We start from the raw sequence: 56,963 nt of genomic DNA, 5'->3' as shown, positions 1-56,963 counted from the left end.
GGCGTGTGCGCGGACCTGATCCGCTGGGCGGAGCACACCAGGACACCGTTGCTCGGCGTGTGCCTGGGGCACCAGGCGCTCGGTGAGGTCTACGGCGCTCGCGTGGGCCACGCCCAACAGCTCATGCACGGCAAGACGTCCCAGTTGGTGCACCACGGGGACAGCGTCTTCGCCTCGGTCCCGTCGCCGTTCACCGCGACCCGGTACCACTCGCTCGCCGTGGCCGCGGACACCGTCCCGGACTGCCTCGAGGTCACCGCGACCACCGAGGACGGGCAGGTGGTCATGGGTCTCAAGCACCGCTCCGCCCCGCTGCACGGTGTGCAGTTCCACCCCGAGTCCGTGCTCACGGGGGGTGGCTACCTCATGCTCGGCAACTGGCTCGAGGAAGTGGGCCAGCACGGTGCCGCCGCGGCGGCCGCGGGGTTGTCCCCGCTCATGACCGCCTGAGAACCAGTTCCGTCAGAGGCACCCGGGCCGCACACTCCGTCGGAGCGAGGTCCGTCGAAGCAGGGCCCCGCACAGCAAGGCCCGGCCGATCTCAGCCGTCGCCCCCGCGGGATGCGGTGGGGCGACTCGTGGGCTGGGGCTGCGTGGGTTGGGGTGCGGCATCCGTGGGTTCGGCGGGAGTCGTGGGTTCCGCCGTGGGCTCGTCCTCGTTCGTCGGGGACGGGGTGGGGCTCGGCGTGGGCGTCACCTTCCGGGCCACCGTGAGCGTGATCGTGGACCCCTGGCTCACGGAGGACCCCGCGGGAGCGGACTGCCGCAGCACCGTGCCAGCCTCAGCATCCTCTGTCTCGCGGATCTCCACGTCGTAGTTGAGTCGCACGTCGTCCGCCCGCAAGGCCTGTTCGGCCTCCGCGCGGCTGCGGCCGACGACGTCCGGGACCGTGACCTTGCCCGTGGACACCTGCAGTTTGACCGCGCTGTCCCGGGCCACCGAGGCGCCCTGTCCGGGATCGGTCGAGAGCACCACGTTGTGGGGCACGGTGGCGCTGTTGACCGTGCTGACCGGGCCCGCCGTGAGGCTGGCCTGCTGCAGGGACTGGCGGGCGTAGTCCAAGGATTGGCCCACGAGATCGTTGGGCACGGTCACGTTCTCGGGCCCCTCGGAGACCACGACGGCCACCGAGGACCCCTGGTCCACCTGGGTCCCCGCGGCGGGGCTCATGCTGATCACGTGCTTGTCCGGCACACTGTCACTGTGCTGCGTGGTGAACGTGGGGTTCAGCCTCGCGTCCCGCAGGGTGTTCTCCGCCGTGGTGCTGTCCATCCCCGTGACCTGGGGGACGCTCACCTGCGCGACCTGTTCGACCTGCTGGTCCTGCCACCACCGCACGCCCAGCACGGTTCCGCCGACCAGCAGCGCGAGCACGAGCAGCAGCACCACGGGCACGACCCACAGGGGCCTGCGACGGCGCCGTTCGTACGGCGCGGAGGCGGACGCGGGGGCGGCGACGGGCGCTGGGTCGTCGGCCGCGGCGGCGTCGTCGAACCGGCCGTACTGTGCGGAGACGGTGGGCTCGGCGTCCTCGCTGCGTCCCGCGGCGGTCACGGCGGCGGCCGGGGTACCGGCGCCCACTGCGGGCAGGGTCTTGGTGTGAGAGTCGGCAGTGTGGGCGACGTTGATGGGCTGGGTCGCCCCGAGGTTGCCGGGCAGTTGCCCGCCGAGTTCCCGCAGCGCCCGGCGCATCTGCCCGGCGTCCACGAACCGGTCCCGGGGGTCCTTGGCCAGGGCGCGCTCCATGAACCGGTCCACGGCGGGCGGCAACTGCGGGTTCAACGCCGACGGCGCGGGCGGCGCGTCCCGCACGTGCTGCGCGGCGATCGCCACGGAGGATTCCCCCACGAACGGCGCGCGCCCGGTCAGCAACTCGAAGAGCACGCACGCGGCGGAGTACAGGTCCGAACGGGGATCCACCGCGGCCCCGCTGGCCTGTTCGGGGGAAAGGTACTGTGCGGTGCCGAGCACCGCCTGGGACTGGGTCAGCGCGGCCTGCGTGTCCTCCACGGCACGCGCGATCCCGAAGTCCATGACCTTGACGCTGCCGTCCGGGGTGACCTTGACGTTGGCGGGTTTGATGTCCCGGTGCACGATCCCCGCGCGGTGGCTGAAGGACAGGGCGTCCATGATGCCGAGCATGTACTCGATGGCTTGTTCCGGGGTGACCCCCGGCCCGTGCATGAGTTCCCGCAGTGTGCGCCCGGGGACGTATTCCATGACGATGTAGGGGCGCAGGACACCGTCCGGGCCCTGGGGGCGGATCTCCCCGGTGTCGTAGATGGCCACGATCGAGTGGTGGTTGAGGGACGCCACGGCGTGGGCCTCGCGCTGGAACCGCTCGTGGAACGTCTCGTCCGCGGCCAGCTCCGGGCGCAGGATCTTGATCGCCACGCGACGGCCCAGACGCACGTCCTGTCCCACGTGCACCGTGGCCATGCCACCGCGGCCGATGACCTCACCGACCTCGTACCGGTCGTTGATCAGATCCGGCAGTCCCGACGTCCCCATGCGTGTCAGCCGCCCGCGCCGCTGCCGGGAGCGCTCGGAGCCGCGAGCGCCCCGTCACCGGTGCCCTGCACGGGGTTGGACTGCCCCGATCCTGCCTCGGTGCGGGCGCTCTGATCCGTGGTCCCCTGGGCGCCGGTGTCCGCCTGGGTGTTCGCTCCGTTCTGGCCGGTCTCCCCGGCGCCGTTGGTGGCTCCGTTACCGGCCCCGCCGTTGTCCGCGCCGCCGCCGTTACCGGCGCCATTGCCCCCGCCGTTGGTGGGAGCGGGCTGAGCGGTCTGCTGCGGTGCCTGGGTGTTCTGGTTCTGCTCGGGCTGTTGCTGCGGTGACTGCGTGGCACTGGTGCCCCCGGTCCCGGCGCCCGAGGTCGTCTGGGCACCCGGGGTCCACGCGACGTACATCACCACGGTGGAACCGACCTTCACCCGCGAACCGGCCGCGGGTTCCACGGAGACCACGGTGTTCTCCGCCTGACCCGTGCCCTGCTGCAGCCGCTTGTCCACGTTCACGCCCATGGCGGTGATCTCGGAGGCGACCTGGTCCGCGTCGCGGCCCACCATGTTGGCGGGCAACACCACGGTGTTCGCGGTGGGGCTCACGGTGGAGGACGTGACGATGCCCGGTGCGGGGGAGCCGGAATCGTCCCGCGAGGAGAAGAAGTACACCCCGGCCATGGCCAGGGCCACCAGAAGTGCGAGCAGCGGCAACAACCACGCCCACACGGACGTCTTGCGCCGCTCACCCTGCGGGGTGGAACCGCGCTGCGAGTTCGGTGGCCGGTTCACGGCGTCGAACTGTGCGGTAGAGGGGTGGGCGCTGTACTTGGGGTCCGGCTGGGCCGCGGCTGCGGCCGAACCGGTCACTCCCGCGGCGGCCGTCCAGGACATGGGCCGGGTGCTCGGTCCCGAGACCGGTGCGATGGCCTCGGTGGGTTGCTCGTCGGAGAAGTCCTGGGACAGGAACGGCTGCATCCCCGGGACCATCGTGACCGCGGCCGTGACGTCCCCGCGGCGCAGCGCATCCACGGCGTTGGCGAGCTTGCCCGCGTTCTCCGGGCGTTCCTCCGGGTCCTTGGCAAGCATGGACATGATGAGGGCGCGCACCGGGTCCGGGATGGAGTCCGGCAGCGCGGGAGGGTTGTCGTTGACCTGGGCCAGGGCGATCGCGATCTGGGATTCCCCCGTGAAGGGGCGCCGGCCGGCGAGCAGTTCGTAGCCGATGATCCCCAGGGAGTAGATGTCCGAGGAGCCCGTGGCGGTCTGACCGGTGGCCTGCTCGGGAGCCAGGTACTGGGCCGTGCCCATGACCTGGCCGGTGGCCGTGAGCGGCACCTGGTCCGCGAGCCGGGCGATGCCGAAGTCGGTGACCTTGACGCGGTTGTCCGGGGTGATGATCAGGTTGCCGGGCTTCACGTCCCGGTGCACGAGCCCTTGCGCGTGCGCGGCGGCCAGGGCGCGGGCGGTCTGGCCGATGTAGTTCAGGACCGTGTCCGGGTCCAACGACTTCTGCCGGTCGATGATGTTGGACAGCGGTTCGCCGGGCACGAGTTCCATGACCAGGAACGCGGAGCCCTCGTCCTCGCCGTAGTCGAAGACGTTGGCCACACCCGGGTGGTTGAGCAGGGCGGTGTGGCGGGCCTCCGCCCGGAACCGCTGCAGGAACGTGGGATCCCCGTTGTACTCGTCCTTGAGGATCTTCACCGCGACGATCCGACCCAGGACCTGATCCTTGGCCTTCCACACCTCGCCCATGCCGCCGATGGCAATTCGTTCCGTCAGGGCGTAACGACCGCCCAGGGTGGTGTTCGACGATGGTCTCACTTGTTCAACACCGCCTCGAAGAGTTGCCGTGCACTGGGGCTGGTCAGGGAAGACCCTGTGGTGACGTCCACGTCCTCGACCACCACGGCCACCGCCAACTGGGGGTCGTCGGCGGGCGCGAATCCAGTGAACCACGAATCGTTCAATCCGTCCCTGCCGATCTCCGCCGTGCCGGTCTTCCCGGCCACCTGCACGCCGGGCACGGCCGCGCCGGACGCGATGCCGTTACTGACCACGGAGGTCATCAGGTCCTTGACGGTGCGCGCGGTCTCTGTGTCCGTGGAGCGGCGCAACTGCTCGGCCTGGAACTGGTCGATCACGGACAGGTCCGAGGAGCGCACGGTCTTGATGAGGCTGGGACGCATCATCACACCGTCGTTGGCTATAGCCGCGGAGGCCATGGCCACCTGCAGCGGGGTGGTGCGGACGTCGTACTGCCCGATCGAGGACAGGGCGAGTTGGGCCTGGTTCATGTCCTCGGGGAACACGGACGGGGTGACCTGCAGCGGGATGTCCAGGTTCTGGCCGTAGCCGAAGTTCTGCGCTGTCTGGCGGATCTTGTCCTGGCCCAGGTCCATGGCGATGTGCGCGAACGGGGTGTTGCAGGACTGCTCGAGCGCGAAGCGCAGGTCCACCTGGGAGCGCGCGGCACACCCGCCCTGGCGGTAGTTGGGCAGGCTAACTGTCGTGTCCGGGAGCGGGAGCTCGTTGGGGTTCGGCAGCGTGGTGTCGGTCGTGTACTTCCCGGACTCCAGCGCGGCCACGGTGTCGATGATCTTGAACGTGGAACCGGGGGAGTACAGGTCCCCGCTGATCGCGCGGTTCACGAGCGGCTTGTCCGGGTCCGCGTTCAGGGACTGGGCGGCTGCGACCACCTGGTTCGTGTCGTGCGAGGACAGGGCGTTCGCGTCGTAGCTCTTGCGGGAGACCATGGCCTTGATCTCGCCGGTCTTGGGGTCCACGGCCACGATGGAGCCGTTGTGACCCTCCAGTGCGTTGTACGCGATGCGCTGCAGCTCGGGGTCCAGGGTCAGCTCCACCGAGGCGCCCTTGGGCTGGTTCCCGGAGAACAGGGACACCACGCGGTCGTAGAACTGGTCGTCGGACGCGCCCGAGAGTTGGTCACCCATGGCGGATTCGAGTCCCGTGGCCCCGTAGACCAGGGAGAAGTACCCGGTGAGGTTCGCGTACAGGGGGGAGTCCGAGTAGACGCGCTGGTGCGCGAAGTCGCCGTCCGCGGGCACGGAGCGAGCGATCTCCTTCCCGCCCACGAGGATCGAGCCGCGGTCCCGGCCGAACTGTTCGTACAGCGTGCGGTTGTTCCACGGGTTGGCCTGGAGGGCGTTGGCCGCGAAGAACTGCACGTACGTCAGTGTCAGTAGCAACACCACCATGATGGCCACGGCCATGAGCCACATGCGCCGGATCGCCTTGTTCACCGGGTCCCCCCTTCCTGGTCGTGCGCGTTGCCGCCGGATGCGCCGCGTTCACCGGACGACGACGCCGCGTCACCCCGGGTGCGGTCGCTCCGGGAGGCGCCCGTGGCGCCATGGCCGGCGGAACCGCTCGAGCGATGCGTGATCCGCGAGATCGCCTCGGTCGCGGATGCCGATTCCGCCGCGCCCGGGGACGCCGCGGCGTCGTGGGATACGGACGTGGTCCGCGACAGCGACGGGGTGGGCTCCGTGGCCGGCTCCCGGACCGGGGCGGCGTCGGCGCCGTCGGTGCGGGTGCGCTCGTCGTCGCGGCGTTCCTCGCGGGCGCGGAGGCGGCGCTCGAAGGTCGCGAGGTCCTCGTCCGTGGCGGGACCGGTGACCACGGGGCGCCGCGCGCTGTGGGAGATGGCCAGCAGGATCGCCACGATGATCCAGTTGGACAGCAGGGACGACCCACCGGCGGACATGAACGGGGTGGTCAGACCGGTCAGCGGCAGCAACCGCGTGACACCGCCGATCACCACGAGCAACTGCAGCACCATGAGCGAGGACAGGCCCGCGGCCAACAGCTTGCCGAACGCGTCACGGGTACCCAGGGCGGCGCGCAACCCGCGGGTCGCGAAGAGCAGGAACATCACCAGGATCGCGCCGAGCCCGATCAGCCCGAGCTCCTCACCGAACGCCGTGATGATCATGTCCGAATTGGAATAGGAGACCAGGTCCGGGCGCCCCTGACCCAGGCCCTGACCGAACAGCCCGCCGGAGGCCAGACCGAACAGTCCCTGCACGATCTGCGCCGAGCCACCGGGGGAGCGGTTGTAGACGTCCGGGTTGAAGGCGTCCAGCCACGCGTCCAGGCGCAGGGCCACGTGGGAGAACATGCGGCTCGCGGCGAAACCTCCCACGGCCATGAGCAGCACGCCCAGCACGATCCAGCCCAGGCGTCCCGTGGCCAGGTAGACCATGGCCAGGAACAGGCCGAAGAACATGATGGCGGTACCCATGTCCTTCTGCAGCACCAGCACGCCGATCGCGATCACCCACGCCGCGAGCATGGGGGCGATGTCCCGGAACCGGGGCAGGCGCACGGGGCCGATCTTGCGCCCAGCCAGCAGGATCAGGTCCCGGTTGGTCGAGAGGTAGCCCGCGAAGAAGATGGCCAGCGTGACCTTGGCGATCTCACCGGGCTGGAACGTGCGCCCGGCCACCGAGATCCACAGTCGGGCGCCGTTGATCTCCACGCCGAGGCCCGGGATCATGGGCAGCAGCAGGAGCACGGCGGAGAGCAGCAGCATGATGTACGTGACGTTGCGCAGTCGCCGGTGGTCCTTGAGCAACCACAGCACCACGCAGCACGCGAGCATGGCCACGCCGGTCCACACCACCTGGGTGTTGGCGGCACTCTGGTTGGTGGACAGGTCGATGCGGTGGATCATCGCCAGCCCGAGCCCATTGAGCGCCACGGCCAGCGGGAGCAGGTAGGGGTCCGCGTAGCGCGCCCGGATCCACAGCACCACGTGCACCAGCAGGGCGCCCACGCCCAGCACGGTACCGCTCATGATGATGTGGCGGGGATCCGCTTGGGCGCGTTCGGGATCCACCAGGATGTTGGCGCCCACGCCGATCACCAGGGCCACGAGCAGCAACAGCAACTCGGTGATCCGCCGCGGCCTGGGGCGCACGGGAGTCTCTGTGCCGCGCTCGGGCGCGGCGTTCACGGTCGAACTCATCGGTTCTCACCCCCGGGGGCCCCCGAGGCACCGGGGGACGTACGCGGGGTGGCCGAGCCACTCGGCGACGCGCTCGCGGACGGGTTCGGTGTGGGGGTCGTGACCGTCACCCGGCCCGTGGGGCGGGGTTCGGGTCCGCGCGAGGACTCCAGGTCCGCGACGATCCGTTCGGCCTCCTCGCGGCTGCCCGCGGGGATCGTGGCGCGCACGCGGTCCTGCGCGTACTGGGACAGGGAGTCCACGGGGATCTCGGTGGTCGCGCTCAACTCGCTCAGCGTAATGGGACCCAGGGACTGCGAGACCCCCTGGAACACGGCCACGTGACCCCGGTCCTCACCCACGTAGTACTGGGACGAGGTCCAGGCACGCGCACCCCACCCGCCGAGCAGCAGCGCGAGGGCGAGCACGACGACGCCCACGATCCACGCCGCACGACGGCGTTTGGTCCCGCGCACGGGGTCGTCACCCTTGCGACGCAACAGGCTGCGTACCTCGGCGGGATCGGTGGTCACGTCCAGCGTGGAGGTCGCGAGCATCGTGGCGCGGCGCTGGATCGCCGAATCCGAGACGGTAGGGATACGCCCCGTCTGGGTCGCGTTCGCCGCGGCACCCACGAGCAGGTGGGGACGCTCGGCCAGGTCCCGGCGCAGCACGGAGGCCGAGGACTGGGTGGGCTGCGATGTGGTGTGGGGGTAACCGGGTTCGCGGTAGTCGGTGCCGCCGCCGGCCACGGGGGAGTCCATGGGTCCGTCCCAGTGCTCCACCTCGGACTCGCTCATGAGTTGCTCATCCGACGTGCGAGACTGATCCGGCACGGCCCCCTGGCTCTCCCCGGTCATGGGGTGGGCCTCGCTGCCCTGGGGGATCTCGTCCACCTGCACCACAACCACGGTCACGTTGTCCGGGGCCCCGCGGTCCAGGGTCAGTTCCACGAGGGAGTTCACGATCTGGTTCAGATCCCCCGTGGAGCGCATCACGTTCTCGATGGTCTGAGCGTTCACCACCGCGTTGAGGCCGTCGGAGCACAGCAACCAGCGTTCACCCACGGCCGGGCGCACGGTGCGCACCTCGAGTTCGGGGGAGGCGTCCACGTCACCGAGCACCCGCATGAGCACGTTCTTGTGGGGGTGGGTCTCGGCCTCCTCGGGCTGCAACCGGCCCTCGTCGATCAGCCGCTGGACGAACGTGTGGTCGGTAGTGACCTGCTCGAAACCCTCGGCCTCGGACAATCGGTACGCGCGGGAGTCCCCGATGTGCGCCACGCAGATCTCGTCCCCGTCGATCAGCAGGGACGTCACGGTGGTGCCCATCCCGCCCAACCGTGGATTGGACTGCACGAGTTTCGCGAGGTTCTGGTTGGCGTTCTGGATCTCGTCCGCGAGCACGGTCTCGGCGTCACCGTCGTAGCCGGCGTGGTCCAGGTGGGTCAGGTCGATCACCGCGGAGGCCGAGGCGACGTCACCCCCCACGTGACCACCCATCCCGTCCGCGACGACGGCCAGGTAGCGGCCAGCGTAGGCGGAGTCGTCGTTCTTGGAACGGGCCCGGCCCACGTCGGAGCGAGCAGCATATCGGAAAGCAATGGGCATGGGCTACGGCCTCAGTTCCATCACGGTGCGCCCCACCCGGAACCGGGCGCCCGGGTCCACCACGGTGGCGCGGGACAGTCGCTGGTCCTGCAGGTAGGTGCCGTTCGTGGACCCGAGGTCCTCCAGGAACCACTTGGATCCCTGCGCGAACAGGCGGGCGTGGCGCCCCGAGGCGTAGTCGTCCTCGAGCGGGATGGTGGCCTCTGCGGAACGGCCCAGCATCACGGGGGCCGATCCCAGTTGGAAGCTACGCCCGGCGAGCGGGCCGTCCACGACCACGAGCTGTTGCGCGCGCGTACGCGCACCCCCGGTGGTGGGGGCGGCGGGGCGGGGGTTCTGGGGTGCCTCCTGGCGGGGTTCCCGTGCGCGGGCGTCACGCAGTTTCTCGCGGCCACCGCGCACGGCCGCGCGGGCCTTGCCGCCCACGGTCAGGTCACGCGCCTGGGAGAAGACCACGGCGGCGATGAAGATCCACAGCAGCGCCAGGAATCCGTAGCGCAGCAGGGTCACGGTCAGTTCGGACACGTCAGCGCCTCTCCCTCGGGAGCATCAGTCGGAAGGTCAACCTGGTGCGCCCCACGGTGATCACGGAACCGTCCACGAGCTGGGCCCTGCCCTGGATCCGCTGGCCGTCCACATAGGAACCGTTCGTGGAACCGAGGTCCACGGCCAGGAAATGGTCCCCCTGGCGCCGGATTTCGAGGTGCTCGCGGGAGACCCCCGTGTCCTCCACGGTCACGTCCGCCTGCGCGGAGCGGCCCACGCTCACGCGGTCCGCGTTGAGCGTGAAACGTTCGGCGCCCACCTGGATCACCGGCACCGGTTGCAGCCCGGCCTGGTCGTCGACCGGGTCGTGATAGCCGCCGGGAACGTGGTCCGCAGCGTCGTCGTCGGCCGAATGAGCGGCTTGGCCATCGCGCGGGCGGGCGTGCGGGGCGGGCACCGGGGGTTGGGGTGCGCGCGCGGAGGTCCCGGCGTCCGCGGGAACCTCCGGTGTGCTCGTGCGCTCGAACGAGGACAGGATGTCGAAGTGGCCGGCCTCGAGTTCGGACTGGCGCGTGAAGCTCACGCGCACCGCGCCCTGCAGGGTATAGGCCTGCGAGCGCGCGTGGCGGATGACGACGTCGCACAGTTCCTCGGCCAGTTGGACGCCCCATTCCTGGGCCCGGGGGAAGTCGTCGTCGGAGAACTCCACGGTGAAGACGTTGGGTGCCATGGTGCGGCCCGCGGGAACGGTGAAGGACTCCTGGTCCAGTTCACGGCGCAGGGCGCTTGCGATCTCCACGGCCTCGACCCGCTTGCGAGAACCCGCGGTGAAGGCGGTGCGGACCACCTTCTCGATCCCGTTCTCCAGCCCGGTCCAGAAACCCATCCCGCCTCCTTCCTCGGTCAGCCAGTGGCGCTGCGCGGCGTGCGACCGCAGGGGGCGGCGGTACACACGGTCATGGACAGTGTTCAGAATAGTAGCCGGACAGGCTGAGTGGGCGGTGACAGCGCGCGTGATCCCGCTGGGAGCGCGCCCGGCCGGGCAGGACGCGGTGGCCGGCCCGGCGCGTCGCGGCGTACCGCGGTGCAGCGCGGGTGGTCAACACACTGCGACTTCTACCGACGGACCCTCGACCCGGTCCCCCGGGGCGGGCGATACTCGGGACCATGAAGCGACCCCAGAAGATCCTGACCCTCGGTTCCGCCGCACTGCTGAGCGCCTCGTTGCTCGTGGGCTGCGGGAACACCACCCAGAACCAGGCCCCCGCGCAGACCGACGCGACCCAGGGCGCCGGGGACGCCACCGGCACCACGCAGGACGCGGCCACGCCCGACGCGACCGGTGCATCCCCCTCCGACACCGCGTCCGCTACGGACAGCGCCTCGCCGTCCGACAGCGCCTCGCCCACGCGCAGCGCGTCCGGCAGCGCGAGCCCGAGCGGTTCGGCGTCCGGCGTGGCCGTCAACGGCGGGCAGGCCGCCGCGCTGGCCGCCGTGGACTCCGCGCTGGCCCAGCACCAGGGTGGTGACGTGGTGGAGATCGACTACGACCGCCGCGCGGACAAGTTCGAGGTGGACCTGATCGCGGACGGTAACGCCCACCAGGTCACGGTGGACGGCACGGGCAAGAACGCCCAGGAGGACCGTGCGGACGGCCGCGCGGATGAGGACGACGTGGCCGAGCTGCGTGCCGCGTCCGTGGGTGCGAAGGACGCGATCAAGCGGGTCTTCGAGTCCGCCGAGTCCGAGTCGGGCACCAAGGTGCTGGACGAGGCCTCCCTGGACGAGGACGACGACGTCGTGCGCTGGGAAGTCGAGCTCGACATCGACAACCGGGACAAGGAGTACACGGTCAACGTGCAGGACGGCAGCGTCACCGCGCGCTGACGTCCCGGGGCGCCGCTTACATACACCGTCTTGCCCCCCCACTCCTGTCGCTTCGTGGGGTAAGGCAGGGGCGGATCACCGGGGACGCCCCTATGAGCCGCTGACCGAGCGCCCCGCTGCACACTGACAGCGGGGCGCTCGGTGATCGCGTCGTGACTGCGACGCCGTATCAGGGCAGCGACGCGGCCAGTTCCACGGCCTCACGGATCGCGCGTTTCGCGTCCAGTTCCGCCGCCACGTGCGCGCCGCCCACCACGTGCACGGGGCGCTCCCCGTTCTCTCCCGCGAGTTCCCGGGCGAGCTCGGCGCGGGGTTCCTGGCCCGCGCACAGCACCACGGTGTCCGCGGAGATGATCCGTTCGATCCGGTCCTCGGTGTCCGGGTCGCCGGTCTGCGACGCATCCCGCTGCGCGGGCGCCAGGACGTGCACGCCCTGTTCGTCGATCCGCACGTACTGCACCCCGGTTACGAACTCCACGTCCGCCATGCGCAGTTCGGCGCGGTGGATCCACCCCGTGGTGGTGCCCAGTCGCGCTCCGGGCTTACCGGCGCTGCGCTGCAGCAGGGTCACGCGCCGTCTCGGTTTCGACGGCGCCGGGGCGAGCAACCCGCCCCGCGCTTCCAGCGAGCGGTCCACTCCCCACTCGGTGTAGAAGTCGGAGTGCGGGTCGTGCGTGAGGAAGTGCGCGACGTCGAATCCGATCCCGCCGCCGCCGACGACCGCCACGCGCTCACCCACGGGGGCGCCGGCCAAGACGTCCTTGTACCCGAGCACCGTGGGGCCGTCCTCCCCGGGGATGCCGGGGACGCGCGGGGTCACGCCGGTGGCCACGACCACGCGGTCCGCGAAGGCCACGTCCTGCGCGGTGGCGGTGTGCCCCGTGCGCACGGTGACCCCCAGCTCGGCCAGGCGCGTGCTGAAGTAGCGCACGGTGTGGGCGTAGTCCTCTTTGCCCGGGATGCGCAGCGCCAACTGGAACTGGCCGCCCAACTCCGGTTGCTCCTCGAACAGGGTCACCCGGTGACCCCGCTGCGCCGCAGCCTCCGCGAAGGCCAGCCCGGCCGGTCCGGCACCCACCACCGCGATCCGCTCCGCGGTGCGCGTGGGGCCCAGCACCAGCTCGTCCTCGCGCATCGCACGCGGGTTCACGAGGCATGACATGCGGCGGCCGGAGAAGGTGTGGTCCAGGCACGCCTGGTTGCACGCGATGCACGTGTTGATCTCGGCGGGGCGCTGTGCGCGGGCCTTGGCCACGAATTGCGGGTCCGCCAGGAACGGGCGGGCCAGGCACACGAGGTCCGCGTCCCCGCGTTCGATCACCGCTTCTCCGATCTCCGGGGTGTTGATCCGGTTGACCGCGGCCACGGGTAAGCTCAGGTGCTCGCGCAGTGCCCTGCTGACCCATGTGAACCCCGCGGGCGGCACGCTCGTGGCGATCGTGGGGATCCGGGCCTCGTGCCACCCGATCCCCGTGTTGATGATCGACGCCCCCGCGGCCTCGATCTCCCGGCCGAGCTCCAGGACCTGCGCGAACTGCTGGGCGTCCGGCACGAGGTCCAGCGCGGAGAGCCGGTACATGATGAGGAAGTCCGGGCCTGTGGCCTCGCGCACGCGCCGGACGATCTCGGTGGCGAACCGGCGGCGAGCGGCGTCGGACCCGCCGTACCGGTCGGTGCGCTCGTTCGTGTGGGCCACGAGGAACTCGTTGATCAGGTATCCCTCGGAGCCCATGATCTCCACGCCGTCGTAGCCCGCGCGCTGCGCGAGGTGCGCGGCGTTCGCGAAGTCCTCGACCGTACGCTCGACCTCCGCCGTACTCAGCTCGCGCGGCGTGACCTTGTTGATGGGAGCGCGGATGGCCGACGGCGCCACGGCGTCCTCGTGCATCGCGTACCGTCCGCTGTGCATCAGCTGCAGTGCGATCAGCCCGCCCTCGCCATGTACCGCGTCCGTGACCGTGCGGTGCGGATCCAGTTGGTCCTCGCGGCTGAGGTGCGCACCGCCGCGGCGGGCAGCGCCCTCCGGGTTGGGGGAGATTCCGCCCGTGACGATCAGCCCGGCGCCGCCGCGCACGCGTTCCACGTAGAAGCGCGCGAGCTCGTGCTCACCGCCCGGGACCTCCTCAAGGCCGGTATGCATGGACCCCATGATCACGCGGTGGGGCAGGGTCAGCGAACCCACGCGCAGCGGGGACAGAAGATGGGGATAGGAACTCATCCGATACTCCAGGTCTCAGGTATTTCTTCCACCCTAGAGCCCGTGAGCTGGATCACCAATCCGACCGGGCCGTGGCAGCCACAACTGGACCACGGATCACGCCACCGCCGTGAGGGGGTACCGCCAGGGCGGCGCCCACGACGCCGTCCACGAGCGTGCCGAGCGCGATGCTCAGCAGCACCACGAGCGCGGCCCACGGCCCCGTGGTCACGAGGGCCACGAGAGCAGCCACCGCAGCGGTGCCCCGCACGTAACCACCCAGGATGCGCACGGTGTCCCGGTCGGTCCGGCGTAGCTTCTCGGTGTGGCGCGGCGGGAACCAGCTCAGCAGGAAACCCCCGATCCGTTCGGCCTCCGCGGCGGGATGGGTCGAGGGGTCGGTTCAGGCGGAGTTCACAACCCGCATCCGGGCGGCTCGCGGATTCCCGCTCGCGTTCCGTCAGCGGGGTGTCGTGCCGCCGCACCGTAGAGGCGTTTCGGGACCAGAGCACCGTGGAGGCGTTTCGGGACCAGAGCGCCGTCGGGCCGATCTTCCGGGCACCCCGAGGCCACGAGCGCCCCAGGGCGGTGGCTCCCGTGTGACCCCTGGTGCAATGCTCGCGTCCTTGTTATTCTGAATACATCAAAATAAGACGGCATGGTGTGGTTCCACCCCGGGACCACCGCCCCACGAGGAGGTTGTCATGGCCAAGAAATCCACGAAGAACGCCAACTACACCGTTCCGGGTCTCACCACGGAGCAGGGCCACGGTGTGGCCGAGATCCTGCAGCAGCGGCTGCACGCGCTCAACGACCTGCAACTGACCCTCAAGCACGCCCACTGGAACGTGGTGGGTCCCAACTTCATCTCCGTCCACGAGATGCTGGACCCGCAGATCGAGAAGGTCCGCGGGTACGTGGACGAGCTCGCCGAGCGCATGGCCACCCTGGGTGTGCCGCCGAACGGTCTGCCCGGCGCCATCGTGGCCGAGCGCACGTGGGACGACTACGACGTCCAGCGCGCCTCCGGCGTGGAGCACCTCGCGGCACTGGACCTCGTCTACGACGGCGTCATCACCGACCATCGGGATGCCCTGGCCCGCATCAGCGACGTGGATCCCATCACCGAGGACATGCTGATCGCCCAGGTCCGCGGGCTCGAGCTCTTCCAGTGGTTCATGCGCTCGCACATCGAGTCCGATGCCGGCGTGCTGGAGAACTCCGCCGCCCGCACGGAGAAGGACGCCGCCAAGGCCGTCAAGCGCGGCCGGGTCGCCAAGAAGAAGTAACCACACATGTAGTAGAAGGACCCCCGGATCCGCATCATGCGCTCCGGGGGTCCTTCTACTGCGGTCGGGTGCCGCCGCACGCTGTCGTATGCCTTGGAGAACGACGACGCCGCTTGCGGCCACCCTGCTAAGGCGGCGCCGCGCCGTCGTCGCCGGATGGGCGACCGCGGGTCAGAACGCCAGGTTGAACACCCACACGCCCAGGGTCATGGTCGTGGCGGTGATCAGGACCAGGGCGATCAGGTTGAGCCCGATCCCGCCCTTGATCATCTGCCCGATGGTCACGTACCCGGAACCGAACGCGATGGCGTTGGGCGGGGTGGCCACCGGCAGCATGAACGCGCACGTGGCGGCGAGCGCCACGGGGATCGCCAGGAGCATGGGGTCCACGCCGATCCCCATGGCCACACCGCCGGCCACGGGCAGGAACGTGGCCGCGGTGGCCGTGTTGGACGTGAGCTCGGTGAGCAGCAGGATGCCGCCGGCCATGATGAGCACGAGCAACACCACGGGCAGTCCGCCGAGACCCTGGGCGCGCTCGCCGATCCACTCGGTGAGCCCGGAGGTGGAGAACTGCGCGGAGAGGGCCAGGCCACCGCCGAACAGCAACAGCACGCCCCACGGCAACTTGACCGCGGAGTCCCAGTCCAGCAGGCGCACGCCCGGTGCCGCACCGGCCGGGCACAGGAACAACAGCAGCCCCACGGCCATGGCGATGCCCGCGTCGGAGATGATGGGATCCGCGAAGAGCACCGGCACGAAGACCCAGGACAGCGCGGCGAGCACGAAGATGGCCAGCACGCGCTTCTCACCCGGGGACAGAGGGCCGAGCTTGGCGAGTTCGTCGTTGATGAGTTCCTTGCCGCCGGGGATCTCGGTGATCTCGGGCTTGAACAACACCTTGGTCAGCAGCACCCAGCACAGCGCGAGCAGCACCACGGCCAGGGGCACGCCCACGAGCATCCACTGACCGAAACCGATCGTGATGTCGTGCGCATCCGAGAGGTAGCCGGCCATCAGGGTGTTGGGCGGGGTGCCGATGATGGTTCCCAACGAACCGATCGACGCCGCGTACGCGATCCCGAGCATCAGCGCGGTGCCGAAGTTGGACTTGACGATCTCTTCCTTGACCTCGTTGTCCTGGGGGTCGATCTCCTCCGGGGCGGGCGCGGCGGAGGTGCCCTGCGCGGCGTCGGCACCGGAACCGATCTTGGTCACGAGCAGCAGCACGGACACGCCGATCGGCAGCATCATCACGGCGGTCGCGGTGTTGGACACCCACATGGACAGGAAGCCCGTGGCCACCATGAATCCCGCGATCATCTGTGTGGGCTTGGTACCGATCACCTTGACGGTGAGCAGGGCGATCCGCCGGTGCAGGTTCCAGCGCTGCATCGCGAGCGCGAGCAGGAACCCGCCCATGAACAGGAAGATGACGTTGTTGCCGTAGGACGCCCCGACGGCGTCGAACTTCACGTCCGTGCCGAGCGTGGGGAACACCACCAAGGGGACCAGGGCGGTCGCGGGCAACGGCAGGGCCTCGGTCATCCACCACACGCCCATGAGCACGGCCGTGGCGGCCGTGAGCCGGGCGGCATGGGGAACGTCCTGCGGCATCAGGGTGTAGATGAGCACCGCGAGCAACAGACCGCCCGCCAGGCCGATCCAGCGCACGGTGCGGGTGCGGGGTTTCTCCGCCTCCGCCCGTTCGCCCGGGGACTGGAAGTCCACCTCCTCACCGCGGTGAGGGTCCGGGTCCATGTTCTGCAGGTGCGCGCCGGGTACGGCCGGGTGACTCATGATGTCTCCACATCGTTGTGGGGGAAGGGGCGGTCACCCCAGCGTACGGCAGCGTGGTTCAGCTGACCGTGGCCACCCGGATGGTTTCGGGCAGGGCCTTGACGGCCGCCACCACGTCCTTCGTGACCCCGTTGCCGCAGTCCGTGACCAGATAGCCCATCTGCCCCTTGGTCACGAGCTGCTGGCGGTCCACGTTGATCCCGTGCTCGCCGAGCACCGCGTTCACGCGAGCCAGCACGCCGGGCAGGTTGCTGTGGATGTGCAGCAACCGGGTGCCGTGGATGTGGGGGTCCAGCTGCACCTCGGGGAAGTTCACGGACAGGCTCGTGGTGCCGTAGCGGCAGTAGTCGATGAGCTTGCCGGAGACGAAACCGCCGATGTTCTCCTGGGCCTCCGCCGTGGAACCACCCACGTGCGGGGTGAGGATCACATTGGGCAGCCCCTGCAGCGGGGACTCGAACGCCTCGCCGGCGACCTTGGGCTCGGACGGGTAGACGTCCAGGCCCGCCCCGGCCAGGTGGCCGGAGACGAGGGCCTCGCGCAGGGCCTCGATGTCCACCACGTGACCGCGGGACAGGTTGAGGAACAGGGAACGGGGGCGCATCTGGCGGAACTGCTCCCGGCCGAACATGTTGGTGTTGCTCTCGCGCCCGTCCACGTGCAGGGTCACGGTCTCCACCGTGTTCAGCAGTTGCTCCAGGGAATCGCACTTGGTCGCGTTGCCCATGGCCAGGCGGTCCACGATGTCGTAGAAGTAGACGTTCATCCCGAAGGCCTCCGCCACGACCGACAACTGCTTGCCGATGTTGCCGTAGCCCACAATCCCCAGGGTGCGGCCCCGCACCTCGTGGGAGCCCTTGGCGGACTTGTCCCACACGCCCTGGTGCATCGCGGAGTTCTTGTCCGTGAGGTGACGCGCCAGCGCGATTATCTCACCCAGCGCGAGCTCCACCACGGAACGCGTGTTGGAGTACGGCGCGTTGAACACGGCCGTGGCGGTGTCCGTGGCGGCGGTGAGATCGATCTGGTTGGTCCCGATGCAGAACGCACCCACGGCCTTGAGGGTGGGGTGCGCCTCGAACACTTCGCGAGTCACGCGCGTCTTGGAGCGGATCCCCAGCAGGTCCACGCCGTCCAGCGCGGCCATCAGTTCCTGCGGGTCCAGGGCACCCTTGCGGGTCTCCACCTCGAAGCCGCGGCTACGCAGCGAGTCGACGGCGTCGGTATGAATGTTCTCGAGCAGTAAGGCCTTCACCCGTCCATCCTATGGGGTGGGGCGCGGGCGCCCCGTTTCACGACGTAGCATTCCGGGTCACCCCCGAGCGCGGCGCTCGCGCGCGGGGTGACCGGCGGCGTCGTCCTCCGGGACCGCGCCGTCCGCTCAGTCCCGGTACGCGCCCAGCAGCTTCTCGACGACGGCGCGCATCCCGTACTCGCGCGCGATCGTGTCCGCGGCCGCCCGACCCGCTCGCCGCCGCTGCTCGGGATCGGCGATCAGCTGCGCGAGGGCATCTTCGAGGGATGGCTGGGTGTCGTCCACGACCGCGCCGGACCCCGTTCGCGCGACCGTGGGCGCGAGCCCGCACGTGTCCGTCACGACCACGGGCAGTCCCGCGGACATGGCCTCGAGAACCGACATGGGGTACGGCTCGTGGACGGAGGGCAGGACGTACACGTCCGATTCCGCCATCCACCGCGCCGCGCCCGCGGAGTCCACCGGGCCGGCCCACGTGAGGCGCTCGCCGAGGCCCGCGGCCGCGATCGCCGCGCGCACCGCGTCCCCCTGGCCCTCATCCGGGCCCACGAGCGTGAACGTGGCGCGCGGGAACCGCTCGGCCAGGGATCGCGCGGCGGCCACGAACGCGAGCGGACGCTTGCGCTCCTGCAGACGCGCGAGGAACAGCACGCGACACTCGTCGTCTTCCCGCGGCACGCGGGGGCGCGAGGATACGGGCATCCCATTGTGGAGTTCCATGAGATTCACGGGCCCGCGGGCGACCTCGGTGAGGTCCTGTTCCTCCTGAGGGGTGAGATAGCAGACCCGGTGCGCGTCCCGCAGCACCCGCCGGGTCAGCAGGGCGTCCAGGGGCCCCGCGAGGGGATTCTCGGACGGATCGATCATCCCGTGGGTCTGCAGGACGGTTCGGGTGCCCGCGCGCTCCGCGAGCCACGCGGCCGGCAGGGTCAGCAGGTCACGCGCCGTGTGCACGTGCACCACGTCCGCGGTCGGCGCGACCCGGCGCAGCCACGACAGCATGGCCGGCGAGGTGAGACCCGCGAAACCCGCACCCGGCAGGGCCTGGACGGGACGGAAGAGCTGCGTGCGCACGCCGTCGCGTTCGGTGGGCAGGGGCGCGCCCAGATCGGAGCCGGTCGCGGCGAGGATCACGTCGTGTCCGGCGTCGGCGAGCGCACGGCACTGGTTGAGGGCCACCGTGGTGGGCCCGCCGTACGCGTTGGTGCCCGAGACCAGGGCGACGACCTGCAGGATCCGCATGCCGCTCACGCCTTCGTGGCCACGGGGGCGAGCACGCGCGCCCCGGCCGGGACGTCCCGCGTGACGAGCGCAGTGGCTCCCACGATGGCGCCCTCGCCCACCGTGACGCCGCGCAGGACGGTGGCTCGCAGGGCGATCCATGCGCCGTCGGCCACGGTGATGGGGGCGTTGTCGAACTCGAAGGCCGGGTCGTCCGCGCGGTGGCTGCCCGTGCACAGCATGGCGCCCTGCGACACGCACACGTCCGAGCCGATCGTGATGGGCTCCAGATTGAGCAACCATGCGCCCACGCCGATCCACGAGTTCTCGCCCACGGTCAGTTTCCACGGCCAGTGGATCCGCACGTCGTGGCGGATCAGTGTGCCCTCCCCGATCTGCGCGCCGAAGGCCCGCAGGATCCGGGTGCGTACGCTCGGCGGGCACAGGACGGACCGTTGCAGCGGTTCCGCCACGAGGGCCCACGCGGCGCACTGCAGCGTTCCCCGGCCCTTGTCGTAGCCGCGGCCGGTGAAAGTGGCCAGGCGTCTCGTCGTGTGTGTCATGTTCTCTCCCTTGCCCGGGACCGCGATGGCGGTGCCATGGTCGTGGTCTGCGTGCCGAGGTGCGTGCCTCGGCGGTCTTCTCATGGGTCGTCCCGGCGGTACACCGGGGTGGAATAGGCGATGCTGCCGTCCTGCCCGACGGCGCGCGCGACCGTGAAGCCGTGCGCCGGGGTGGCGACGTCCTGCCCGCCCACGATGCTCTGCGGCGGATCCTCGTACGCCACGTCCTGCTGCCCCACGGCGAGGCCGGCGGGCCACGTGTTGTGCAGCACCTCGAGCGAGCGCACGGGCTCGCGCGCCGTCAGCCGGAGGGACCGGGCGTCGGCATCGCGGGGCGGTGTCGCCACGAGGTCGGTGAACGCCGCGCTGCGATCGGAGGCGAGCGAGTAGTACGTGCGGCGGGCGGGCTGTGGGACGGCCGGGTCCTCGGGCGCGTAGACGACGACCGGCGCCCCACGGGTGCTGCTGAGTCTCCGCCCGGTTCCGTCCGTGACGTCCACGACGGCGTACACCCAGCTCCCGGCGTCCGCCTCGATCCCGCGATCGAGCACCGCCGCCCCGGCTTCGCCCGCGGCGACCGTGACGGGGTCGGAGCTCGCGAGGTCGCGCTCGTCCCGCGCGATGACGCGCACCCGCACCCGGACGGGCTCCGCGCCGTGGTTGATCACCAGGCCCTCCGCCAGGACGTTACGACCCTCGATCAGGAACTGGGGGGACGTCACGTATCCCACGGGGTCCCGGGTGGGCGGGGTCTCGCCGCGGAACTGCGCCGCGAAGTGGGCCGTGAGGTCCGCGCGCGTGGTGCCCCAGTCGGTGGTCGGTTGCACGGCCGTGCGTTCCACGACATCGTTCCAGGTCACCGCGGTGGCCCACCCGGCGCCGGCGTCGCGTTGCAGCTGCCACTGTGAGCGCCACAGTTCGGTGGCCCGAGCATCCACGTACCCGCCGTTGGTGGTCTCCCGGTTGTACCCGGGCAGGATCCCGCCCGCGAACGCGGTGTCGTGCTCGCGGGCCCATCGGGCGACGTCGGGAAGGATCATGAAGTCGTGGTCGTCGAAGAGCCACACCGCCTCGAAGAGTCCGGCGTACGGGTCCACGGCGGCCGCGTCGAAGGCATTGTCGTTCTGGCTCGCGGCGGTGCGCAGCTCGGCCACGACGTAGACGGCGATCCCGTCCCGTTCGAGACCGCGGCGGCACGCGAGCCAGTCGTCGGGGGACAGCGCACGGGCGTCGTAGACCCACACGACCAGCGCGTCGTCGATCCGCGCGGCGGACGGGCGGTCCTTCGCCGCGGCCACGTACTCCCTGATCAGGGACTCGGCCCCGGAGCGGGACGTAGCCTGGATGCACGCGGCGACCGCGAAACCGCGGGCCCCGTCCTGCCAGGTCGGGTCCGCCGCCGCCATCCAGTCGGTGACGAAGTCGTCACCGGAATTGACGTCCTCCAGCAGCAGGATCTGCATCCCCGTGAGACCCGCGGCCCGGGCCTGGTCGAGCTGCGACTGCACGAGCTGCGGGTAGGGCGTGCCCGCCGGGGCGAGGACGAGTGGGCGCTCGCTGCCGTAGTGGGTCTGCGGATCCTCGCTCAGCGGCAGCCCCTGGGGCACCATGTGCGCCCAGACCTGCCGGTCGGGCAGGGAATCCGCGCCCCGCGTCCACGTGGTCCGGTCCGGATCCTCCCCGCAGGACGCGGCCAGTAGGACCGCCGCGGATCCGGTCAGGACGAACAACCCGCGGCGTGTGACAGAGACCCCCCGTGACGGGGCCCGCTCATCCCGCATCGATGACTGCATCCTCACGCACCCCGTCCGCGCGGTGCCATCGCGCGAGCCGCGCGGACCGGCGCTGCAGATAGCGCGCGGTCCAGGGCCGGACGAGCCGGTCCAGGACGGTCACCAGGATCATCATGGACACGATCCGACTGACGGCGCGCGTGTTGTACTGCGTGATCATCACGACCATGAGCAAGGACATGCCCAGCACCGCGGAGAGGAAGAGCACCATGGTGGGGTGGGGGTTGGACGCCACGCTCTTGAGGCAGATGCGCACCACCAGGGCCCACACGAGCGTGAAGAGCAGGAGCACGAACCCGCCGAAGCTGGCCCATTCACCCAGTGCGGAATACGGGATGAACTCGTGGACGCGCATGTGGAAGAGGATGTCGTACCAGCCCACCATGGATCCCGGGCCGGGGTTGAGCGAAATGAGCATGTCCGACGCCGTGATCCCCTGCTGCCGGCTCACGAAGATCAACAGCGGGACACTGAACCCGAAACTGCTCGTGGTGGTCACCAGGGACTTCCCGAAGAACGCGGGGTCCTGGAGGATCTTCTCCATCGCGTGGGCGTAGGGGATCAACCCGTGCATGTTCAGTTCACGGCAGTAGAGCGGGATGGGCAGCAGGATCACGGTGATGACCGCCGTGCCGAGCCAGCCCAACCAGGACATCCTGCCGCCCGCCAGGAACTTGCCCACCATGTAGAGCAGGATGACGCCGGCGAACACCCGCGTGGCGCACGCGAACAGGACCACGAGCCACAACACCATGGCCACCCGTGCCAACGTGGGATGCTTCACGGACAGGAACCCCGCCGCCAACACGGCCGCCGGTTGTACCACGCTCACGGCCGAGACCAGCGGTGCGGGTGCCACGAACTCCAGGTACCGGGGCGCCTCCAGCAGGTAGTGACCCTTGGTGAGGATCATCAATGCCAGGGCCCCGAACGTGACCAGCAACCACAGCCAGGACAGTGACCGCACTTGGGCGCCCACCGTGTGGATGAGCGAACGCCAGGAGACCGTGGCCCCCGGGAGCGGGACCAGCAGGGCCAGGATCAGCCCCGCGATCGCCCAGGACACCAGGCGCGCAGCGTCCTCGTGGTCGTAGGCACCCCACACGGGTGTGAAGGGGCTGGGGATCGTCACGACGGAGTGGTCCAGAAAGTACACCGTGGACGCCCAACTGACCAGCAGGAAGAGGATCAGTGTCAGGACCGGGACCCGGTCCAACGTGACGGCACGCTGCCAGTTCACGACGCCGAGTAGCTCGAGCGGTTCACCGCGGTGGCTCCGGACGGGTGCCGGTGGGAGCCGAGTCGCCGTCCGAGTGCCTGCGCCAGGGCGATGCCGGCCACGGCCCCGATCCCGGAGCCGATCAGGGCCCAACGCTTCACGCTGGGCTTGTTGTCGGACGTGGCGGCCTCCGCCTGCTGGACGATGGCCACGTCCACCTGGGACATGCCCTCGCTCTGGGGCGAGAACTGCCGGATGGAGTCCCGCAGGCCGGTCGCGAGGTCATCGGCGATGGCCGCGCTGCGCTGACCGTTGGTGTCCGTGTACTCGAGCTTCACGAGGCTCGAGCCGGTGGGGACCTCCACGGAGAGGTCCTTGGCGATGTCGTCCGTGCTCCGGTCGTGATCCGCGGCCTCGTTGAGCACGCTCGAGGTCATGGCCAGGTTGTTGTACGTGGGCATGTTGCTCAGGATGTACTGCGACACAGATTCGGTCTGACCGCTCGGCAGGTTCTGCGCCGGGGTCACCATCACGGTGGTGGTCGATGTGTAGGTCTGTGGTCGCAGCGCCGCCGCGAGCCCTCCGACGAGCGCGCCGAGCACGATGGTGCTCAGGACGACGGCCAAGAATTTGGCAACTGTGTTGCGTGCACGTGAAGACACGTGATCCCCCAATTTCCTCTGTGCTCCCGTCAGCCCGACGAGAGCACACCCCTTTGATTAAATTTGTCGTCCTGAATGTGGACTAATCTTTATCTAATTACCCCTGTTTAGGGGACAAGATTCCCTTCGGTCCGCGGGCTGTAAATTCCCGTGGACGGTTCGCAGAACCCCCTGGAAACAACCCATACAGCCCGCTACATCCGCATGATACCGGGGGTAAAACCGGTGTGCCGTCTCCCTGGGCCGCGGATGCCTGTAACCATGATAGCCTCCATGTTGATCTATTGTTTATATGACAAAGAATTTGTCAGCAATTTCTCACTCCGGGGAGCCTCGACGGGTGGAGTGGGATGTGGTGACGGGGGAAGAGGACCACCATGCCCAGGCTTACTGTCATCATGCCCGCCTATCGGGCGGGCGCCACCGTGGAGAGCGCCATGCGTTCCACGCTGCGGGCCATGCCGCAGGACGCGGAGTTGGTGGTGTCCGTGGACGGCCCGGACGCCGAGACCGAACGTGCGGCCCGCCGGGTGACGGACCGCCGCGTCGTCGTCCGGACCGATGCCGTCAACCGGGGGACCGTGGCGTGCATGCGCCGGGCCCTGGAGTCCACGGACAGCGAGCTCGTGGCCCGCATGGACTCGGACGACATCTCCCTCCCGTGGCGTTTCCGGGTGGGCTTCCGGGCCGTGCGCCACGCGGACATCGTGTGCGGCACGGGGATCCGCTTCGGGCGGGGGATGCTCCCGCGCCCCGGGTACCCGGGCAGTCTCACGACCCGCGAGATCGGGCTGCTGCTGCCGTTCGTCAACCCCCTGTTCCACTCGAGCATGCTCGCCACACGGGAGGCGCTCGTGGCCGCGGACGCCTACGCGCGGCCCAACACCGCGGAGGACTACGTCCTGTGGCTCGACGCCCTGCGCGCCGGGGCCCGGATCGTGAAACTGGCCACCCCCGTGGTGGCCTACCGGTTGAGTGAGAGCCAGCTGTCGAGTTCGGACACCTACCTGGAGCGCATCGTCTCCGACCCCGAGATCCGGCGCGCGTGGACCGCGTGGGCCCACGCCTCCGGGCGGCCGTGGCTCGAGGCCAACGGCGGGGTCCCCGGATCCATCCGGGGCACGCGGGGACAGCTCGAGGCCATCGTGGCCGGGGTGCGTCCCGGGACGCGGCACTACGCGCGGCGTCAGTTGGCGAGAGCCGCCACCCTCATCCCGGCGTCGGCATGCTGAACCAGATCAAGTCGCTCATCGAGCGCGCGATCCCGCGGATGTCCTCCGCGATCGTGATCCTCACGCTCGCCGCGTTCACGTCCCCGCACTACGTGGGTATTTACAACGTGGTGACCCTGCTCTACACGGCCATCCAGGTCACGATCGACTCCGGGGCCCGGTTCGCGGTGATCCGTGTGCTGACCGAACCCGGGGGCATGAAGATCATGAACCGCTACCGGGTGATCATGCCCGTCCTGGCCTTCGTGATCCTTACCGGGCTCATGCTGTTCCTGCTGCACAACGGGACGCTCGAGAACTGGGGCGAGTTCTTCCAGGTGCTGCCGGTGGCGTTCGCGCCGGGTTTCGGGGCCCTGGGTCTGCTGTACGTGGGCACGCTGCAGGCCACCAACCAGTGGGGGACCCTGGCCCGGATGCAGTTGCGGGCCTCCCTCGCGGGTCTGCTCGTGGGTGGGACCATCCTGGTGCTAACCCACTCGCTGCTGGGCCCGGCCCTGCAGCTGGCCGTCACGGAGGGCATGTTCGCCCTGCTGTGCTGGCGCCGTGCGCGCCGTAACACCCAGCCCCTGCCGCACTCCACGCCGGGCGAGCGTTCGATCCTCTCCGACATGGGCACGATGTCCGGCTACGCGCTGGTGTCCTGGTTCCAGGGCCAGGCCGAGCGACTGTTCATGGCCGTGTTCGCCGGTACCGCCATCCTCGGTACCTACACCGCGGGCAACGCCGTGGGCCGCGCCCCGGGGGACGCCCTGGCCGCGTCCACCGCGAACGTGGTGCGCGTGGGGATCGCGGACAAGGAGACCCCGGAGGAGATCCGGAGCGCGAGTGACCATTTGTTGCTGCGCGCGCTCATGCTCGCGTTCGCGTGCGTGCTGATCGCCCTCGCGGCGAGTGTGGTCCTCACGCCCCTGCTGGGTGGTGACTGGAAACCCGCGATGTCCATGGTGCCGTTCATCGCCATGGTGTCCTTCCCCGTAGTGCTGTCCTGGGCGGCCTCCGTGCTGCTCGTGCGCACCGGTGCGGCCTGGAAGACGTTCGTGGGTCCGGTGATCGGCGTGGTCTTCGGTGCGCTGATCGCATGGGTCGCGTCTTTCGACCTGCACCTCGCGGCCACGCTGCTGGTCATCCGTGAGTTCGCCGTGGTCCTCGTCGCATACGTCCTGGTGGGACGCAGTGCGCCGTGGCGGTCGTTCCTGGTGGCTGCGGTCCTCTCGACCATCGGGCTGGCGGGCTGCTGGCTCCTGGTGGCGTAGGGCCAACGCACAGCCCGTTCCCGGTCTGCGGACGCAGCATGACGACATGACCACCTCGACCCCGGCGACCGGCCGGTCCACCTTCCTGCGCGGGCGCCTCGACGAGCCCGCGGTCACCGGCGGCGGGTCCCGCGGCGGCGTCGTCCTTTGAGGCGGCCACGGGTACGACGACGCCGCGCCCCTCCCGCTCCCCGCTCACCCGATGGTGGGTGGCCGCGGCGGGGGTGGTGCTGATCGGGGTGGTCGCGTTCAGTCGGCTCTACCTGGGGTACCACTGGCTCACGGACGTGACGGCTCGCTGCTGCTCGCGATCGCGATCGCGATCCTCGGCCTGGTCGTGGGCGCGGACGCGTGGCGCCTCACGGCGCGGCGGGCGGAGCTCACGCGAGCGTGAGCACCGCCTTGATGACCTCACCGGAGCGGGTGTCCCGGATGGCCTGTTCGATCTCGGCCATGGGGTAGGTCCTCACGAGCTCGTCGAAGGGGAACCGCCCGACCTTCCATCGGGCGAGCAGCGCGGGGATCATCTCCTGGGAGGTCCGTGAACCGCCCAGGGTGCCCACGATCCGCTTGCCGAACAGCGTGCGCATGTGGTCCGCGGAGAACCGGGCGTCCGTGGGTGCGCCGCCGATCAGGAGGCACGTGCCGAGCATGCCGATCGCCTCGATGGCCTCCTCGAGCACGGCGATCACGCCGGTGCATTCGATGGCCTAGTCCGCTGCCCCTCCGGTGATCTCCCGGATCCGTTCCAGCGAGTCCTCCTTCCCGGAATTGATCACGTGCGTGGCCCCGTAGCGCTGGGCGAGCTCCAGGCGGGAGTCATGCAGGTCCACCGCGATGATCGTGGCTGCGGCCGAATTGCGGGCAGCCATGATGGCCCCGAGCCCCACGGCGCCCACACCGTAGACCACCACGGATTCACCCGGGCCGGGGTTCGCGGTGTTGAGCACGGCTCCCGCCCCGGTGGTGATACCGCACGCGAGGGGGCCCGCGAGTTCCAGGGGAACGGACTCGTCCACGGTGAGTTCTTCCCACCGGAACGGCGCATCGACGTGATCGACCACGTAGGCGTGGATGTTCATGGCCGCCTTCTCGAGCAGGGCGCTCGGCTCTGAACGCCGGGCTCCCATGCTATTTGCGGTCGGCACGCCGCGGCCATCCCCGCGGGGCAGCGGAGACGACCCGCATCGCGCGGGTCGTCACGGCATCATGCGGAGAGTTCGCCCACGACACGGAGTGTCCCCGCATCACGTGGGGCATCCGGTCGCTCAGGCGCCCCGCGCCTGCTCGCGATTCGCGCGGTACCAGGCCACGGCGTCGTCGAGCCCGGTGGGCAGGTCGATCGAGGCGGACCAGCCCAGCGAACGCAACAGGGAGACGTCCATAAGCTTGCGGGGCGTCCCGTCCGGCTTGGAGGTGTCCCACGAGGTGGTGCCCTCGTACCCGGTGGCCGAGGCCACGAGGCCGGCGAGTTCCTTGATGGTCACGTCCTCGCCGGTGCCCACGTTGACCTGCTGGGGCCCGTCGTAATGCTCCATGAGGTACAGGCACGCCGTGGCCAGGTCCGACACGTGCAGGAACTCGCGCCGCGGTGAACCCGAACCCCAGTTGGTGATCTCGGTGTCACCGGCACGCACGGCCTCGTCGTAGCGGCGGATCATGGCGGGCAGCACGTGGGAGCCGGACGGGGAGAAGTTGTCCCCGGGGCCGTAGAGGTTGGTGGGCATCGCGGAGATCCACGGCAGCCCGTACTGGCGTCGCATCGACTGCACGTGCAGGATGCCGGCGATCTTGGCGATCGCGTAGGCGTCGTTGGTGGGCTCCAGGTACCCCGTGAGCAGCGAGTCCTCGCGCAGCGGTTGTTCCGCGAGTTTGGGGTAGATGCAGGAGGAGCCCAGGAACAGCACGCGTTCCACACCCGCGGTGCGTGCGGCGTCCAGGACGTTGAGCTGGATCCGCAGGTTGTCGGACAGGAAGTCCACGGGCTGGGAATTGTTCGCGCCGATCCCGCCGACCTTGGCCGCCGCGAGCACGAGGTAGCGCGGCCTGTGTTCGGCCATGAACGCCTCCACGGCCGCGCGGTCCCGCAGGTCCAGCTCACGGGAGCTCGCACCGATCAGGTTCTCGAAACCCTCGTCCTGGAGGTGACGCCAGATGGCGGAACCCACGAGACCGCGGTGACCGGCCACGTAGAACGGCGCGGAGCGGTCCAGCGCGCCGGGGGTATAGGCGACGTCGTCGGTCGTGCGGGCATCGGCCGGGTCGCTCACCGTGTGCGGCCAGTGCTCCTGGCCGGCAGCGGTGTCCCGGCGGTTCACCACGTCCGCGCTCACGCCGCGTGCTCCGGCGTCCAGATGCGCTCGGACACGGTGTCGATCCACGGGGAACCGGCGCACTCCAGGGCAGCGCGGTCCGCGTCCACCATGATCCGCGCGAGCTCCGGGGCGTGCACCGTGGCCTTCCACCCGAGCTTCTGCTCGGCCTTGGACGGGTCACCGATGAGCGCGTCCACCTCGGTGGGGCGCAAGTAACGGTCGTCGAAGCGGACGTGCTTCTCCCAGTCCAGCCCGGCGTGCTCGAACGCGGTCTCCAGGAACTCGCGCACCGTGGACGGGCGGCCCGTGGCCAGCACGAAGTCCTCCGGTTCGTCCACCTGGAGCATGCGCCACATGCCCTCCACGTACTCCGCCGCGTAGCCCCAGTCGCGCACGGCGTCCAGGTTGCCCATGTAGAGCAGGTCCTGCTTGCCCGCCGCGATCGCGGCCACGGCACGCGTGATCTTGCGGGTCACGAACGTCTCGCCGCGGCGCGGGGACTCGTGGTTGAAGAGGATCCCGTTCACGGCGAACATGTCGTACGCCTCGCGGTAGTTCTTGGTGATCCAGTAGGAGTAGATCTTGGCCGCGCCGTACGGGGAGCGCGGGTAGAACGGGGTGTCCTCGTTCTGCGGCGGGGGAGTGGCCCCGAACAGCTCGGACGTGGAGGCCTGGTAGAAGCGGCACTTCACCCCGGCGCGGCGCACGGCCTCGAGCAGACGCACCGTGCCGAGGCCTGTGGTGTCACCCGTGTGCTCGGGCTCGTCGAAGGACACGCGCACGTGCGACTGGGCCGCGAGGTTGTAGACCTCGTCCGGGTCTATCTCGCCCAGCAGCGTGACCAGACGGGCGGCGTCGGAAAGATCGCCGTAGTGCAGGAACAGCCGCGCCTGCGGGTCGTGCGGGTCCTGGTACAGGTGGTCGATGCGGGACGTGTTGAACGTGGACGCGCGGCGGATCAGGCCGTGGACCTCGTAGCCCTTGGCGAGCAACAGCTCCGCGAGGTAGGAACCGTCCTGCCCGGTGATGCCGGTGATGAGTGCTTTCTTGGTCATGAGTGGTCTCCCCTGTGTGACGTGGTACGTCGGGACGGGTGTCCCGGCCGATCAGGAATGCAGTGCCGCCGCAGGTGCGGTGGTCTCGGTGGGTAGCAGTGCGCGCAGCGCGGTGCTGAAGGCGCGGACCGCGGCGCCGGCGCTGAGCACGTCGCGCACGTAGCGGCGTCCGCCGCGGTGCGTGGCGCCGCCGGTCGCGATCCACTCCTCGTGCAGTTGCAGGGCGCCCGCCACGAGTGCCTCGGGATCCCCGGGCGCCACACGGATGCCCGCGTCCGCGGCGTCGAGCTCGGCGGCGGACGGGCTCTCGGCCTCGACGGCCGCGAGCACGGGACGGCCAGCGGTGAAGTAGCTCGTGAGCTTGCTCGGGACGCACATCTCCTTGAGCCCTGGTCGTTCGTTGACCAGCAGGACGTCCGCGGCGCGCAGCAGTCCGGCGTAGGTCTCGTCGTCGACCCCGGGCAGGACCTCGAAGCGCGGCGTGCGCCGGGCCAGCTCCTCGAGCTGCGGGCGCTGGTGCCCGCCGCCCACGAGCACGAATCGCAGCGGCGCTCCCGTGCGCTCGGCCACGTCCGCGGCCGCGGCGACGTTCGCGAGGTCCTGTTTGGCCCCCATGTTGCCCGTGTGCAGGACGACGACGTCGCCCGCGCCCCACCCGAAACGACGCCGTAGTTCGTCGGTGTCCACCGAAGGAGTCTGGGAGATGTGGGTCCAGTTGCGCACGGTGCTGATCCGGCGCGCGGGCACGGCCATCTCGCGGCGCAGGTAGTCCGAGAAGCGGTCGTGGATCACGACCACCCCCTGGCACGAGCGCAGGAAGGTGCTCTCGATACCGCGCATGACGCGCGCCACGGGTCCGCTCGCCGCGCCGGTCTCGGTGAGCCCGGCGGTGTAGATGTCCTGCACCCACGCGATTACCGGCGTGCGGCTCAGCGCGGCGCGCACCCGCACGATCGCGGACGAGAACAGGGCGGGGCTCACGACCACGACGGCGTCGGGATCGCCCCACGCGGCGGTCGCGGCACGCAGACCGAAGACGATCTCCATTCCCAGCCGGCGCAGCTGTCCGGCGTCGTGGGGAACGGGGTGCGGCACGCGCAGGACGGGTACGCCGTCGATCTCCTCGTGCGCGGCGCGGCGGTGCGAATACCCTTCGTGGACGCGCCACTGCGGGTAGTGCGGGAGACCCGTGATGACCCGGGCGTCCCATCCCTCCTCGCGCAGCGCGCGAGCCATGCCGGCGGTGTACGGCGCGATGCCCGTATGTTCCGGTGAATAGTTGAGTCCGATGATCAGGACGCGTGCTGCCACGCTATCTCCTCCCCCATGAAAAGCGGAGCAGCTCAGCCGCTGCCGCTTTTCCCGAATGGGCGGACTTCCCCAGTCCGCCTCCGCGCCACGTGGTGCAGCGATGCCTCATGGCTGTCCCACCGGGAGCGGTGAATGTCGCCGAAACACGAATCCCGCGTGTCCCGACGTTTGCCATCATAATCGTGTGCACAAGCACCTAACACCACAGTGGTGACAATTCTGTGTGGGCTCATATAGGTACACGTCGGTATCGCCTCAGGTGGGAGCGCGAAAAACAGTGATCTTGATGTAAAACCACACATTAGGGGACGGTAATCTCGGTCACGACCGGCGTCTCCCTGGCTATGCTTTATGAGTGCAAACATGCACGACTCCCGCGGGGGAACGCGGAAGTGACGCGGAGTTCGGGGCATCGATCCGCACTTCGGGGTGGGGCCCGGTCTTCGAGAGGGCACCCATCGCCACGGGGGACGGGCGAAGGGGCGCGGCTGAGGCGCACCGGAGCAGAACTGGGGGAGATTTCATGCGTATTGCCGGGCAGGCAACTTTCGTGACGGACCACGACCACACCATCCACGCGTGGGTCCACGGCCCCGCGGACGATCGTGTGCGCGGCGCCGTGATCGTGGCGCCGGCCTTGGCGCGCGAGGAGGTCGTGAGTCACCGCAGCATGCGCCTCGTGGCCGCGCGCGCCGCGGAATCCGGGTGGCTCGTGATCCGCCTGGCGTGGAGCGGGACCTCCGAATCCGGTGCGCGTCCGGCCCTGAGCAACCCGCTCGAGGTGTGGCACGAGGACCTTGCGGTGGCCCACCGTGCCGCGCGGGAGCTCATAGGACCTGATCTGCCCGTGCACGGGATCGGGCTGCGCATCGGTGCGGGTGTGCTCGCGACCTCACCCCTGCCGTTCGATCGGCGCGTGCTGTGGGAACCGGTCTCGGGCGCCGTCTACATGCGCCAGTACACGGGCCTGCGGCGCACGAGCGGGTTGATCCTGCCGCCCGAGGTCCCCGACGGCGTGGAGATCGGCGGCGCACACTTCACCGACGCCGAAGCCGCGGCCATCCGCGCCCTACCGGATCCCCGCAAGATCAAGACCCCGGGTCTGATCACGGTGCGCGAGGAGGACCGGCGCATCGCCAAGAAGTTATACGGCGTGGCCGCGATCTACGCGAAGGCGAGCCCGGAGGCGATCGCCGCTCTCGTGGGTCGACTGGACGATTCCGTCCCCACCACGTCCCACAGGGAGGACTGGGAGGACGTGAGCGGCTGGCGTCCCACGACGACCGCGTGCTTCCATGTGGCGGAGTTCGGCGCGGAGGTCCAGGAGGACCTGCTGGAGCTGGGCCCGGACCACTTGCCGGCCTCCTACACCCACCCCGTGGGCCGCGACGGCACCGGGGCCGGCGCGGTGGTGCTCGCACCGCCGTCCGCGGACCCCAAGGACGGGCCCACGGGACTGTGGACCGTGCAGGCACGCCGACTCGCCGCGCGCGGTGTCCCCGCGCTGCGCATCGAGCGTCACCACTGCGGTGACGCCGCTGGCCTGGATGAGGTCAAGGACATCAACCCTTACACGGGGCAGGGCGTGGCGGACCTGGACCTGGGTGCCGCGTGGCTGGCCGAGCGCACCGGGGAGAAGGTCACCGGGGTGGGGCTGTGCGTGGGCGGCTGGCTGGTCGCCATGGCCCCGCCCACGAGCGCCATGACCACCCGCGTGGTGCTCAACAACGTGGCGTGGCGCGCGGCGGAGAGCTACTACGACAAGCTCTATCGCAACTGGGACGTGGACGCCGTGCTGGAACAGTTGCGCACCATGAGCGACGTGGAGGTCACCACGAGCTGGCGCACGCGCGCCAAGGACCGGGTGCGCCGCCGCATGCCGTACATCGCGTGGCTCGTGTTGGGCCGGCGCAACATCCCCAACGTTCCCGAGGTGGTCATGGAGTACGCGTCCCGGGGCGCCGAGGTCACGTTCTACTTCGGGCCGGAGGACGGTCTGCTCTTCCGGCAGGAACGCGGGGAGGAGGGTCTGGCCCGGTTGCAGCGCCAGGGCCGCCGGATCAGGGTGGCCCACGTGCCCGCCCTGGACCACTCCCTCCAGGCCCACGCCTCACGCCTCACGGCCCTCGAGATCGTGGACGCCGCCCTGGGCCTGAGCCCCTCGCCCGCCGAGGAGGTCGTCCCGTGTGCCGTCTGAGAACACGCAGCGCCCGCGCGCTCGCCGGGTGCGCCCTCACGGCCGTGCTGCTGAGCGGCTGCGCGGCCGGCGGGTCCGGCGACCACGCGCCGTCGTCCTCCGGTGAGAGCCTGGGTTTCGACGACGCCGCGCTGTCCCGGGTGGGTTTCGCGGACCCGCAGCAACTCACGCAACCGTCCCACGGGATCACCGTGACGGGTGCGCGGGGGCTCTCGGAGCGGGCCGCGGAACTCGCGGTGAGCACGGATCAGGTCTCCGCGGAGGCCCCGGGCGGGCGCAACTCGGTGGTGGTGATCACCCCGCAGGACTACGACCCCGCGAAGAAGTACCCGGTGGTGTATCTCCTCCCGGGCAGCGGTGCCACGGAGGCCCCTGCCCTGCAGTGGTACGAGGCGGGTCAGGCCGAGCAGCTCACCCAGGGTCTGCCCGTGATCACTGTCATCGTGAGCGGGGGCAAGGTGGGCTGGTACTCGGACTGGGCGTCCCAGGAGGAACTCACGCAGAACTGGGAGACATTCCACCTGGACCAGGTGGTCCCGTGGGTGGATCAGCACCTGTCCACCAGGGCGGACCGCGCGCACCGCGTGATCATCGGCAACTCGATGGGCGGGTACGGCGCCATGCGCTACGCCGAGCAACGTCCCGATCTCTTCGGGGAGGCCGTGAGCCTGTCCGGGTTACTGGACCTGTCCTCGGACGAGGCCAAGCAGACGATCGCCACGGGATCCCAGGAGGCCACGGGCCGCACCGATTCGGTGTTCGGCAACGGCTCGATCACGACCGAGGAACAGTGGCGTGCGAACGATCCCGCGGTCCGGAGCGGGGAGCTCAAGAATGTCCACGTGCAACTCTTCGCCGGCCGGGGCAACGGCCAGGAGGGGGACATCGAACCCGCTCTGAAGGACACCACGGTGACCATGGCGCGCGAGCTCGAGTCACAGGGAGTGGATTACCAGTACACCGAGTACGGCCAGGCGGGCCAGTGCAACGGCGGCCACGAGTTCCCGTGCTGGACCCCCGCGGCCACGGTCGCCCTCGGGCGCTGGGCCGATCGGGTGGGCGTGAAGCGCACCTCGCCCCAGCCGTCGGTGCCCTCGGCATTCGAGGACGTGACCTCACGGAGCTCGTCGTGACGAGCGCGCCCGTGACCGTGACACGCGGGACCGAGGCCGGGGACGGTGTCGTCGGCGTACCCCGCGTGGGGTGCGACCTGCAGGAGGTCGCGCCCGTGGCCGAAGCGCTCGCGCAGCGCGGGCAGCGGTACCTGCGGGCACTGTTCGCGCCCGAGGAGATCGCCGACCTCACGCGTCCGGACGGATGCCCGCTCGCGGCGGAGTCCGTGGCGGGGCGCTTCGCGGCCAAGGAGGCCGTGCTGAAGGTCTTGCGCCCGAGCGCCGACGACGCCGTGGCCTGGCCCCAGATCATGATCCGCTCGGACGCCCACGGTGCCCCTCGCGTGGAACTGCGGGGCACGGCCGCCCGCCTGGCCCGCGGCGCCGGACTCGGGGCGTGGAGCGTGAGCACGTCCCACGACGGAGGCTTCGCGATGGCCGTGGCCCTGGCCATCCGCTCACCTCAGCCCTGACCGGAGGCCAGACCACCGCGCCGACCGGTACCCGGGGCGCGGACATCGAAAACCACCACATCAACCGAAAGAGGTTCACCCCATGGATTCCACCGCCATCGAGACCACCGTTCGCTCCGTGCTGGGCCAGCACGGGAAGCTGTCCGAGGACGCCGGGACGATCGCCGCGGATGCGGACCTGTACCGCGCAGGCATGACCTCCCACGCGTCCGTGAACGTGATGCTGGGCCTGGAGGACGAGTTCGACATCGAGTTCCCCGAGGAGCGCCTGACCAAGGCCACGTTCACGTCCATCAACTCCATCACCGAGGCCGTGGAGGCGATCAACAATGACTGATCATGCGGTACTGACCGACACCCCGCAGCGGGGTGCCGAGGACACCGACCGGGCCGAGCGGGTCGCCACGCGCGCGGAGGCCGTGGCCGCCGTGGCGCGCGAGTTCGCGGACGCGGTGGACTCGGAGTCCCGGTTCCCGCGGGAGGCCATCGAGGAGGCCCGCGCCCAGGGCCTGTTGGCCGCGCCGATCCCGGAGGCGGACGGCGGGCTGGGCTACAGCATCACCGAGCTGTGCCGGATGCTCGAGCGCGTGGGTCGGGAGTGCACCTCCACGGCCATGATCCTGGCCATGCACCACTCCCAGGTGCTGTGCCTCACCCGCCACGCGGACACCGACTTCCTGCGGGACTACACCCGCCGTGTGGCCGCCGAGGGGCTGTTGTTGGCCTCCGCCACGACCGAGGCCCAGATCGGCGGGGACACCCGCAATTCCACGTGCGCCGTGCGCCCGATCGAGGACGGCCGGGTGGCCCTGCACAAGAGCTGCCCCGTGATCTCCTACGGTGCGTACGCGGACGCGATCCTGGTGACCGCGCGGCGCAGCGAGGACGCGGCGTCGAGCGACCAGGTGCTGTTGGTGGTCGAGGCCGATAACCTGCAGCTGGACCGCCAGCGTGGCTGGGACGCCCTGGGGATGCGGGGCACGTGCTCCGAGTCCTTCGAGCTGGACGCCACCACGCCCGCGGACGCCATGTTCACGGTGCTGTTCGAGACGATCTCCGCGCAGACCATGCTCCCGGCGGCCCACTGCCTGTGGGCCTCCGCGTGGTTGGGCATGGCTACCCAGGCCGGGCTCACCGCCCGGTCCGTGGTGCAAAAGGCCGCGCGTAAGACCCCGGGGACCACACCGCCGTGCGCGCTGCGGCTCGCGGAACTCGAGGTGCAGCTGCAGTCCATGACGGACGTGGTGCGTGCGAGCGTGGCCCGCTACGAGGCCGCGTGGGACGATCCGGCCGTGACTGAGTCCATGCAGTTCGCGATCGCCATGAACACCCTCAAGGTCTCGGGCGCGGAAGCAGTGCGCCGGATCGTGGGGGACGCCATGGTGATCGTGGGCATCACCGCTTTCGCCAATCGTTCGCCCGTGAGCCTGGCCCGGTTGTACCGGGACAGCATCGGGCCCTCGGTCATGGTCAACAACGACCGCATCCTGCTCCACACCGCCACACTCCAACTCGTTTCCAGGGGGCAACGATGAGCGCCACGGACACCACACAGGACCTCTCCCAGCTGCAGGACACCTTCCGCGAGGGCCTCGAGGCCCACGGCTGGTTCCTGCCCACCCTCGGGGACGGCGTGACCGGGCTCGGTCCGCAGGCCGAGGACGTCGTGCAGGGCATCGCCGCCGCGGCCCGCAAGGTCGCGGCGCGGCTGTCCCCGGACGCCGGCACGCGTCGGTTGCGCTTCCCACCGGTCAACGGGACCCGGTTGCTCGAGCGCACGGACTACGTCGCGTCCTTCCCGCAACTGCTCGGGACCATCTCCGCGTTCGAGGGCGACAACAAGGCCCACCGTGAGCTGCTCGCCACGTACGAGGAGCACGGTGACTGGTCCGCCCAGCTCACCCCGGCCGGCCACGCACTGGTCCCCGCGGTGTGCCACCCCTTGTACGCGTACCTCGAGGGCTCGCAGGTGGACGGCTCGGTGTTCGAGCTCGTGGGCGAGTGCTACCGCCACGAGCCCAGCCCGGACCCCATGCGTTTCGTGACCTTCCGGATGTTCGAGGCGGTGTGCCTGGGCACGCCGCAGGAGGCCCGGGAGCACCGCGAGAAGTGGCTCGAGGCGGGGACCAACCTGCTGAGCTCCCTGGGGCTCGAGGTCCAGGCGGACACCGCCAACGACCCGTTCTTCGGCCGCGCGGGCAAGCTGCTCAGCGCGGGTCAGCGCGAGGCGCAGCTGAAGTTCGAGATCCTCACGGAGGTCTACCCGGGCCACCCCACGGCGATCGCCTCGGCGAACCTGCACGAGGACCACTTCGGTGAGAGCTTCCACCTGCACACCGCCGACGGCGCCGTGGCCCACTCCGCGTGCTTCGGCTTCGGTCTGGAGCGGGTGGCCCTGGCCCTGGCCATGCGCCACGGTTTCGACACCGCCGCGTGGCCCGCGACCGTGCGCCAGGAACTGGGGTTGCCATGACCGCCGTGACCGTGAACCACGGTGGGTCGGCGGGTACCGCGTCCGTGCGGGAGCCCTTCGGCCACGAGGTCCTGGCCGTGCGCGGGTGCGAGTCGCTCACCGTGGCGAACGCACCGCGCTCCGTCCTGCACGACCCGGCGGAACCGTGGTCACCCACGAACTGCTACATGGACGTGTGGATCGGTCTCACCGCGACCCTCGGGTTGGACCCGCTGCCCATGCTCGGGGCCGCGTTCAGCGCGGACTTCCTGGGGGACCAGTGGGAGTTCCTCAAGCCCCGGCAGGAGGACCTCGAGACGCTCTACGGCCTCACGGTGGGGGAGTACGACACGTGGCGGCCCCTGGCCGAACACGTGCAGCTGGTGATGTCCCGCGGGGACGCCCTGATCGTGGAGGTGGACGCCTACCACCTCCCGGACACCGAGGGCGTGTCCTACGGGCGGGTCCATACCAAGACGTCCATCGTGCCGTTGCGCCTGGATCCGGTCGCGGGGGAACTCGTCTACCTGCACAACGACGGTGTCCACGTGCTGCACGGGGAGGACCTCGACAACGCGCTGGGCACGGGTGTGGGTTCCGGGTGGGTCCCGTACCCGTACGTGGAACTCGTGCGACTGGACGGCATCCGGTCCCTGGCGCCCGAGGCGCTGTGGCAGCGCGCCGTCGAGATCGCGCGGGGGCACGTGCGCCGCGCCCCGGACGCCGGGACGGGCAATACCGGGCACCCCGATCCGGCCGACCGGCTCGTCGCCGCGATCCGGGAGCACGTCCCGGTGCTCGCCGAGCGGGGCATGGAGTACTTCCACCAGTACTCGTTCGCGACGACGCGCCAGGCCGGTCTCACGTCCGGGCTCGCCGCCCACGCGTGCCGGTACCTGTCCCGCGGTGCGCAGGAGTGGCCGAGCGACTTGGACGCGGAGCAGCTGATCGAGGCCGCCGAGCAGTTCGACGCCGCCGCCGGCGCCGCCAAGGCCCTGCAGTTCAAGCTCGCCCGGGCGGCCTCGGGCAGGACGCCGCGCATCGACTCGTCCGCGGAGGCGTTCGTGGCCGGGCACACCGCGGGCATGCGCGTGGTGCGTGAGGCCCTGGGCCTGGGGGAGTGACCGGGGTGCGCGACGCCGCGTGGACGCTCCGGCGCCTCGACCCGTCGCAGGACCCGGGGGATGCCCTCGCTCGTGGGATTCCCGCGCGGGTCCCGGGGACGGTGTCCGGTGCCCTGCGGGACGCCCTCGGGGAGGACCGCGTGGCCATCGTGCTGGCCACTGACGGTCCCGACACCGTGTGGGAGTACCGCACCCGGGTCACCACCGCCGGTGGTCGGCACCGGTTCATGTCCACGGGCGTGGCCACCGTGGCGCAGCTGCTGGTCGTGGACCGGGTCGTGCACGAGTCCCACAGTGCCTTCGCACCGTGGGACGTGATCGTGGAGCTGCCGTCCGGGCCGTGTGAGATCGCCCTGCGGGTCCTGCCCACGGCGTCCGTGAGCGTGCCGCGCAAGCCGCGCGCCCGCTGGTTGTCGCCGCTCGTGTCCGACCGCTCCCTGCGGTGGCGCCGCACCCCGCTGATCGGCTCGATCGACTGGCCCGGTGCGCTGCCCGTGCTGGGTCCGTGGGGCGGCCTGCGCGCTGTCCCACTTCCTTCTTCCGCCGACGACGACACTCCCCACCCCTCGCTCGGACTCGTACCGCGCGCGGTGCGCACGCGGGTCGGGGAGGACGGTAGCGGCGTCGTGACCGTGGAACTCGGCCCGACCGCGGGTACGACCCCGGATCTTTACGCGGACACGGCCGGGAGCGCGGGCGCGGCCACGGAGCTGGCGGGCGTCGGATGCTCAGCGGACCCGGATGTTCCGGTGGCCCGCGGCGCTGCGGTGGAACATGCGCGTGAAACCGTACACATCACCGTGGAGCCTCCCTATGAGGTGGACGCGCAGCCGGTGACCGCTGAGCGCGTCGTGACCGCATCCGATGCCACATCGCGCGAAACGTTCAGTGTGGACGTGACCGTGCCCGGCCCCGCGCTGTGGTGGCCGCACGGGATGGGCGAGCAACTGCTGTACCGGGTGCGGGTGCGCACCGGGCAGGGGGAATGCACGTACGCCGTGGGGTTCCGGTCGGTGTGTGCCGAACCGCGGGACCGGGACCATCGCGGTTTGGCCCTGCGGATCAATGACGTCCCCGTGTTCGCGAGGGGTGCCGTGTGGGCCGGTGCGGACCCCTTCGAGGTGGCCGCGGACCCGCAGCGCACCCGCGACGTGCTGGAACGCCTGCACGCGGGCGGCAGCACCATGATCCGCGTCCCGGGAACGGCGTGCTACGAGACCGAGGACTTCCACCGCGCGTGCGACGAGCTGGGTCTCATGGTCTGGCAAGACGTGGCCCTGGGGCCTCAGGACCCGCCGGACGATTCCGAGTGGCGCGCCGGGCTGCACCACGAGGTCCGATACCTCGCCTCACGGTTGGCCTCTCATCCGTCCACGGTCGTGATCTCCGGGGGCACCGAGGTCATCCAGGCCCCCGTGCTCGCGGGCCGGCCCGCCGAGCAGTGGCGCACGGACGTGGTCCTGCGGGACGTTCCCCGCGCGGTCGGGGAGGCCGATGCGGACGTGGTGGTCGTCCCGTCCTCTCCGTGCTCGGACGCGGACCTGGACGCCGCGCAGCACGCGTACGAGACGGGCGAGGCCTCGGGGGAGCGGGCGGCGTCGTCATCGGTGCCGACCGTCGCTCCCACGGACGCGGCCGTCGGCGTGTCCCACTACTTCGGGGTGGGGGCCTACGGGCGACCGCTCGAGGACGCGGTGACCCGCGGGGTGCGGTTCGCGGCGGAGGCGTTGGCGTTCGCGGTGCCGCCGGAACCCGCCGCGGTGCGGGAGCAATTCGGGACGGACGGTCCGCTGGACGATGGGGATTCCGCGGACGCGTGGCGCGCCGGTGTCGCCCACGACCCGGGGGCGGAATGGACCTTCGAGGACACCACCGCGATCTATGTCCACCGGCTGTTCCTGGACCGGGACAGCGATCCGGACGCCGGTCTGGCGACCCCGGGGCAGCCCGCGTCCAACGGCGCAGGGACGGGTCACGTCGAGCGCCTCGAGTACGAGCGCGCCGCGCTCGCCCACGTGTTCCAGCGGACTTTCGCCCAGTGGCGCAGCAGGGATTCGCCGTGCCGGGGAGCGCTCGTGCTCTCGGCGCTGTCCATGGCCGCGGGGCCCGGGTGGGGTGTCCTGGATGCTTCCGGGCGGCCCACCGCCGCGTGGTACGGGATGCGCCGGGCGTGCACGCCCGTGGCCGTGTCCTTCCTCCCCGCCGGCGGCGACGGACTACCCGTCCATGTCTGGAACGACGGCCCGACCCCGCTCACGGCCACGCTGCGACTGACCGTGGCCACGGTGCACGGCGGCTGCCAGCAACCCCTCGACATCCCGGTCACGGTGCCCGCGCGCGGCGAGACCGTGATCCGCGCGGACCTCGCGGACGGTACGTTCCGGGACCTTGACCACGCGTACGGTTTCGGCGAGCGGGAGTACGACGCCGTGTCCGCCCAGCTCGTGAACCCCTCCGGCCGCGTGCTCGCCCGGGACGTCCACCTGACCGGGGGACCGCGACGCAACGATGCACCCGATCCGGGACTCGACGCTCACTGGGTCAGGACGGAACAGGGGGAGTGGTCGGTGGCCGTGACGGCGTTCGGACTTGCGCGATTCGTGGCGCTGGACCTGCCCCGCGGGGCCGTGGCCGAGGACGGCTACGTCCATGTGCTCCCGGGTGAGACGGTGCACGTTCCGGTCAGCGGAGCCCTCACCGACGAGGGTCGTGCGGCCACGCGGGTGCGGGCGCTGGGCGTCCCATCGGTTCCGGTGGGCGCCGAGTCCGAGTAGCCGACGATCTATCAACGGGCCGGGTGAAGCGTCAGCTCATGACGGCCCCATGAGCCGTATCGACGAGAGAGCCCCGCACGTGCTGGCAACGCCACCCGTGCGGGGCTCCTGAGCCATTTGCCGGCGGCTGTCATCGGCCCGCTGTCCCGTACACGCCGCGGTTCACACCTCGGGCACGTACGCCAGGACGTAATCCACCATCCGGCGGCACGATTCCGTGGCGAACAGCGAGTGGTCCAACGGGTCCAGGACGGTGAGCGTGCTGCGCGGGCCCAGGCGCTGGGGTGTGACCCCGCAGTGCTTGGCATCGGCGGGTCCGAAGACCGCGTCCACCGTGAGTCCGGGGATCTTGGCGAGCCGGCGCAGCGTGGGTTGCGGGACGTCGATGACCCCTACCCCGGCCGCGAGCGCATTGACCCGAGGTGACGCGTTGCGGGCGCGGTGACGGGTGCCGCGTACCACGGTGCGCGCCGTCGTCCCCACGTAGGCGTTGAGCCCGGCCAGGACGGCATCCCAGCGGGAGCCGGCGGGTGCGTCGTCGGCGGCGGGCGCGGACGACCGCGCTGCCGCCGCCTCGTCCTGCCCGGGCAGGGTTGGGGCCAGGGGGCCGCCGCGCAGGCCCTGGCGCCAGTAGCGCCACGGTGCCCGCTGCCACGCAACGTTGTTGATGACCATGAGCGTGAGTCGTTCGCTCACGGTTGCGGGCAGTCCGTGGGCCGAGGCCACCAGGCCCCACGCGCCCAGACAGATGCCCGCCCCCAGGAGCGGACCGTCCGTGAGTTTGCTCAGGTGCATCACGAGTTCCCGGGACTCGGTGAGCGTGTGGTGAGCGTACGGGTTGGAGTCCTGCGTGATGTCCGAGCGCACGAGCTCACCGGTGTCGGAGCGTTCGGCGAGCAAGCACACGGCGCCGCGCGCGGACGCGAGCAGCGCGGTGCGCAGCCACAGACCGCCGGAGGCCTCCATGACCTCCGAACCCGGGGAGATGAACGCCAGCCCGGGGGCGTCGTGGTCGCGGGTCACCGGCTCGGTGATGATGGCCGGGCGTCGGGCGGCCCCGCTGGTCGAGCGCCGCAGCACCACGGGTGTCCCGGCCACGTCCACGGTGATCTCCTGCTCGGGGACCAGGCCGTCCCCGTCGGGACGAGCGGTGTCATCCGGCGTCGTCCCGGCCGGGGCGGCGTCCAGCGCGGTACGCACGGTGGCGATCAGACGGGCGGGGACGGCGGCCGCGCGGGGGTGCACGTTGATCGGGAGTGCGCCTGCTTCTTCGTCGGACAGGATGCGGATCCGACGATCGGGACCGTCCGCGGGCTCGGGAAGCGCCTTGAGCGCGGCCGCGCCGTGCGAGGACAGCTGCAGGTTCATCAGTTCCGTGCCCTCGCTCACGCGGGGAGGTAGGTCGGGCCCGCCCATGCGGCGCAGCGCGCTCTGGTGGCGCACCCACTGCTTACCGGACACGGGGGCCAGCACCAGCCGGGAGGCCCAGCCATGATCCTCGGTGGCGGCGAGCACGGTGCCGCCCAGGCTGAAGCCCACCCCGTGGACGGGACCGTGGGAGCTCGCCCAATCGCGGACGGTGGTCAGGTCGTCGACCCACAGTCCGGCGTCCACGGCTTCCTCGGCGGTGGGGCTCTGACCGGTCCCGGACCAGTCGAGGCGCACCACACGCCACCCGTGAGCGGCCAGCGCCCGGGCTGTGTGGATCATGCTGCGGGTCAGGGTCACGCGCTCGCGTCCCGGGGACCCCACGATGATGATGGTCCCGCCGCGCTCGGTGGCCGTGGGTTCGTGCACGTCCACCGCGATCCACCGGTTCCCGGCAGGCACCCACCCGTGGCGTACGGAGTCCTCCTCGCGAACGCGTGAGCGGTGGCCGGGCCTGGAACGGCGCAGCTGCGAGTACGTGAGCATGAATGATCCCCCAAGCAATACGTGTCTCCGCCGTGGGCGTCCGGTTCTTCCCCAAGAACCTCGGCGCGCTTGCCCCCTGACGAACTTTTGCCCAGACTAACCATTTTCCCCGGGACGGGCGGAGTGAACTGTGCAAAAGCATACGCCTTTGGTACGTGATTCCGGGGTTCCCGAGGGGAAATGCCTGCCCTCCCTTTAGGGGGTACTTAGGGCAGTTACCGGGTTTTCGCGGGGTCCCGCAGGTCGATCCCGAAGACCCGCTTCACCGCGGTGGTCACGTGGCGGCCATAGCGCTGCGAGGACGGCGTCGAGGAGAACGGCAGGAACCTACCGGGGACGTCCGGGTGGGTGATCTTCCCGTGGGTGGGCCCGGACGTGGTGACCTCGAAGCCCGCCCCGCGCAACCGTTCGAGCAGTTCCCTGCGGTTGGTGGGATAGCGGGTGCCGCTGCCCCCGGGTTTCGCGCCGGTGTGCTCGAGGGAGTCGGGGGTGTCCGCCCAGGTCTCGTCCGGGCGCCGGGCGATCGCCCACCCGCTGCGGTAGATCCCCACCACGCGGTGCTCCGCCCGGGTCACCTGCACGCACAGCCGGCCGCGCACGTAGTAGTCGGTGCGCCCGAGGTCCGCGGTCCAGGTGTCCTCGGGGTCCGCCACGACGGCTTGCAGCGCGCTCTCGCTCACGTCCCACACGCCCTGTACGACGACGCCGTCCGCGGGCACCTCGAGCGCCGGGGCCCCCGACAGATCGGAGTCGACGGTGTAGAACGCACGCTCGGGGGCAGTGGTGTCGGGGGTGATGCCGGCGCGCAACAGGCGAACGAACTCTGCGAGCTGCGGGTCCACCGTGAGCTCGCGTGGTGCTTCGGACGCGATGGGCGTGGTGGGTTCCCCGGCGGGGACCGTGCGCGGCCCGGGGCCCGGTTTGGGTGCCCCGCCCGCGGCAGGAACAGCACGGGTGCCGTCCGCGCCGGGAACTGTTCGGGGCCCGGGACCTGACCGAGGCGTCCCGTCCGGCGCTGCTCCGGCCCGAGGTTCGGAGTCATCGCCGGCGGCGTCCGCGTCCCCTTGCCGCTCGGAAGGGCGCCACGAGGTGTAGTCCACCGGGCGGACGCCCAGTGCGGGGTCCTTGCGGCCGCGCATCGCGGCGGGGGAGGGGTGTGGGGTGCTCATGGCAGGTCCTCGGGCGGAAGGGGCGGTGTCCGTGCCACGCTGTCACGATACCGCCGGGATTACCAGCGGGCGGGCGGCCCGAGTGGGGAAGGGGCGCGTGCGGCGTCGTCGTAGAATCGAGCGGGTGGAATGCGGATATTACGATCGGGACCTGTGCCGATCCTGCACGGTGATCGAGGTACCCTACGCGCGGCAGCTCGCTCGCAAACAACAGCTCGTGCGCGACCTCGTGGACTCACACGGTGAGCCGCGGTGGCTCGAGCCGGTCGCGTCCGTGGAGGCGGGGTTCCGCAACAAGGCCAAGATGGTCGTGGCTGGGAAGGTCGGCGCACCGACCCTAGGCATCCTGGACCGCGGGGGCCGTGGGATCGACCTGCGCGACTGCCCGCTCTACCCCGAACCCGTGACGCGCGCGATCCACGCGCTCGCCGAGTTCATCGCGAGGGTGCGGCTGTTGCCGTACGACGTGGCCAAACGGCGCGGCGAGCTCAAACACCTGATCGTCACGGGGAACCCGGACGGGCGGCTCATGATCCGGTTCGTGCTGCGCAGCACCGGGCAGCTGGCCAAGATCCGGGACAACACGGATCTGCTGCGCGAGCTCGTGCCGCACGCGGACGTGCTCTCCGTGAACATCCAGCCCGAGCACAAGGCCGTGATCGAGGGCGCCGAGGAGATCCTGCTCTCGCGGCAGGGCGAGCTGATCATGCCGGTCAACGGCATCGACCTGCGAGTCCGGCCGCGCTCGTTCTTCCAGACGAACACACGGGTCACGGAGCAGCTGTACCGCCAGGTCGCGGACTGGGTGGACGCCGTGGACCCGGCGAGCGTGTGGGACCTGTACTGCGGGGTCGGGGGTTTCGCGCTGCACGTCGCCGCTCCCACGCGCGAGGTCGTGGGCACCGAGATCTCCGCCGAGGCCGTGGCCTCCGCCCGGGACACCGCCCGCGCCATGGAGCTACCGGATGAGGGTCCGGGCTCCGTGCGTTTCCTCGCCGACGACGCCGCCGCGACCCCCGCGGATCTGCCCGGCACCCCGGAGCTCGCGATCGTCAACCCGCCCCGCCGCGGGCTGGAAGCGTCCCTGTGTGCGTGGCTCGAGAACTCATCGGTGGATCATGTCGTGTACTCGTCGTGCAACGCCACGACGCTCGCGCGGGACCTGGGCCGGATGCCGTCCTTGCGGCCCGTGGAAGCACGACTGCTGGACATGTTTCCCCACACCGGACACTACGAGGTCGCGGTCCTGCTGCGCAGGGGGTGAAGGGCGGGACTACCGGTTCGGTGCCGGCGACCCGGCGAGGCTGACGGCGGCGCCGGGCCCAGCGCCGTCGTCCCGGGTCGCGGACGGGCACGCGCATTGAAGAAGCGTCCCGGGGTGCCCTGTCGAGCACCCTGGGACGCTTCGGATGCTCACCGCGAAGGCGCGGACTACGAGTTCGCCGCCGCCATGGCCCGCAGCTTGGTCACCGCCTCGTTCACCATGTCCGGCACGGACTGATCGATGTCGAGCTTGTAGCCGCCCTCCTCCTGCGCGAGCGGCTCGAGGGTGTCCAGCTGGGACTGCAACAGCGTGGCCGGCATGAAGTGCCCGCTGCGGCCCTCGATCCGCCGGGTCAGCACCGCCACGGACCCGTCCAGGTGCAGGAACAACGCCGACGGCGCTTGCGAGCGGATCCGTTCCCGGTACTTGCGCTTGAGCGCGGAGCACGCGATCACCATGCCCTCGTGCTGTTCACCCCGCTCGTGCAGTGTGCGGCCCACGATCTCGAGCCAGGGCCAGCGGTCGTCGTCGTCGAGCGGCGTGCCCGAGGCCATTTTCTGGACGTTCTCGATGGGGTGCAGGCTGTCCCCGTCGACGAAGTCCACACCCAGCTCGTGGGCCACGAGCGTGCCGATCGTGGTCTTGCCCGACCCCGAGACGCCCATGACCACCACGAGCGGTGCGATGTCCGTGCTCACCCCGCTCACCGGTCGTGCACCGTGCCGTCGGTGAGGCGGTTGTAGGGCAGGTGCGCGGTGGTGTATTCGTACTTCTCCGCCTCATCCTCGTCGATCTCCACGCCCAGGCCCGGGGTGTCGGAGGGGTGCAGCAGACCGTTCTCGAACGTCATGTGCTGACGGAAAACCTGGTTGGTCTTCTCCGAGTGAGGCATGTACTCCTGCAGGCCGAAGTTGTGGATGGCCATGCCCACGTGCAGCTGCGCCGCGAAGCCCACGGGGGAGACGTCCGTGGAGCCGTGGAAGCCGGACTTGACCTGGTACATCGCGGCATAGTCCATGACCTTCTTCAGCGGGGAGATCCCGCCGAAGCGCGTGGACGCGCAGCGCACGTAGTCGATCAGCTGTTCGGAGATCATGTCCTTGATGTCCCAGATCGTGTTGAAGACCTTGCCGATGGCGAGCGGCTGCGTGGTGTGCTGACGCACCAGCCGCAGGGCCTCCTGGTTCTCCGCCGGGGTGCAGTCCTCGAGCCAGAACAGGTCGTAGGGCTCGAGCGACTTGCCGAGCTTGGCGGCCTGGATGGGAGTCATGCGGTGGCGGCCGTCGTGCAACAGGGGCAGCTCCGGGCCGAACTCGTTGCGCACGGCCTCGAAGACGGACGGAATGTGGCGCAGGTACGGGCGGGTGTCCCAGTTCTCCTCCGCGGGCAGCGCGGCACGCTGTGCCGGCTGGTAGTCGGAGCGCTCGCCGGAGGCCTGCGGCTGGGCGGCCACGCCGTACAGCGCGGTGATCCCCGGGACCGAGGACTGCACGCGGATCGCGGTGTAGCCGTGCTCCTGCTCGGAGCGGATCGAGTCGAAGATCTCCTCGGTGTCCCGCCCGGAGGCGTGGCCGTACGTGGACAGCCCGCGGCGGGAGGCGCCACCGAGCAGCTGGTACACCGGCATGCCGGCCACCTTGCCCTTGATGTCCCACAGGGCCATGTCCACCGCGGCGATCGCGGCCATGGTCACGGGGCCGCGGCGCCAGTAGCCGGAGCGGTACAGGAACTGCCACGTGTCCTCGATGTTTGCCGGGTCGCGGTCGATCAGCAGGGGTGCCGCGTGGTCGGACAGGTACGTGGCCACCGCCAGTTCGCGGCCGTTGAGGGTCGCGTCACCGATCCCGGTGACACCCTCGTCGGTCGTGAGCTTGAGCGTCACGAAGTTGCGTGAGGGACTGGTGACGATGACCTTGGCTTCGGTGATCTTCATGGTGTTTCCTCTCTGGAACGGTGGGCCCGCTCGATTATGGCGGATCAGCGTGTGGACGGGCCGGACCCGTCGCCGCGCTCGGACGGCACGGACGGGCCCTGGGTGGTCATGGGGTGGGAATTCCGGGCCGTGGGGCCGGGGCGGTCGGTGCGGGCCCCCGCGGGAGCCGGGACCTCACCGGGGTGCAGCTGCTCGCGACGCAGCGAACGGTTGGCCTCGATGGACTTGATGATGTCCTTGAACTTTGCCTCCGTGAGCGGGTAGCCGGCCATGATGAGCATGACGATCAGGAAGATCACCGCGGGGATCAACCCGCCCGCGACCGCCATGCCGTTCACGGTGTCCGGGCTCTGCTGCGGGGCGTGCTGGTCGAACGCCACGACCACGAGCGGCAGGGCGCGCTCGGCGAGGGAGAGTTCCTCGTGGAGCAGTCCACGAGTCTGCATTAGCTGGGCATTAATCCGGTGACCGTTCTGCTGCGCAGCGCCATGTACGTCTCACCCATCGAGCTCGCGGTGTGGTGGATCGCGTTCTCCCTGGTCGTGGCGCCCAGGGAACATCGCTCCGGGTGGCGGCGCGTGTTCGCCGGCTTCGTGATCGGGCACGTGGGTGCCACCGTGTCCACCGCGGCACTGCAGATGTGGGAGGCCCAGGCCTTCCCGAACCCCGACCTGATCCCGGAACGGATCGACGTGGGCGCGAGCTACGGGTTCTTCGCGTTCGCCGCGCTGGCCACCTATCACGGTTCCGCGCGCCGCAGGCTCCTGTGGGCCGCCGGGCTCGTGGCCGCGGCGGCCGGGGGGAATGGTCCTGGATTTCGGATGGACGGCCATCGGACACGCGATCGCGGTGCTGCTGGGTTTCGCGTGCTACCGACTCGTGAATCCCGACGCCGCCGTGCACCACGAGGCGCGCGTCCGGGCCCGGCGGCTGTACGAGATGGAGCACTGATCCGGCACGGGCCTCGGTCCCGTGGGTTCGGATCGGCAGAGTTCCACCGCGCTACGGATTGCGGCGGCGCAGCAGAGTTCGACGACGCTGCGGAGCCACTCGTCCCGGTTGCCCGCGTGACGTGCGACACTTAGTATGCAGCTTGTATCTATGCAACCCGCGGACTGATCGCCGCGGGTTGCCGCTCGCCCCACACCCCGGGGCACGCGGCCGTGCCAGCGGGTACGGAACCGGCCGGAGCGACGTCGAACAGGGAGCACCATGGCGTACAACGCGGCCGAGCGCGCGTACGAGCACGTCAAGGCCAGGATCCTCACGGGTGAGCTGGACGGGCACATGTTGTCCGAGGGCGTCTTCGCCACGGAGCTGGGGGTCTCCCGGACTCCGGTCCGTGAGGCGTTCCTGCGGCTCCAGGTGGAGGGGCTCATGCGGCTCTACCCCAAGCGTGGTGCGCTCGTGGTGCCGGTGGGCCCGCACGAGTCCCGCGAGGTGCTCGCTGCGCGGCGGGTCGTGGAATGCGCGAGCGTGAAGGAGGCGATCGGGGATCCCGATCTGCCCGACACCCTCGCCGACCTCCTGGAACAGCAGCGAAAGGCTGCGGGCACGCCGCGATTCGGTGAGCTGGATGCCGCGTTCCACACCGCTCTCGTGGAGGCCGCGGGCAACAGTCTGTTGAGCGGTTTCTACCAAGGGTTGCGGGACCGGCAGATCCGGTTGATCGCCACCGCGGTGCGCACGGCCCAGGAGCGGTCTGACGAGATCCTGGCGCAGCACGCGGAGATCGTGGCGGGCATTCGGGAAAAAGATACGGAACGGGTGGAAGCCCTGTTGGCGGAGCATTTGCAGCGCGTGTACGAAGGGATCGTGTCATGAGTGTGAAACCCTGGATGAGGGTCAGTTCGGCGCTGTTGGCGGTGGCGTGGGGTGGCAACGAGTTCACCCCGTTGCTCGTCATGTACCGCACGGTGGAGGGGTACGAACAGGTGGCCGTGGACATGCTCCTGGCCGCGTACGTCCTGGGGATCGTGCCGGCCCTGTTGATCGGCGGGCCGTTGTCCGATCGGCACGGGCGGCGGGCACTGATGATCCCCGCGCCCATCCTCGCGATGGTGGGCAGCATCCTGTTGGCCATGGGGGCCGGGAGTCTGGTGCTGCTTTTCGTGGGCCGGGTCTTCTCCGGGCTGGCCCTGGGACTGGGCATGGCCGTGGGGACCTCGTGGATCAAGGAGCTCTCCGACCGGCCGTACGAGGAGCACCCGGAGCGGGTCTCGGGCGCTCGCAGGGCGTCCCTGTCGCTCACGGCCGGATTCGCCCTGGGTGCCGTGATCGCAGCGACGCTCGCCCAGTTCGCCCCGCTGCAAACCGTGTTGCCGTACGTGATCAACCTCTTGATCTGTCTGCCCGCGGTCCTGCTTGTCGCGGGAGCACCCGAGACCCGCTACGCAAGCGCACCGCACGGCTCCCTCCTGTCCGATCTGAAGATCCCGGCCACGCGTCAGCACCGGTTCTGGTTCGTGGTGGCGCCGTCCGCGCCCTGGGTGTTCGGATGTGCGGCGTCCTCGTACGCGATCCTCCCGGCGCTCATGGCGGACGTCGTGGGCCCGGACTACGGCATCGCGTTCTCGGGGCTCATGTGCCTGGTGGGCCTGGGCTGCGGGTTCTTCATCCAGCCCCTGGGCCGTCATCTGGACCGGGACGGTTCCATCCGTTCGCTCGCCGTGGGCATGGTCGCGGTGATCCTGGGCATGCTCACCGCGGTGGCCGCCGCCTCGACCCTGAACATCCTGGTGGTCCTCGCGGCCTCCGGGGTCCTGGGTTGCGGCTACGGGCTCGTACTGGTCTCCGGGTTGCAGGAGGTCCAACGCATCGCCCGCCCGGACGACCTCGCGGGACTCACCGCGGTCTTCTACTCCCTGACCTACATGGGCTTCTTCGTGCCCATGGTCCTCGCACTGATCGCCCGGTTCACGTCCTACCCGTGGCTGTTCGCCTCCGGCGCCGTGATCGCGGCCCTGTGCCTGGGCGTCATGGCCTACGGGCGGCGGCACGAGGTGCGCGACCTGGACGCGCTCGAGGCGGCGGCCGCGCGGTAGCAGGGGCAGCGGCGTCGTCGTCCCGTGACGAATGCGCCCGTACGGCGGGTGATGCCGGGTCGTCGCGGGGCGGCCGTGCTCAGCCGAGGACCAGGGTCGCCGCGCCGCGCAGCAGGACGACGACGCCGCCCGCGGCCGCGAGCGCCATGGCCAGTTTCTGCGCGGTCGCCTTGGTGAGGTGGCGGGACAGCCAGGTCCCCACCGCGATCCCGGCCAGGACCGTGAGCACGAGCGCGCCCACGGCCGCGAGCGCGGGGACGGGCAGGGCGAAGTGCACCCCGGCCGCGAGTTTGGAGACCACCGACAAGGCCCCCATGGACATGAATACGGGCTGCATCGTGGCCGCGAACCGGTGTTGGTCCCAGCGGGTCACGCGCGAGTAGATCACCATGGCGGGGGCCGCCACACCCGCGGTGGAGTTGAAGAATCCCCCGATCACCCCGGTCGGGACCATGGCCTTGCGGCGGGAGAGCTCGGGGGTCGCGGGGGAGAAGCGCGTGACCGCGAGGCCCGCGAGCACCACCGCACCCACGGCCACCTGCAACCACGCGCTCGGCACCCAGCGCACCACGAGCGCTCCGGCCACGATCCCGGGCACGGCGGACGCGACCAGCACCGCCGCGTGCCGCCATTCCACGAATCGGCGCACGGACAGGGTGATCAGGAAACCGGAGCACGTGGTGGCCGCGTTCGTCGCGAGGACTCCCGGGCCGGGACCCATGATCAGGGACAGCACCGGTGCCACCACGAGGCCCACCCCGGTGCCGGACACCCGTTGCAGGACGGTACCCACGAGCACGGCGAGCAGGGCGGCGATGAGGATCAACATGGGCGGCTTCCGGTGAGCGGGGTCAGTGGTTCGAGGGTATCCGTGTGTGCGCCGCCGGGTGGCACCGCGTGGGATCCGTGGCGCATGTCATGGGTGCTGCACCCGGGACATGGGTCGCGACCTGGGGATGACGGTAGGAGGATAGGGGCATGAACTTCCTCCGCGGCATCGTCCGGGCCCAAGGCCAGATCTTCCTGCAGGCCGGATGGGGCCCCGCGGTGTTCGCGCTCGCCGCCATGACGGTGGCGTCCGCGTGGTTCGCGCTCGCCGCGCTCGCGGGGGCGGCGGTCCAGGCAGGGTGTGCGCTGGCGCTCGCCGGGTGGGACGACGCGCGGGGCCTGCACCGTCTCCGGGAGGGCGGGACCCGGGCCCGGAGTGGCATCCCGGGACACGATCCCGAGAGCTCACGGGTCGGTGCGAGGGCCCTGGCCCGGAGCCGAGCCGGGGTGATCCCCGCAGAGGTAGACCAGGGATTGCACGGGTTCAACGGTGCCCTGACGGGGTGTGCCGCGGTGCTCGCGTGCGGGCCCGGGATCCCCGCGGCGTTGTGGACCCTTGCGGGTTCGGCGGTCTGCGCGCTGATCGTGTGGGGCGCCCCAAGTTCTCGTGGCCCGAATCCCTTCCGCTGCTCACGGGGCCGTTCTGCCTGGTCAACAGCATTGCGGTGGCCGTTGCGGTCCCGTTCGAACGGACCCAGGGAGCCGTGGTGCCCCTGGGCTCCCCCGTGCACGACGTACTCGCCGGGGCCGTGCGGGGAGCGCACCAGGTAATCCTGGGCGGTTCCGTGCTAGGCGGGTTGTTGGTGCTCGCGGGATGTTCGCCGCCGGGTGGCGGGCCGGTGTGTGGGCGGCGACCGGGACCCTGGTGGGCACGCTCGCCGGGTTCGTGGGGATCGGGCAGGGCCCCGCCGCATCCGGGTTGCTGGGCTACGGCGCGATGCTCGTGACCGTGGCGCTCGGTGTCGCGTTCCCCGCGCGGGGGTCCCGCATCCTGCGGATCGGGGTGCCCGTCCTGGCCGCCGCGCTCACCGTGCCGCTGTGGTGGGTCATCACGGCCGTGGGGGTCGCGCCGTACACGTGGCCCTTCGTACTCGTCACGTGGACCGTTCTGGCGCTACGCTCCCGTCAGTGGAGGGCGGGGGAGGCCCGCCACGACGAGCGATGAACCAGGGCGAAGATCCCCCACACCGCGAGCAGCCCCGCGATCAACAACAGTCCCGCGTGGCCGTCGGCGCGGCGGAGGCGTGCGTGTCGGTCACCGGTGCGGCTGGGCTCACGCGAGGTCCTGCATGAGGACGTCGTGGCGCAACCACTTGATCACGTGCTCGAGGCCCTCGTCCGTCTTCAGATTGGTGAAGCAGAACGCCTTGTCCCCGCGGAACTGGCGGGAATCGGCCTCCATGACCGTGAGGTCCGCCCCCACGTGCGGCGCCAGGTCCGTCTTGTTGATGATGAACAGATCGGACTTGATCATGCCCTGGCCGGCCTTGCGGGGGATCTTCTCGCCCTGGGCCACGTCGATGATGTAGATCGGGAAGTCCACGAGCTCGGGGCTGAACGTGGCGGAGAGGTTGTCCCCGCCGGATTCCACGAACACGACCTCGAGGTCCGGGTGCTCCTGCTCCAACCGGTCGATCGCCGCCTGGTTCATGGAGGTGTCCTCGCGGATCGCGGTGTGGGGGCACCCGCCGGTCTCGAGTCCCACGATCCTGTCCAGGGGCAGCACGCTGTTGCGGGAGAGGATCTTGGCGTCCTCGATCGTGTAGATGTCGTTGGTGATCGCCGCCATGGAGATGTCCTGGCTCAGCGCCCGGGTGAGGCGTTCGATCAACTGGGTCTTGCCCGCGCCCACCGGTCCGCCGATCCCGATCTTCACTGCCGTCATGTGGTTTATTCCTCCGTACGTTCGGTGGCGCGGTTCAGCTCATGAACATGCGCGCGCGTTGGGTTTCGTGGTGCATCTGGGCGATCTCCAACCCCGGGGAGACCACGCCCAGATCGGACATGTCGAGTGCGGAGATGCGTTCCCACGCGGCCGCGACCCGGGGGCGCAGTGCCCCCAGGGTGCGCTGGCCCGCGTTCTGCCCGATGGGGATCCCGCGCACCGCGTTCTGGGTCAGCGAGGTGAGGGTGGAGAACAGGAAGGCCTGCGTGATCGCTGCCGGGGGCACACCGTGGTCCACCCCGATCAGCGCGAACACGATCGCCTAGTGGCCGCGGCACGTCCCCTCCGCCACGAGGCGGGCGTAGCGTTCCAGTCCCGGGCCGGGTAGGGACAGCGTGCCGATCTCGAGCAGCCGGCGTCCCATGGTCAGCCCGGCTTGTCGCACCTGGGCCGGTAGGGCCTGGGCGAACATGAGGGCGTCGAGTCGGACGAGGCCGGCGTCGAAGTCGGAGTCGGGTGTCGCGTCCGCCGGGGCTGCGGGGGGATCCGCGGGCGACGCCGCGCCGTCGGCGGCCGCCAGCGCGGAAGGTGCCGTACCCGCCGAGGCTCCGTTCGCCGTCGTCCCCGCGAACAACTCCGCGGTGAGCCGCACGGCCAGACCGTCCGCGTAGACGAGCTGGTGGTCGAGGAAACGTTCCAGCCAGTCCTGGAAGCTCGCTTGGTCCGACACGGTGCCACGTTCCAGGTAGGTCTCCATGCCGAACGTGTGCGCGAACGCCCCCGTGGGCAGCGCGGAATCGCAGATCTGCAGCAGCGGCAACAGGGAACCCGCCCAGTCCTGTGCGTCCCCGGCCACTAGTGCGTGTGCTCCGCGTGGCGGAACGGGACCGGCATCACGCGTTCCTGCCGCTCGTACGGCACGCCGTGCTCGTCCAGGTACTGGGTCACCGTGTGGTCGAACTGCACCACCATGACCTCTGCGCCGTATTCGGAGGACGTGTCGAAGAACTGGGCCTGCAGGTGCCGGTTGCCCAGCCCGTGCGCCGTCACGCCCATCTCGGTGATGGTGCGCGGGGCGATCACGAGCACGTCCGTGGCCTCGACGGACACGACGACGACGCCGCGCTCGTCCCGGAGCAGGATGTCCCCGTCCTGGAGGTCGCCGGCCATGCCGCGCGGACTGTCCAGGCGCAACCCCAGGGTACGGGCGTGATCCGTGGTCACGCGCTGGATCCGCTTCACGAGTTCGGAACTGGGCAGCACCACCTTCTCCACGTGCAGCCCCTGCCGTTCGGAGGGGGACAGATCGGCCAGGTTGCCCAGGACGCGGTCGACGATCACGAGATCCTCCTTGTCGGGAACGTGTCGGGAATGGTTGGTCGGGGTGCCGGTGCCGGGGCGGCAACGACGGGCCCGTAACGACTGGTTGGCGGCGCCGGGTGCCCGCCGAGCGCCGTCGTCCGCGGATTGCCGGCGGCCGCGTGGGCTCAGAACAGGAAGTACCGCTGGGCCATGGGGAGCACGTCCACGGGCTCGCACGTGACCTTCTCGCCGTCCACGCGCACCTCGTAGGTTTCGGGGTCCACGTCCAGCTTGGGGGTCTCGCCGTTGAACGCGAGGTCGGACTTGCGCAGGGACCGGATGCCGTGGACCGCCTTGACGGTCTTCCGCAGACCGAGCTGCTCCGGGACGCCCGCGTCCACGGCCGCCTGGGACATGAACGTGATGGAGGAGGAGTGCACCGCGGAACCCAACCCGCCGAACGAACCGCGCATGGTCATGGGCTGGGGCGTGGGGATGGACCCGTTGGAATCACCCATGAGGGAGGAGACCACCTGCCCGCCCTTGAACACCATGAACGGTTTGACGCCGAAGAACGCAGGTTCCCACAGCACCAGGTCCGCGAACTTCCCGGCCTCCACACTGCCCACGTAGTCACCCACACCGTGGGCGAGCGCGGGGTTGATCGTGTACTTGGAGATGTAGCGCTTGAGCCGGAAGTTGTCGCCGCGCTCGGTGTCCCCGTCCAGCTTGCCGCGCTGCTTCTTCATCTTGTCCGCGACCTGCCACGTCCGCAGGATCACTTCCCCCACGCGGCCCATGGCCTGGGAGTCAGAGCTCGTGATGGAAAAGATGCCCATGTCCTGCAGCACGTCCTCCGCAGCGATCGTCTCCGGGCGTGTGGAAGACCCGCCCGTCGATGGCCTTGATCGTGTCCTCCACGAACCCGGCCTCGTTGAGGGTGTCCGTGTGGATAGCCACCTGCACGTCGTAATGGTCGGCCACCTTCAAGGAGTTGTCGATCGCCGCGGGCGTGGCGCCCCAGTCCTCGTGCACCTTGAGCCCAATGGCCCCGGCTTTGATCTGCTCGGCCAGCGGTTCCACCGCACTCGCGTGCCCCTTGCCCAGCAGGCCCACGTTCATGGGAAAGTTCTCGACGGCGCGCAGCATGTTCGCGAGGTTCCAGGACCCGGGCGTGATGGTCGTGGCCTTCGTGCCCTCCGCGGGTCCGGTACCGCCACCGATCATGGTGGTGATCCCCGAGTTCAGGGCGGTAGCGAACTGGTCGGGGCTGATGAAGTGGATGTGGGTGTCCAGGCCCCCGGCGGTGAGGATGCGGCCCTCACCGGCCACGGCCTCGGTCGCGGGACCGATCACCACGTCCACGCCGTCCATGATGTTGGGGTTGCCGGCCTTGCCGATGGCCAGGATCCGTCCGTCCCGCAGCCCCACGTCCGCCTTGTAGATGCCCGTGTGGTCCAGGACGATCACGTTGGTGATCACGGTGTCTGCCACGGCCAGGTCACCCGGGGCGCCGTCGCGGACGGTGTTGCCGTCCTGACCCATCCCGTCGCGGATGACCTTGCCGCCGCCGAATACGGTCTCGTCACCGTGGCTCGTGAGGTCCTTCTCCACCTCCAGGAACAGGTCCGTGTCCGCGAGCCGGACGGCGTCCCCCGTGGTGGGGCCGTACAGAGCGGCGTACTGCCGCCGGGACATCTCGAAGCTCATGAGCGTTCCTCACTGTCCAGAGGGCCGTTAACGGCGTTGCGGAATCCGAACACGGCACGGTCACCGGCCATCGCCACCAGGCGGACGGTCTTCTTGTCCCCCGGTTCGAAGCGCACGGCCGTGCCGGCGGGGATGTCGAGGTGGAAGCCGCGGGCGGCGTCGCGATCGAAGCGCAGCGCCGGGTTGGCCTCCGCGAATTAGAAGTGGGAGCCCACCTGCACCGGGCGGTCGCCGGTGTTGGTGCCGTCCGGGAAGGTGGCCTCCACCTGGACGTCCGAGATCATCTCGGGCACACCCTCCATGACGTCGTCCCGGCCGAGGATGGTGGTCCCCCAACTCAAGAGGTCCGCCACCGTGCGGCCGTCCCGGGCGCCCTCGATCAGTTCGTAGCTGATGATCGCCACGGCCTCCGGGTAATTGAGCTTCAGGCCCCGGGCCTGGCGTCTGCGTGCGAGGTCCGCGGCGACGACGATCTGCAGTTTCTCCTGCTCGCGAGGGATCAAGTGCATTGCGGCCTCAAGGATGGTCAGAAGGACGTCCGGCAGGGAAAGAAGACTACCTAACAATCGGCATGCTACGCCTGACGTGTGGAAATACACCCCGTAGTGCTCCGTCGTGTTCTTAGGAGTTGCCCGGGAGCCGTCCGGGCCTGTGCTCGGAGGTGCCCGAGTGGCAAAGGTCGCCGGGTCCGGTCGACGACGCCGCGCAGTGCCCGACGCCGCGTTGGGTGCGCTCCGCGGGTACCACGACGCCCGGGCTTCGTGTGCGGAGCCCGGGCGGCGTCGTCGTGCAGTGGTCGTGGCGCGTTCGCTACGCGCGGGCACCACGAAGGACGGAGCCTACAACTTCCACTCCCAGGCCTGGTCCACGAAACCGGGCGCATAGACCAGGGTTCCCGTTTTCGCGGGCACGTCCAACACGATCTTGCCGGTCGCACGCTCGGCGGGCCCCATCTCCGGGATCCGCTCTGCATCGGGCAAGCACATGTAGGACGCGGCTGATGCCACCGAGTTCGCCGTGGTCCCGGCCGGAGTGATGAATTTCCATTCGTGCGGATTGAACATGTAATCAGTGCCGTAGAAGGCCTCTTGGAACTGTTCCCTCGGTCCGGTCTCAGCAGACACGTCGAGGGTCACGAAGTGTCCGTTCTCGGGTTTCTG

The 56,963-nt window shown here is 70.1% G+C and carries 50 protein-coding genes and 5 pseudogenes (1 of these 55 running past the window's edge); 21 read left to right on the top strand and 34 right to left on the bottom strand.

Annotation, left to right across the window (positions count from 1 at the left end; genetic code table 11):
* Positions 1-450, top strand: partial view of an aminodeoxychorismate/anthranilate synthase component II gene (locus tag Q9R22_RS11320; protein ID WP_311254208.1) — the 3' portion only. 192 nt of this gene lie to the left of the window's left edge; only the last 450 of its 642 coding nucleotides appear in the window; the start codon falls outside the window, past its left edge; its stop codon occupies positions 448-450.
* Between the two features lie 91 nt (positions 451-541).
* Here the strand turns inward: Q9R22_RS11320 and pknB are convergent, their stop codons facing one another.
* Genes pknB through Q9R22_RS11285 form a run of 7 tightly spaced genes read right to left on the bottom strand, consistent with a single transcriptional unit; the run spans position 542 to position 10,456 of the window.
* Positions 542-2,512 (bottom strand): Stk1 family PASTA domain-containing Ser/Thr kinase, encoded by a 1,971-nt coding sequence (pknB, locus tag Q9R22_RS11315; RefSeq protein ID WP_131333640.1) that lies wholly within the window; start codon positions 2,510-2,512, stop codon positions 542-544.
* A gap of 5 nt (positions 2,513-2,517) precedes the next feature.
* Positions 2,518-4,329 carry a protein kinase domain-containing protein gene (locus Q9R22_RS11310; RefSeq protein WP_131333638.1) on the bottom strand — a complete coding sequence of 604 codons (1,812 nt, stop codon included), beginning with the start codon at positions 4,327-4,329 and terminating at the stop codon, positions 2,518-2,520.
* Positions 4,326-5,768: a penicillin-binding protein 2 gene (locus Q9R22_RS11305; protein WP_131333636.1), complete on the bottom strand. Its 1,443-nt coding sequence runs from the start codon at positions 5,766-5,768 to the stop codon at positions 4,326-4,328. The genes Q9R22_RS11310 and Q9R22_RS11305 overlap by 4 nt, the downstream gene beginning before the upstream one ends.
* Positions 5,765-7,495: an FtsW/RodA/SpoVE family cell cycle protein gene (locus Q9R22_RS11300; protein ID WP_311254207.1), complete on the bottom strand. Its 1,731-nt coding sequence runs from the start codon at positions 7,493-7,495 to the stop codon at positions 5,765-5,767. Before Q9R22_RS11300 ends, Q9R22_RS11305 begins: the two co-directional genes overlap by 4 nt.
* Positions 7,492-9,084 carry a PP2C family serine/threonine-protein phosphatase gene (locus Q9R22_RS11295; RefSeq protein ID WP_131333634.1) on the bottom strand — a complete coding sequence of 531 codons (1,593 nt, stop codon included), beginning with the start codon at positions 9,082-9,084 and terminating at the stop codon, positions 7,492-7,494. Before Q9R22_RS11295 ends, Q9R22_RS11300 begins: the two co-directional genes overlap by 4 nt.
* A 3-nt stretch (positions 9,085-9,087) precedes the next feature.
* Complete coding sequence (locus tag Q9R22_RS11290; protein ID WP_131333633.1) at positions 9,088-9,609, bottom strand: FHA domain-containing protein; 522 nt, start codon at positions 9,607-9,609, stop codon at positions 9,088-9,090.
* Position 9,610: 1 nt separating this feature from the next.
* A complete protein-coding gene (locus Q9R22_RS11285; protein ID WP_131333631.1) occupies positions 9,611-10,456 on the bottom strand; it encodes a DUF3662 and FHA domain-containing protein in 846 nt (281 codons plus the stop codon).
* Positions 10,457-10,737: 281 nt separating this feature from the next.
* On the opposite strand from Q9R22_RS11285, the gene Q9R22_RS11280 reads away from it, so the two are divergent.
* Complete coding sequence (locus tag Q9R22_RS11280; protein ID WP_131333629.1) at positions 10,738-11,457, top strand: hypothetical protein; 720 nt, start codon at positions 10,738-10,740, stop codon at positions 11,455-11,457.
* A 169-nt stretch (positions 11,458-11,626) separates the two neighbouring features.
* Here the strand turns inward: Q9R22_RS11280 and Q9R22_RS11275 are convergent, their stop codons facing one another.
* On the bottom strand, positions 11,627-13,675 hold the full coding sequence (locus Q9R22_RS11275) for an NADPH-dependent 2,4-dienoyl-CoA reductase (RefSeq protein ID WP_131333627.1): 2,049 nt from the start codon (positions 13,673-13,675) through the stop codon (positions 11,627-11,629).
* Between the two features lie 52 nt (positions 13,676-13,727).
* Positions 13,728-13,946 (bottom strand): hypothetical protein, encoded by a 219-nt coding sequence (locus Q9R22_RS11270; RefSeq protein ID WP_131333625.1) that lies wholly within the window; start codon positions 13,944-13,946, stop codon positions 13,728-13,730.
* Positions 13,947-14,358: 412 nt separating this feature from the next.
* On the opposite strand from Q9R22_RS11270, the gene Q9R22_RS11265 reads away from it, so the two are divergent.
* Entirely contained in the window at positions 14,359-14,943 is a 585-nt protein-coding gene (locus Q9R22_RS11265) for a Dps family protein (protein WP_131333623.1), read from the top strand.
* A gap of 171 nt (positions 14,944-15,114) precedes the next feature.
* Here the strand turns inward: Q9R22_RS11265 and Q9R22_RS11260 are convergent, their stop codons facing one another.
* From Q9R22_RS11260 to Q9R22_RS11230, 7 genes are all read right to left on the bottom strand, one after another.
* Positions 15,115-16,743, bottom strand: a complete 1,629-nt coding sequence (locus Q9R22_RS11260; RefSeq protein WP_131333621.1) for a DASS family sodium-coupled anion symporter — start codon at positions 16,741-16,743, stop codon at positions 15,115-15,117.
* A 58-nt stretch (positions 16,744-16,801) separates the two neighbouring features.
* Positions 16,802-17,998, bottom strand: a complete 1,197-nt coding sequence (gene serA, locus Q9R22_RS11255) for a phosphoglycerate dehydrogenase (RefSeq protein WP_131333618.1) — start codon at positions 17,996-17,998, stop codon at positions 16,802-16,804.
* 126 nt (positions 17,999-18,124) lie between these two features.
* Positions 18,125-19,240, bottom strand: coding sequence for a glycosyltransferase (locus Q9R22_RS11250; protein WP_131333616.1), 1,116 nt, complete (start codon positions 19,238-19,240; stop codon positions 18,125-18,127).
* A 5-nt stretch (positions 19,241-19,245) separates the two neighbouring features.
* Entirely contained in the window at positions 19,246-19,782 is a 537-nt protein-coding gene (locus Q9R22_RS11245; protein ID WP_131333614.1) for a putative colanic acid biosynthesis acetyltransferase, read from the bottom strand.
* 80 nt (positions 19,783-19,862) lie between these two features.
* The gene (locus tag Q9R22_RS11240) at positions 19,863-21,512 is read right to left on the bottom strand and encodes a hypothetical protein (RefSeq protein WP_131333612.1); all 1,650 of its coding nucleotides are present in this window, start codon (positions 21,510-21,512) and stop codon (positions 19,863-19,865) included.
* A gap of 40 nt (positions 21,513-21,552) precedes the next feature.
* Positions 21,553-22,815 (bottom strand): hypothetical protein, encoded by a 1,263-nt coding sequence (locus Q9R22_RS11235; protein ID WP_131333610.1) that lies wholly within the window; start codon positions 22,813-22,815, stop codon positions 21,553-21,555.
* Positions 22,812-23,456, bottom strand: a complete 645-nt coding sequence (locus Q9R22_RS11230; RefSeq protein WP_165489821.1) for a YveK family protein — start codon at positions 23,454-23,456, stop codon at positions 22,812-22,814. Before Q9R22_RS11230 ends, Q9R22_RS11235 begins: the two co-directional genes overlap by 4 nt.
* 377 nt (positions 23,457-23,833) lie before the next feature.
* On the opposite strand from Q9R22_RS11230, the gene Q9R22_RS11225 reads away from it, so the two are divergent.
* The 3 genes and pseudogenes from Q9R22_RS11225 to Q9R22_RS13340 form a co-directional block, all read left to right on the top strand.
* Positions 23,834-24,688: a glycosyltransferase family 2 protein gene (locus Q9R22_RS11225; RefSeq protein WP_131333607.1), complete on the top strand. Its 855-nt coding sequence runs from the start codon at positions 23,834-23,836 to the stop codon at positions 24,686-24,688.
* Positions 24,682-25,941, top strand: coding sequence for an oligosaccharide flippase family protein (locus Q9R22_RS11220; protein WP_311254206.1), 1,260 nt, complete (start codon positions 24,682-24,684; stop codon positions 25,939-25,941). The genes Q9R22_RS11225 and Q9R22_RS11220 overlap by 7 nt, the downstream gene beginning before the upstream one ends.
* Before the next feature lie 167 nt (positions 25,942-26,108).
* A pseudogene (locus Q9R22_RS13340) lies at positions 26,109-26,225 on the top strand (hypothetical protein); the annotation flags it as partial.
* A gap of 96 nt (positions 26,226-26,321) precedes the next feature.
* On the opposite strand, the gene Q9R22_RS11215 reads toward Q9R22_RS13340, so the two are convergent.
* The 5 genes from Q9R22_RS11215 to Q9R22_RS11195 all read right to left on the bottom strand — a co-directional run bounded on the left by Q9R22_RS11215 (position 26,322) and on the right by Q9R22_RS11195 (position 30,622).
* Complete coding sequence (locus Q9R22_RS11215; RefSeq protein WP_242670503.1) at positions 26,322-26,633, bottom strand: hypothetical protein; 312 nt, start codon at positions 26,631-26,633, stop codon at positions 26,322-26,324.
* A gap of 18 nt (positions 26,634-26,651) precedes the next feature.
* Entirely contained in the window at positions 26,652-27,089 is a 438-nt protein-coding gene (locus Q9R22_RS11210) for a zinc-binding dehydrogenase (protein WP_242670502.1), read from the bottom strand.
* Positions 27,090-27,209: 120 nt separating this feature from the next.
* Positions 27,210-28,211 (bottom strand): GDP-L-fucose synthase, encoded by a 1,002-nt coding sequence (locus tag Q9R22_RS11205; RefSeq protein ID WP_165489859.1) that lies wholly within the window; start codon positions 28,209-28,211, stop codon positions 27,210-27,212.
* A 59-nt stretch (positions 28,212-28,270) separates the two neighbouring features.
* Positions 28,271-29,311, bottom strand: a complete 1,041-nt coding sequence (gene gmd, locus Q9R22_RS11200; RefSeq protein WP_035964951.1) for a GDP-mannose 4,6-dehydratase — start codon at positions 29,309-29,311, stop codon at positions 28,271-28,273.
* 51 nt (positions 29,312-29,362) lie between these two features.
* Entirely contained in the window at positions 29,363-30,622 is a 1,260-nt protein-coding gene (locus Q9R22_RS11195; RefSeq protein ID WP_131333603.1) for a glycosyltransferase family 4 protein, read from the bottom strand.
* Between the two features lie 523 nt (positions 30,623-31,145).
* Between Q9R22_RS11195 and Q9R22_RS11190 the strand changes: the two genes are divergently transcribed.
* The 8 genes from Q9R22_RS11190 (at position 31,146) to Q9R22_RS11155 (ending at position 40,754) form a co-directional block, all read left to right on the top strand.
* Complete coding sequence (locus tag Q9R22_RS11190) at positions 31,146-32,819, top strand: hypothetical protein (protein ID WP_242670501.1); 1,674 nt, start codon at positions 31,146-31,148, stop codon at positions 32,817-32,819.
* Positions 32,807-33,952 (top strand): alpha/beta hydrolase family protein, encoded by a 1,146-nt coding sequence (locus Q9R22_RS11185; protein WP_131333601.1) that lies wholly within the window; start codon positions 32,807-32,809, stop codon positions 33,950-33,952. Before Q9R22_RS11190 ends, Q9R22_RS11185 begins: the two co-directional genes overlap by 13 nt.
* Positions 33,949-34,404, top strand: coding sequence for a holo-ACP synthase (locus Q9R22_RS11180; protein ID WP_242670500.1), 456 nt, complete (start codon positions 33,949-33,951; stop codon positions 34,402-34,404). The genes Q9R22_RS11185 and Q9R22_RS11180 overlap by 4 nt, the downstream gene beginning before the upstream one ends.
* A gap of 82 nt (positions 34,405-34,486) precedes the next feature.
* Positions 34,487-34,741 (top strand): acyl carrier protein, encoded by a 255-nt coding sequence (locus tag Q9R22_RS11175; protein ID WP_064845610.1) that lies wholly within the window; start codon positions 34,487-34,489, stop codon positions 34,739-34,741.
* A complete protein-coding gene (locus Q9R22_RS11170) occupies positions 34,734-35,939 on the top strand; it encodes an acyl-CoA dehydrogenase family protein (protein WP_131333599.1) in 1,206 nt (401 codons plus the stop codon). The genes Q9R22_RS11175 and Q9R22_RS11170 overlap by 8 nt, the downstream gene beginning before the upstream one ends.
* Positions 35,936-36,877, top strand: a complete 942-nt coding sequence (locus tag Q9R22_RS11165; RefSeq protein WP_131333597.1) for a hypothetical protein — start codon at positions 35,936-35,938, stop codon at positions 36,875-36,877. The genes Q9R22_RS11170 and Q9R22_RS11165 overlap by 4 nt, the downstream gene beginning before the upstream one ends.
* Positions 36,874-37,980, top strand: coding sequence for a DUF1839 family protein (locus tag Q9R22_RS11160; protein WP_131333595.1), 1,107 nt, complete (start codon positions 36,874-36,876; stop codon positions 37,978-37,980). The genes Q9R22_RS11165 and Q9R22_RS11160 overlap by 4 nt, the downstream gene beginning before the upstream one ends.
* A gap of 5 nt (positions 37,981-37,985) precedes the next feature.
* Complete coding sequence (locus Q9R22_RS11155) at positions 37,986-40,754, top strand: glycoside hydrolase family 2 protein (protein WP_165489820.1); 2,769 nt, start codon at positions 37,986-37,988, stop codon at positions 40,752-40,754.
* Positions 40,755-40,916: 162 nt separating this feature from the next.
* On the opposite strand, the gene Q9R22_RS11150 is transcribed toward Q9R22_RS11155, so the two are convergent.
* Together Q9R22_RS11150 and Q9R22_RS11145 are read right to left on the bottom strand one after the other, a co-directional pair.
* Positions 40,917-42,668, bottom strand: a complete 1,752-nt coding sequence (locus Q9R22_RS11150) for an alpha/beta hydrolase (RefSeq protein ID WP_131333591.1) — start codon at positions 42,666-42,668, stop codon at positions 40,917-40,919.
* Between the two features lie 215 nt (positions 42,669-42,883).
* The gene (locus Q9R22_RS11145) at positions 42,884-43,837 is read right to left on the bottom strand and encodes a hypothetical protein (protein WP_242670499.1); all 954 of its coding nucleotides are present in this window, start codon (positions 43,835-43,837) and stop codon (positions 42,884-42,886) included.
* A gap of 124 nt (positions 43,838-43,961) precedes the next feature.
* On the opposite strand from Q9R22_RS11145, the gene rlmC reads away from it, so the two are divergent.
* The gene (gene rlmC, locus Q9R22_RS11140; protein WP_131333589.1) at positions 43,962-45,101 is read left to right on the top strand and encodes a 23S rRNA (uracil(747)-C(5))-methyltransferase RlmC; all 1,140 of its coding nucleotides are present in this window, start codon (positions 43,962-43,964) and stop codon (positions 45,099-45,101) included.
* Positions 45,102-45,268: 167 nt separating this feature from the next.
* On the opposite strand, the gene Q9R22_RS11135 is transcribed toward rlmC, so the two are convergent.
* Genes Q9R22_RS11135 through Q9R22_RS11125 form a run of 3 tightly spaced genes read right to left on the bottom strand, consistent with a single transcriptional unit; the run spans position 45,269 to position 47,480 of the window.
* Complete coding sequence (locus Q9R22_RS11135) at positions 45,269-45,799, bottom strand: gluconokinase (protein WP_239321268.1); 531 nt, start codon at positions 45,797-45,799, stop codon at positions 45,269-45,271.
* A 5-nt stretch (positions 45,800-45,804) separates the two neighbouring features.
* Positions 45,805-47,034 carry a D-mannonate dehydratase ManD gene (gene manD, locus Q9R22_RS11130; protein ID WP_131333587.1) on the bottom strand — a complete coding sequence of 410 codons (1,230 nt, stop codon included), beginning with the start codon at positions 47,032-47,034 and terminating at the stop codon, positions 45,805-45,807.
* Between the two features lie 44 nt (positions 47,035-47,078).
* Positions 47,079-47,480, bottom strand: coding sequence for a hypothetical protein (locus Q9R22_RS11125; protein WP_131333585.1), 402 nt, complete (start codon positions 47,478-47,480; stop codon positions 47,079-47,081).
* 42 nt (positions 47,481-47,522) lie between these two features.
* Here Q9R22_RS11125 and Q9R22_RS11120 point away from each other — a divergent pair.
* The 4 genes and pseudogenes from Q9R22_RS11120 to Q9R22_RS11105 all read left to right on the top strand — a co-directional run.
* Positions 47,523-47,765, top strand: a pseudogene (locus tag Q9R22_RS11120) (hypothetical protein); the annotation flags it as partial.
* A gap of 73 nt (positions 47,766-47,838) precedes the next feature.
* Complete coding sequence (locus tag Q9R22_RS11115; protein ID WP_165489819.1) at positions 47,839-47,985, top strand: hypothetical protein; 147 nt, start codon at positions 47,839-47,841, stop codon at positions 47,983-47,985.
* A gap of 261 nt (positions 47,986-48,246) precedes the next feature.
* Complete coding sequence (locus Q9R22_RS11110; protein WP_131333583.1) at positions 48,247-48,858, top strand: GntR family transcriptional regulator; 612 nt, start codon at positions 48,247-48,249, stop codon at positions 48,856-48,858.
* Positions 48,855-50,078 (top strand): MFS transporter, encoded by a 1,224-nt coding sequence (locus Q9R22_RS11105; protein ID WP_131333581.1) that lies wholly within the window; start codon positions 48,855-48,857, stop codon positions 50,076-50,078. The genes Q9R22_RS11110 and Q9R22_RS11105 overlap by 4 nt, the downstream gene beginning before the upstream one ends.
* 79 nt (positions 50,079-50,157) lie before the next feature.
* Here Q9R22_RS11105 and Q9R22_RS11100 read toward each other — a convergent pair whose 3' ends face one another.
* Positions 50,158-50,907 (bottom strand): sulfite exporter TauE/SafE family protein, encoded by a 750-nt coding sequence (locus tag Q9R22_RS11100; protein WP_064845599.1) that lies wholly within the window; start codon positions 50,905-50,907, stop codon positions 50,158-50,160.
* Between the two features lie 149 nt (positions 50,908-51,056).
* Between Q9R22_RS11100 and Q9R22_RS13335 the strand changes: the two genes are divergently transcribed.
* Positions 51,057-51,677 (top strand): urea transporter, encoded by a 621-nt coding sequence (locus Q9R22_RS13335; protein WP_165489818.1) that lies wholly within the window; start codon positions 51,057-51,059, stop codon positions 51,675-51,677.
* Between the two features lie 43 nt (positions 51,678-51,720).
* Complete coding sequence (locus Q9R22_RS11095) at positions 51,721-52,071, top strand: urea transporter (RefSeq protein ID WP_311254205.1); 351 nt, start codon at positions 51,721-51,723, stop codon at positions 52,069-52,071.
* 108 nt (positions 52,072-52,179) lie between these two features.
* Here Q9R22_RS11095 and ureG read toward each other — a convergent pair whose 3' ends face one another.
* From ureG to Q9R22_RS11060, 7 genes and pseudogenes are all read right to left on the bottom strand, one after another.
* Positions 52,180-52,791 carry an urease accessory protein UreG gene (ureG, locus tag Q9R22_RS11090; protein WP_131333577.1) on the bottom strand — a complete coding sequence of 204 codons (612 nt, stop codon included), beginning with the start codon at positions 52,789-52,791 and terminating at the stop codon, positions 52,180-52,182.
* A 34-nt stretch (positions 52,792-52,825) separates the two neighbouring features.
* Positions 52,826-53,596, bottom strand: a pseudogene (locus tag Q9R22_RS11085) (urease accessory protein UreF).
* Positions 53,597-53,646: 50 nt separating this feature from the next.
* Positions 53,647-54,132, bottom strand: a complete 486-nt coding sequence (gene ureE, locus Q9R22_RS11080; RefSeq protein WP_131333574.1) for an urease accessory protein UreE — start codon at positions 54,130-54,132, stop codon at positions 53,647-53,649.
* A 146-nt stretch (positions 54,133-54,278) separates the two neighbouring features.
* Positions 54,279-55,803: pseudogene (locus Q9R22_RS11075) on the bottom strand (urease subunit alpha).
* Positions 55,800-55,988 (bottom strand): annotated as a pseudogene (locus Q9R22_RS11070) (urease subunit beta); the annotation flags it as partial. The pseudogenes Q9R22_RS11070 and Q9R22_RS11075, both read right to left, overlap by 4 nt.
* A 12-nt stretch (positions 55,989-56,000) precedes the next feature.
* A complete protein-coding gene (locus tag Q9R22_RS11065; protein WP_131333572.1) occupies positions 56,001-56,312 on the bottom strand; it encodes an urease subunit gamma in 312 nt (103 codons plus the stop codon).
* Between the two features lie 330 nt (positions 56,313-56,642).
* Positions 56,643-56,963, bottom strand: a 321-nt coding sequence (locus tag Q9R22_RS11060; RefSeq protein WP_311254204.1) for a hypothetical protein, incomplete at its 5' end; no start/stop codon positions are given.

Origin of the sequence: Kocuria sp. PD6 (assembly GCF_031844145.1) — a bacterium.
Classification (GTDB): domain Bacteria; phylum Actinomycetota; class Actinomycetes; order Actinomycetales; family Micrococcaceae; genus Kocuria; species Kocuria marina.
Note: the sequence above shows the minus strand (reverse complement) of the source record. Positions and strands in the feature narration are given on the sequence as shown.

What these genes read in the sequence shown, in the direction of transcription:
- Q9R22_RS11285 (WP_131333631.1), bottom strand. Translation starts at nt 10,456, where the DNA reads ATGGGTTTCTGGACCGGGCTGGAGAACGGGATCGAGAAGGTGGTCCGC.
- Q9R22_RS11105 (WP_131333581.1), top strand. Translation starts at nt 48,855, where the DNA reads ATGAGTGTGAAACCCTGGATGAGGGTCAGTTCGGCGCTGTTGGCGGTG.
- Q9R22_RS11110 (WP_131333583.1), top strand. Translation starts at nt 48,247, where the DNA reads ATGGCGTACAACGCGGCCGAGCGCGCGTACGAGCACGTCAAGGCCAGG.
- Q9R22_RS11095 (WP_311254205.1), top strand. Translation starts at nt 51,721, where the DNA reads ATGTTCGCCGCCGGGTGGCGGGCCGGTGTGTGGGCGGCGACCGGGACC.
- Q9R22_RS11245 (WP_131333614.1), bottom strand. Translation starts at nt 19,782, where the DNA reads ATGACACACACGACGAGACGCCTGGCCACTTTCACCGGCCGCGGCTAC.
- Q9R22_RS13335 (WP_165489818.1), top strand. Translation starts at nt 51,057, where the DNA reads ATGAACTTCCTCCGCGGCATCGTCCGGGCCCAAGGCCAGATCTTCCTG.
- Q9R22_RS11160 (WP_131333595.1), top strand. Translation starts at nt 36,874, where the DNA reads ATGACCGCCGTGACCGTGAACCACGGTGGGTCGGCGGGTACCGCGTCC.
- gmd (WP_035964951.1), bottom strand. Translation starts at nt 29,311, where the DNA reads ATGACCAAGAAAGCACTCATCACCGGCATCACCGGGCAGGACGGTTCC.
- Q9R22_RS11295 (WP_131333634.1), bottom strand. Translation starts at nt 9,084, where the DNA reads ATGCCCATTGCTTTCCGATATGCTGCTCGCTCCGACGTGGGCCGGGCC.
- Q9R22_RS11175 (WP_064845610.1), top strand. Translation starts at nt 34,487, where the DNA reads ATGGATTCCACCGCCATCGAGACCACCGTTCGCTCCGTGCTGGGCCAG.
- Q9R22_RS11115 (WP_165489819.1), top strand. Translation starts at nt 47,839, where the DNA reads ATGGTCCTGGATTTCGGATGGACGGCCATCGGACACGCGATCGCGGTG.
- Q9R22_RS11145 (WP_242670499.1), bottom strand. Translation starts at nt 43,837, where the DNA reads ATGAGCACCCCACACCCCTCCCCCGCCGCGATGCGCGGCCGCAAGGAC.
- manD (WP_131333587.1), bottom strand. Translation starts at nt 47,034, where the DNA reads ATGAAGATCACCGAAGCCAAGGTCATCGTCACCAGTCCCTCACGCAAC.
- Q9R22_RS11250 (WP_131333616.1), bottom strand. Translation starts at nt 19,240, where the DNA reads ATGCGGATCCTGCAGGTCGTCGCCCTGGTCTCGGGCACCAACGCGTAC.
- Q9R22_RS11220 (WP_311254206.1), top strand. Translation starts at nt 24,682, where the DNA reads ATGCTGAACCAGATCAAGTCGCTCATCGAGCGCGCGATCCCGCGGATG.
- Q9R22_RS11100 (WP_064845599.1), bottom strand. Translation starts at nt 50,907, where the DNA reads ATGTTGATCCTCATCGCCGCCCTGCTCGCCGTGCTCGTGGGTACCGTC.
- Q9R22_RS11170 (WP_131333599.1), top strand. Translation starts at nt 34,734, where the DNA reads ATGACTGATCATGCGGTACTGACCGACACCCCGCAGCGGGGTGCCGAG.
- Q9R22_RS11150 (WP_131333591.1), bottom strand. Translation starts at nt 42,668, where the DNA reads ATGCTCACGTACTCGCAGCTGCGCCGTTCCAGGCCCGGCCACCGCTCA.
- Q9R22_RS11275 (WP_131333627.1), bottom strand. Translation starts at nt 13,675, where the DNA reads ATGAGTTCCTATCCCCATCTTCTGTCCCCGCTGCGCGTGGGTTCGCTG.
- Q9R22_RS11260 (WP_131333621.1), bottom strand. Translation starts at nt 16,743, where the DNA reads ATGAGTCACCCGGCCGTACCCGGCGCGCACCTGCAGAACATGGACCCG.
- Q9R22_RS11065 (WP_131333572.1), bottom strand. Translation starts at nt 56,312, where the DNA reads ATGCACTTGATCCCTCGCGAGCAGGAGAAACTGCAGATCGTCGTCGCC.
- Q9R22_RS11300 (WP_311254207.1), bottom strand. Translation starts at nt 7,495, where the DNA reads ATGAGTTCGACCGTGAACGCCGCGCCCGAGCGCGGCACAGAGACTCCC.
- Q9R22_RS11190 (WP_242670501.1), top strand. Translation starts at nt 31,146, where the DNA reads ATGCGTATTGCCGGGCAGGCAACTTTCGTGACGGACCACGACCACACC.
- pknB (WP_131333640.1), bottom strand. Translation starts at nt 2,512, where the DNA reads ATGGGGACGTCGGGACTGCCGGATCTGATCAACGACCGGTACGAGGTC.
- Q9R22_RS11265 (WP_131333623.1), top strand. Translation starts at nt 14,359, where the DNA reads ATGGCCAAGAAATCCACGAAGAACGCCAACTACACCGTTCCGGGTCTC.
- Q9R22_RS11225 (WP_131333607.1), top strand. Translation starts at nt 23,834, where the DNA reads ATGCCCAGGCTTACTGTCATCATGCCCGCCTATCGGGCGGGCGCCACC.
- Q9R22_RS11280 (WP_131333629.1), top strand. Translation starts at nt 10,738, where the DNA reads ATGAAGCGACCCCAGAAGATCCTGACCCTCGGTTCCGCCGCACTGCTG.
- Q9R22_RS11125 (WP_131333585.1), bottom strand. Translation starts at nt 47,480, where the DNA reads ATGCAGACTCGTGGACTGCTCCACGAGGAACTCTCCCTCGCCGAGCGC.
- ureG (WP_131333577.1), bottom strand. Translation starts at nt 52,791, where the DNA reads ATGACGGCAGTGAAGATCGGGATCGGCGGACCGGTGGGCGCGGGCAAG.
- Q9R22_RS11165 (WP_131333597.1), top strand. Translation starts at nt 35,936, where the DNA reads ATGAGCGCCACGGACACCACACAGGACCTCTCCCAGCTGCAGGACACC.